Genomic DNA, 56459 nt, shown 5'->3' with positions numbered 1-56459 from the left:
CCGAGGGGATGGAGATGACGACCGCATCGCCCTTGGCGAAGGTGACTCCGCCGATCTCGACGTCCTCGAGCGCCTGCCGCACGACGGCGTCCTGGGAGATCGACCAGTAGCGCATCGATTCCTCGACGTACTGAGGGACCAGCGCGCCCTCGTCCGCGGCCACCCTGGCGCGTAGTTCGTCGTCCCGGAGCAGGCTGAGAATATTGAGTGCGATCTGGTTGGTGGTGGTCTCGTGCCCGGCGACGAGGACCAGCCGGGCGATGCCGACGAGGTCGTCGAGATCGATCTCACCGGTGGCCACGTGGTTGCACGCCAGCCGGCTGATGAGGTCGTCCCCGGGTTCGTCGAGGCGCCGCTTCCCCAGTTGTGCCAGGTAGGCGGACATGTCGAGATAGGCCGCGTACGACAGTGCCGGGTCCTCCTGGGAGATGGTCACCCGGGTCTTCTCGATGAAGAACCCGGAGTCCTCGTCCGGCACTCCGAGCAGCCGGGCGATGACCAGCGTGGGGAGCTTGCGGGAGAACGTGTCGTGCAGGTCGGCCGGCTGCGGGGAAGCGGCCAGGTCGTCCAGCAGCTGGTCGGTGAGCCGTTGGATGTCCCCGCGCAACCGCCGGACCCGGCGCATCGTGAACTCGGTCTGGATCATCCCCCGGAGCCGCCCGTGTTCCGGGTCGTCCATCCGGAGGAAAGAACTCGGGTTGTGGCCCGGCGGCACCTGGATGCGTACCGGAGCGCCCGGGAGGGTCTCGTCGGCGCTCAGCAGCGGGTGGCCGAGCGCCTCGCGGACGTCGGCGTAGCGTGTCACGAGCCAGGCGAGGCGTGCCTCCGCGGTGCCTTCGGGTAGCCGTACCAGGCACGGCGGCTCCTTGCGCAGCCGCGCCAGTGCGGGGGGAAGCTCCCCGTCCTCCGTTCTCGGGAACGGCCAATCCGGAATCAGCTGGTCGGTCTCGGGTGACATGCGGCTCCTCTGCTGGTCCTCGTGTCGCCTGGTGGCGTCGACTGCGACGCGCTGTGCTGGACGATCGGCTGTGCGCGGTCCAGGGGCCGTCGAGGGACGGACCCTAGCGGGGGAGCCCGACGTAGCGGCCCATCGCGGTCGAGCTGTGGGCGAAGAACGCAACCGGGTCCGCCGCGACGCCCGCGATGTGCCCGTACACGTCGAAGGCGAGCATGCCGTGCAGCTGGGTCCACGCGGTCAGCATGCGCGCGATGACGGGTGCGGGCAGTCCGGCGAGAAGGCCCTCCGCCAGCGGCTCCACGTTGCGCTGCATGCCCTCGGAGGGCTCCGGGTCGTCGGCGAAGGTCTCCAGGGCGCCCTGCTGGTGGGCGTCCCGCAGAACGGCCAGCAGGCACAGGACGGTCCTGGCGCCCGCGACCATCGTCTCGGCCGGGGCCTCGTACCCGGGGACGGGGGAGCCCCAGATCAGCGTGTAGCTGTCGGGATCCTCCGCCGCCCACTGCCGTACCGCCAGGCAGATGGCCGTCCACTCCTCCAGCGGCGACGCACCCGCGGCACGGGCCCCCTGCGCGGCTGCCTCGGCCCGGTCCCCCATCGCGTGGTAGGCCTCCAGGACCAGGGAGGTCAGGAGGTCCCAGTCGCCGGGAAAGACCTGCTGGGCGTCGTGGTCCGGCACTCCGGCCGCTGCGGCCAGCGCGGGCGTCCGCAGGTCGGGCTTCCGCCGCTCGGCCAGCCGCCGCCGCGCCTCCTGCTTCACTGCCGTCGTGGTGTCGTCGGACCGGTTCCGGAGTTGCTCGTGTGTCATGCCGGTACCCTCACGCGGCGTGGAGCCGCTGTCGATTACGCGAGAGGTAAGGGGTAATCGGGAGGTAGGAGGCGTACGGATCGTGGTGGGCCGGCCGGGGACACCGGTGCCGGCCGGGTCGCGGGCCGGGGCGTCCCTCCTGTCGGGCGGTGGGTGCCGCACGCGGTGTCCGTGCCGCTCAGCCCAGCGCCGCCGCCTCCCGTTCCAGGTGCCGGGCGAAGTCCGAGGTGACGGCGAGGGCGTGCTGGTCGATGAAGAAGTGGCCGCCGGAGAACTCGCTGTGCCCCAGGTGGCGCGGGCTCAGGTTCTCCCATGAGCTGAAGGCGCCCTCCTTCTCCATCAGGGCGTCCTCACGGCCCCCGTAGGTGACCAGCGGGCAGGGCACCGCGCCGCCGCGGTCCACCCGCCGTGAGCACACGGCCAGGTCGGAGCGGAGTGCCGGGATCACCATGTCGAGGACCTGCGGGTCGTCGTAGATCTCGGAAGGGAAGGAGCCCAGGGCCTTCATCCAGCCGATCAGCTCCTCCTGGGGCATGCCGACGTCCTTCTCGGTGGGGTTGAAGAAGCCTTCCGGAGCCCAGCCCGAGGCGCCCAGCAGCAAGGGCTGCGCCATCCCCTCGGCGGCGAGCCGCAGCGTGAGGTGGTAGGCGAGCTGGGCACCGAGGCAGTGCCCGAAGAACGCGAACGGCCGGTCGTCGAGCTCGTCGCGCACCACGTCGAACAGGGCGTCGAGCAGCGAGTCCCACTCGGTGTAAGGCGTCTCGTCGCGGCGCTCCTGGCGGCCCGGAAGCGTCAGCGCCTGCGCGCCTACGTGACCGGGCAGCAGGTCGGCCCACTCGCGGTAGATGATCGCTCCGCTGCCGGCGTGCGGGAAGAGGAGGAGCCGGATCGCCGCATCCGGGGACACCTCCTCCGGCTGGAACCACTGTCCGGCTGCGGAAATCCTGCTGACCATGGCGTTGCTCACTGTGTGACCTCCGTGTCTCTGGCGAGATGCGTCGTGGGGTGCTGTGCGCCGCGTCCCCGGCCCGGACGCCACCCGGTGGCTCCCGACGGTGCGTGGCGGTACGTGCTTCCGGTCTTCCCGGGGGCGGGGCTCAGCCAAGGGCGCGCAGGGCGGGGATGACGGAAGCGGCGATCTCCTTGAGTTGCGGACGGGGGTCGAGTGACCCGATCCGCAGGACGATGTGCCGTGCGCCCGCGCGGACGTAGTCGGCCAGCCACTCCGCGATGTGTTCGGGCCCGCCCCACGCATAGGCCTGGATGGTCGCCATGGTGTCGAGTGAACGGCCGTAGTAGTGCTCGACGTAGTGCTCCAGTTCACGGCGTGCCGCGACGCGGTCCGCGCCGAGGGTGACGGTGGCGTAGAGGCCGGGAGTGACCGAGCCGGCCTGCCGGCCGGCCTCCGCGGTGAGCCGCTCGATCTCCCGCAGAGCCGTTCCGTACGCGCTCGGTGTCGGCAGGAAGGGCAGCCAGCCGTCGTACTGCCGGGCGACCCTGGCGAGCACCCGAGGCGTGTCGCTGCCGGCCAGCCACAGCGGCGGTCCGCCCGCGCGCCGAGGCGGAGGCAGCCGGTCCAGCCGGTCGGCCTGCCAGTAGCGGCCCTGGAACGCCGTGGGCCGGCCTGCCTCGGTGGACCGCCAGGCGGTGCGCCAGAGCCGCACCGTCTCGTCCAGGCGCCCGGCACGCCCTTGGAACGGCGCACCCACCGAGGCGAACTCCTCCTCGGTCTCCGGTACGGGGAAGCCGGAACCGAGGCCGAGCACCAGACGGGCGCCGCACACCTGGTCGACGCTGGACAGCATGTTCGCGCCGATCAGCGGATGCCGCAGCGCGGGTGTCAGCGCGGCGGTTCCGAGCGTGATCCGGTCGGTGACCGCGCCGGCCGAGGCCAGGACGACCAGGGGGTCGAGCCGGGGGCGAGCGGTGAGCGAGTCACCGGTCCACAGCGAGTCGAAGCCGAGTTCCTCGGACTCACGGGCGAAGTCGAGCAGTGGGTTCGCTGCGAAGTCACCGGTCATGGCCTGCTCCCTCGTCGGCAGCAGAACGCCGATTCCGAGCGTGTCCATCGCGGCCTCCCTTCATGGATGAGGTGGGATCGGTCGAGCGTGGTGCGGTGGGCTGGACGCGCGGCCGGGCCGGGCTCATGGTGCGGCGGTCGGCTCCCGGGTGGCTGCGCGGAGCTGCTCGCGCACCTCGCGGCGCAGGATCTTCCCGGCGGGATTGCGGGCGAGTACCTCCACGGGGTGGAAGCCGACCGGGATCTTGTAGTCCGCGACCCGTTCCCGGAGGTGGAGCAGCAGTTCCCGCGGGGTGGCCCTGGTATCCGGACGGAAGACGACGCAGGCGTGCACGGCCTCGCCCCAGGTCTCGTGCGGCAGGCCGACGACCGCCGAGTCGGCGACGGCGGGGTGCCCGGCGAGGGCCCGCTCCACTTCGGACGGGTAGACGTTCTGGCCGGCCACGATGATGGTGTCGTTGATCCGGTCGCAGAGGTAGAGGTAGCCGTCCTCGTCGAGGTACCCGGCGTCCCCCATCAGCAGCCAGCCGTCCACCAGCGTGCCGGCCGTGGCCTCGGGCAGGTTCCAGTAGCCGAGCATCCTGGCCGGGGTGCGGACGCAGACCTGCCCGGTGCTGCCGGTCGGCACGGGCCGCCCGTCGGCGTCGATGATCTTCACCTCGGCGCCCGGGCAGGCCCGTCCGGCCGACCGGAGCCGAGGGCTGCCGCTGACGTGGGCCTCGGGCGGCAGGCAGACGACGACGGTACCGGTCTCGGTGCTCGCGTAGATCTGGGCGAGCTCGCAGCCGAGCACCTCGATGCAGCGCGCCAGCAGCGGCTCGGAGATGGGAGCGCCGCCGTAGGCGACCTGGCGCAGCGAGGCGAAGGCCTCGGGGGTGGCCGTGCGCTCGGACAGCATCATCTGGAGCTGTGCGGGCGCGGCGTAGGTGGTCGTCACGCCGTGCTGCGCGATCAGGCGTACCGCCTCCTGGGGAATGAAGGCGCGCATCACCACGTTGGTGGCGCCGGCGTTGAAACCGTGCATGAACCAGGCGAAACCGGCGATGCCGAAACCGGGCAGCGAGATGAGGCTGACGTCGTCGGGCAACCAGTCGATCCAGTCCACGCCCGCCTCGGCCGAGGCGGCGGGCAGCACGAAAAAGCTTCGCTGGGCCAGCACCGCGCCCTTGGGCCACCCGGTCGTTCCGCTCGTGTAGATCTGCACCACCGCGTCCTCGGGGCCGGACGCGGGGGGCTCGGGGTCGGTCGCCGGCGCGGTGGACCACCAGCGGCGCAGGCCTGCTCCCGGCTCATCCGGCCCGGGGCCGTCCGGCATGTCCACGAGTACGACCTGCCGCAGGCCGGGAAGTCCCTCCCGCACCCGCTCCACGACCGGTGCGTACTCGCTGTCCACGAAGAGGACCGCGGCGCCCGAGTCCCGCAGGATGTGGTCCACCTCCTCGGAGGTCAGTCGCCAGTTGACGGGCACCAGGACCGCGCCGGACTTGGCGCAACCGAGGGCGATCGTGTAGTAGTCCTCGGATTCGCGGCCCAGGTAGGCCACGCGGGTGCCGGGCTCGGCCCCGGCGGCCCGCAGCGCGTGTGCGGCCCGGTTGGAGTTGCGGTGCAGCTCCGCGTAGCTGGTCTCGCGTCCCTCGCAGAGGATCGCGGTGCGGGTGCCGCGCTCACGTGCGTGTGCGGCCGACGTCCGCGCGAGCGTCCAGTCGCTCGGTCCGGTCATGGTGGTCTCCCGTGGATGTCAGGCGGTTCGGGCGCCGGTGAGCGCGCGGTCGAGCAGCTCGGCCACGTGCTGTGCGGTGGGGTGGTCGAAGGTCAAGGTGGCCGGCAGCGGAATCCGGAACAGCGCCTCCAGGCTGTTCTTGACCTCCAGCGCCATCAGCGAGTCCAGGCCGAGGGCAAGGAACTCCGTGCCGGGATCCACCTGTTCGGGGTCGTCCGCCTGGAGTGCGGCGGCGACGCTGCCGACGACGAGCCGGCGGATCTCGTCCAGGCGTTCCTCGTCCGCCAGCGCCAGCAGCCTGCTGGTGTCGAAGTCGGCGCCGTCGTCCACGTCGCGCCGCAGGACCCGCTCGTAGAGCGCGTTGCCGAGCAGCGCGGGCGCGAGCGCAGCCCAGTCCATCTCGCCCGCCACCCACTGGGTCCCAGGCGGCGGAGCGGACAGGGCGGTCAGCTCGCGGAGCGCTCGACCGGGTGAGAAGTACCGGATGCCGCTGCGCTGGAGCTCGCGGCCGAGTTGGTCGTCCAGCCGCGCGGACATTCCCACCCGGGACCAGGCGCCCCAGCTGACGGCCAGGGCCGGCAGCCCTCGTGCGGTCCGCCAGGCGGCGAGACCTTCGAGGAAGGCGAAGGAGGCGGCGTAGTGCGCCTGCGTCGCTCCGCCGATCACCCCGGAGACCGAGGAGTGGACCAGGAAGAGGTCGAGCTCCGGGAACTCCTCGCTGATCTCGTGCATCGCCCAGCCGCCGTACGCCTGGGCCCGGAGCTGCTGATCGATGGCCTCCCAGCTGAGTCGGTCGACGGGCGAGGTGCCCGCGGCACCCGCCGCGTGGACGATGCCGCCGACCGGCACCGGCCCGGCACGCAGTTCCCGGACGACCCGGGCGATGTCCTCGGCCGTCCCCAGATCGGCCCGCGCCAGTGTGACGTCGGCGCGCCGCGCGAGCGATTCCAGCGACGCGGCCGCCTCCCGCGCCGGTGTGCCGTTCCGGCTCAGCAGGGTCAGGTGCCGGGCACCGAGGTCGACCAGCTTCTCGGCGGTGACCAGGCCGAGCCCGCCGAGCCCCCCGGTGACGAGGTAGGCGCGGTCCGGACGGACTCCGAGGTTCTGCTCGGGCGGCGCTTCCGTCTCCCGGGGTGTCTCGACGACGACGTGCGGGGCGGGCGCCCCCCCGCTGCCCGAGGAGGCGCGGTGCAGGGCTTCGGCCAGTTCGTCGAGGCCGTAGACCTCCTGGCCGGTGCTCCCCGCGGGAGCCGGTGCCGCGGCTGCCGTCCGCGCGGAGGCCTCCGCCACCGTCACGGTCGAGCGCGGGGAGCCGGGCGCCGGAACCTCCACCGCGGTCCCGGGCCGCAGGGCGGCTCCGGTTCCCGCCGCGACGACGGTGCCCGAGGCGATCGCTCCGGGGCGGGGTCCGGCCGCACCGACCGGGGTGCGGCGCAGCCGTACCTGGATCTCGCCCGGGCCCGGCGGGACGTCCGCGGCGGGGGCGGGAGCGGCGGAGTCGGTTCCGGTGGTGAAGCCGCCCGGCCACGCGGGGGTGGTGGAGCCGGCCAGGATGCGGCGGACGTGGCGCCTGCCGGGCCGGTGGGCGATCTGGTACTCGCCGGTGTCCGGGGCGCACCACTCTGCCGCGAGGGCGGCGGCGTCGGTCGCCGAGCCGAGGTCGACGAGGGTGGTCCGGTACTCCGGGTGCTCGTTGAGGAGCACGGAACCGAAGCCCCAGAGGGTTCCGGCGGGCAGGTCCTCCCGTTCGTCGGCCCGGTCCCCGGGGAGCCACTGGGCGCGCTGGGTGACCAGCCACAACCGGGGCGCCCGCCCCGGTTCGCAGCGGCCCAGCGCGGCCACCACGTCGAGCAGCGACCGGTAGTTGCGCTCGCACTCGGCACGAAGGCGCCCGCCGGACATCGCATCGGGCGAGGGCGTCCAGAACCAGCAGACGTCGGTGGCACCGGACTCGGCGAGGGCCGCCGGCAGCCCGTCCGGCCCGGCGAGGGCCGTGGCGTGGACGCCGGGGTGCTCCGCCACCGCGTCGAGGAATCCATCGGGGGGGCCGGTCACGAGGACGCGTCGGCGCGTCTCCGCCTCCGGAGCGGGGGTGAGGCTCTGCCGCAGCCAGCTCAGCCGGTTGACGAAGGACCCGCCCTCGCCGGGCGGGGGAACGGACATCTCCACGCCGGCCAGTTCGACGACCGGTTCGTCACCCTCCAGCAGGGTGAGGTCCGCGTACCGGGTACCGGGCTCGCCGGCGCGCGTGTGAGCCACCATCCGCAGGTGCGGGCTGCGTGGCTTCTTGCCCAGGCGCACCCGTGCGACACCGACCGGGGACAGCGACGGGCCCTCCGGGGAGAGCGCGGCCAGCGTGTGCAGGGCGCTCTCCAGGACTTCGGGGGGCAGCTGCTCCAGTGCCGTGACGGGCCGGCAGTCCAGCTCGGCCGTGACGGTGCCGTCGGTGTGCCGGGAGGCGCGGGTGACGGTGCGGAACGCGGGGCCGTACTCCCGTCCGACCGAGGCGAGATCGGTGCGGACGTCGTCCCCGGGGACCGTCTCCTCGGCGGCGGAGAGGGCGTTGGGGGCCTCTGCGGAGTGGCGGGCGGGGGCGCCGGACAGCTCCGGGGGGACCTCGTCGTCCAGCACGGCGGTCGCGTGCAGCCGTTCGGCGCTGGTGTCGGCCGGATCCTGGCTGGACACGGTCACCTCGGCACGGCCGTCCCGTCCGGGGACCAGCCGGGTGCGGAGCACCGCGCCGGTGTCGGCCGGCACGGGCAGGGGGGCGTGCAGGCGCAGGTCGCGGAGGCTGCCGCGGGTGTGGCCGTACACCGCGTCCCGCAGGCTGAGCAGGAGCTCCACGTAGGCGGCGACCGGCACCGTCGGCGTTCCGTCGGGACCGGGGTGGCCGGCGAGCCACTCGGGTGAGTCGGGGGCGCAGTCGGCGACGAACTCCTTTGTCCCTTCCGGCTGGTGGGCTCCCGGGGCGACGGCGCGGCCCAGCAGCGGATGCCGGCTCGCGGCCCGCCCCTCCACCGCGCCTTTCCGGTTGCTGGGGGTCGGCAGCCAGTGACGTCTGCGCTGGAAGGCGTAGCCGGGCAGCCTCAGCTTCGGCACCTCGCGGCCGGTGTGCACACCCGCCCAGTCCACGGGGGCACGGGCGGTGAAGACCTCGGCGAGGCCGCGCAGGACGCTGCGGGCCCCCGCCCCGCGGTCGCGGCGTCGCAGGCTGGCCACCCAGAGGTGCTTCTCCGCGTCGACGCTCTGCCGCGCGAGCGCGGTGAGCGCGGTGGACGGTCCGATCTCGACGAGGAGGTGGCGGCCGCGACCGGCGATCGCGCGCATGCCGTCCCGGAAGCGGACTGGTTCGTTGATGTGCCGTACCCAGTAGTCCGCGCAGGCCGGTTCGCCCCGGTCCGCGACACGGCCGGTCAGATTGGAGACCAGCGGGATGGTCGCCTCGTGGAAGGTGATACCGGCCAGGGCTTCCCGGAACCGCTCCGATACCTCCGCCATCAGCGTGGAGTGGAACGCATGGGAGACGGAGAGGCGTTCGGTGCGGTACCCCCGCTCGTTCGCCTGCGCGGTGAACTTGTCCAGTTCCTCGACGGCGCCGGAGACCACGCACTGAGCCGGTGCGTTGACTGCGGCGAGACCCAGTGCCGAGCAGCCCTCCAGCAGGGGCGCGATGTCCTCCTCGCCCGCTCCGACGGCCACCATGCCGCCGGGGGCCGTCACCGACTGCATCAGCCGGGCCCGGGCGGCTACCAGGGTGATGGCGTCGGGCAGGCTGAACACGCCTGCCACCGCGGCAGCGGTCACCTCGCCGATGCTGTGCCCGATGAGCACGCCCGGCCGAACACCCCAGGACATCCAGAGTTGGGCGAGGGCGTATTCCAGCGTGAACAGCGCAGGCTGGGTGCACGCGGTCCGGTCGATCGAGTCGGGGTCTGCGGTGTCGCCGGTGAGCAGGTCGCGCACGGAGACGGGCAGGTGGTCCGCGAACAGCCGGTCGCACTCGTCCGTGTACTGCCGGAAGACGGGGAAGCGTGCGTAGAGCTCGGCGCCCATCCCGGCGTACTGCGTGCCCTGACCGCTGAACATGAAGCCCGTCCGGCGCGGCGCGCGGCCGGCCGGTCGGCTTTCAAAACCCCCGGCCTCCAGCATCGTGAGCAGGTCCGAGCGGTTCGAGACCGGCCCGGCGAGCCGGTGGGGGAGGTGCGAGCGGCCGACGTTGCTGGTGTAGCACAGCCGGGTGATGTCGGCGTCCGGGTGCCTGTCGAGGTACTCCCGGTAGCCGGCGATCTGGTCCCGCAGCGCCCCCTCGCTCTTGGCGGAGACGGTGAACAGGGCGGTTCCGGCGTCCTTCTCGGCGGACGGCTGCGGCTGAGGCGGTGAACTCGGCTGCGGTTCGGGCGCCTGCTCCAGAACGACCGCCGAAATCGTGCCGGCGAAACCGAAGCTGTTGACCACCGCGCGCCGGGTCTCCGCCTCCCAGGGCGTCGGCTCGGTCGGCACGCGCACCGGGTAGCGGTCCCAGGGGATGCGGGCGGACGGGGTGGTGAGGTTCAGGTGCGGGTAGACGGTGCCGGACTGCAGCTGCAGGACCGTCTTGATGACACCCACCACGCCGGAGGCGGGCTCCATGTGGCCGAGGTTGGTCTTCACCGAGCCCACGAGCAGCGGCTCGTCCCGGGTGTGCGAGTCGGCGAACGCGTCGTTGATGGCCCCGAGTTCGATCGGGTCCCCGAGCGGTGTCCCGGTGCCGTGCGCCTCGACGTACTGGATGTCGCCCGGCGCGAGGCGTGCTGCGGCGAGCGCGTTGCGGATGGTCAGTTCCTGGGCGGGACCGTTGGGCACGGTCAGCCCGGCGCTGTCGCCGTCCTGGCCGATCGCGGTGCCGCGGACGACCGCCAGGACGTCGTCCCCGTCCCGCTGGGCGTCGGTGAGCCGTTTGAGCACGAGCATGCCGCACCCCTCGGCGCGCACGTAGCCGTCCGCCGACTCGTCGAAGGTCTTGCACAGGCCGTCGGGGGCGAGCATCCGGCCGTGCGAGAACATCACCATGATGCGCGGGTGGTGCAGTGCGTTGACGCCGCCGCTCAGGGCGATGTCGCACTCGCCGTTCCGCAGCCCCTGCACCGCCATGTGCAGTGCGCACAGCGAGGACGAGCAGGCGGTGTCGATGCTGACGCTGGGGCCACGCCAGCCCAGGAAGTAGGAAAGCCGTCCCGACAGCGGGAACAGGGTGATCCCGGAGGCGAGATGTCCGTCCAGGTCCTCGTACGGCAGCGTGTCGAGTTCCAGCGCGTAGTCGATCGAGCTGGCCCCGATGTACACACCGCCGTTGCCGCGCCGCAGCGGCGCGGGATCGATGTTCGCGTGCTCCAGGGCGTGCCAGGCAGTCTCCAGCACCATGCGCTGCTGCGGATCGATGTACTGGGCCTCTTTGGGCGAGATGTTGAAGAACGGCGCGTCGAAGAGGTCGATGTGCTTCAGGAACCCGCCGCCCGCCGTCTGTATACGGCCCCTGTCGTCCGGTCCGCGCCCGGCGAACCGGTCGGCGTCCCAGCGGTCCTCGGGCAGCGGTCCGATGCCCGACCGGCCCTCGCGCAGGAAGGTGTCGAACTCCTCGGGCGTCGAGCAGTCGCCCGGGAAGCGCAGGCCCATGCCGACGATGGCGATCGGTTCGTGCCGGGCCGCGCGTGCGTCCGCGGCGCTCTCCTCGGCGTGGTCGTGCGTGCACACGGCCTCAGCGGGCATTCTGGACCTCCGTGTCCTGGTGGTGGTCGGCAGCCGTACGGCTCCGTGCCGCTGGTCCGGCCGCCCGCCGCCCGGGGCGGCGGGGGACGGTCGGCGTACCGCGGCGCGCAGTCCGTGTCCGGACGGTGTGCTGCGGGGTTCAGACGACGGGCTCTGCCGGCGGGGAGAGCGCGCTGCCGAGGTAGTCGAGGAGCTGCTCGACGGTCGGACGGTTGAAGAGCACCGTGGCGTCGAGGCCGACTCCGAACAGGGCTTCCAGTTCGCTCCGCATCTCGGTCAGGCGCAGCGAGGTGAGTCCCAGGTCGAAGTAGCTGATGTCCAGCTCCAGTTCCTCGTCCTCCTCCATGAGCAGAGCCGCCCTGAAGCGGGACACCACGAGTTCCTCCAGCAGATCGCTCCGCTCGGAGTGCTCCATCGCGCGCAGTTCGGCATGCACAGTTCTGCCCTCCGGTGTCGTGGCCCCGGCGTCACGGGAAGCCCTCGCTGTCGCCTTTGGCATGCAACCAGCGGTGGCTGACGCGGTACTGACCCGCAGCTGATGACCCCGGAGGTCAGCGGGGTGTCAGGCCGGCGTCATCGCCGCCCGTCAGAGTGCGGTGCGGTGCGTTGAGGACGCCCGGGCGGCCGCACTCCGGGCGCGTGAGCGCCACCGGCTCTCCTCCGTGCCCTCCCGAGCACCGCCCGGGCGGCCGCCCAGCGGAGTGCCGACCGCCGACCGGCAGGCTGCCGCCGGATCCGACTGGAGTGGGAGGCCCCATGACCGCACCCCGCGGTGCAGTTGCCCAACGTGCGCTGATCGTCGCCAACCCCGTCGCGGGTACCACCGGTTCCTGCCTCATCGCGGAGGTGGCGGCGATCTGCCGGGAGTACGTGCGCGATGTGCGGCCGTACCTGACCACCGGTCCGGGGGACGCGGCGGAGGCGGTGCGCGGCATCTGCTCCGGGCCGGCCGACGAAGTGCCGGACCTGGTGGTCGCGGTGGGCGGCGACGGTACGGTCCGCGAGGTCATCGAGGGGCTGGTGGCGGCCCGGGCCGGGGCCGTCCCAGCGCTCTTCACCGTCCCGGCGGGCACCGGGAACTCCGGCTACCGCATGCTGTGGGGCGAGTGGGCCTGGCAGGACGCGCTGTCCGCGCTGCTCGGGTCGACCGGGCATCCGGATCGGGGAGACGGGCACTCCGGCGGAGCGGTCCGCCGCCACCTCGACCTGGCCGAGCTGGCGGAGACCGGCGCGAAGGTCTTCCTCGGCGCGTGCTCGGGGGTGATCGCCGAGGCGCTGGTGACGGCCCGCCGGATCCCGCAGTCCGGTCGCGAGCGCTACGTGCGGGCCTTCCAGGAGACCGCCGACACCTACACCCCCTACCCGGGCCGGGTCACCGTGGACGGACGAGTCGTGCACGAGGGCGGAACGGTCCTCGCGAACGTCGGGGGCGGCCGCTACCGCGGTGGCACGTTCCTCGTTCTGCCGCGTTCGGAGCTGGACGACGGCCTGCTCGACGTGTGCGTGATCGGAGCCGAGGTGGCACCCGCCTCCGTACCGGAGCTGACCAGGCACGCCGAGCACCTGGAGCATCCCGGCGTCGTGTACGGCCGGGGCCGCCGAATCGTCGTGGAGCGTCTTGACGGGAGCCCGCTGTGCTTCGAGCACGACGGCGAACTCCAGCCGGCCCGCCACACCAGCATGACGCTTCAGGTGCTTCCCGGGGCGCTGACCGCCTGGGGTGCCGCGTCGACGGTGGGGAGCCGGGCATGACCTCCGTCCGCGCCGCGTCGGACGTACCGGACTCCGGAGCCCCGGGGGTACCGCTGCTTCCCGGGCTGGCGGCGTGGGCCGCGGGCCTGCGCCCCGAGGACGTCCCACGACGGGTGCGGGCGCTCGCGACCAGCCAGGTGCTCTCGCAACTCGCCTCCATCCGGGCCGGCGCCGCGCACCCGCTCGGGCGCCGGCTGACCGGGGCTTTCGGCCCGCCGCTCCAGGACGATCCGCGCACCGGCGCCTGCGTACTGGCCGGCCTCGGCTCCTGGCTGAACCTCGACGACACCGCCTACGCCGGTCACCTGTCGAACTCCACTGTCGCCGTGCCGCTCGCCTTCGCCCTCGCGGGCGAACTGGACGGCGCCGCCCTGCTGACGGCCGTCGTCGCGGCGAACGAGTGCGCCGCCCGGATCACCGCGGCCGCCACGCTCGGCCCCCTGCGCGGGCAGAGCGCCATCCACACGCACCTCGCCGGTGGTGTGGCAGGCCGGCTGCACTGCGAGGGCGCCGATGCCGCGCGCTGGACCGACGCGCTGGGCCTGGCCTTCGCGATGCCGGGCCTGCCGCTGATGCGCGCCTTCCTGTCCAGCGACGGCCGGTTGTTCAACGCGTTCACACCGGTCCGCACGGCGATGGACGCCTGCGACGGCGCGGCCGCCGGGCTCGGGGGCGCCCCCGACATCCTGGAGCATCCGGACGGCTTCCTGGCCCGGTTCGCCTCCGTTCCGCTGCCCGAGGCGCTGCGGGACCGGCTCGGCAGCCGCTGGTACACCGAGACGCTGTCCTTCAAGCTTCGTCCCGGCGGCCCCGGCATCGACGCGGCGGTGGACTGCGCGCTCGAACTGCACGGAGTGCTGGGAGCAGTGGCGAGCGAGGAGGTGGCGGAGGTGGCGGTCGACACGTCGCTCTACACCCTCTACGCCGGACGGCTGGCCGACCGCTACGTGACCGGTCCGGATGCGCCGCTCGGTGCCCTCGTCCTGCACACCCCCTATCCGGTTGCCACCGCCCTGCTCACCGGCAGCCTCACGGAAGCCGACTTCGCCGCACCGAGGATCGACGAGCCCGGGCGTTGGGAGTTGGCCGACCGGGTGCAGTTGCGGCACGACCCCGAGCTCACCCGTGCCCTCTTCGCCTCGGTGGCTCCGTTCGGTGAGGCCGTGCGGCAGGCGGGGGACGCAGCCGACGGCTGGCTCCGCTCCTTCGGCGGTGAGGAGACGGTACGGCTCGCCCGGGAGGCGTCGCCCGGCAGTCCGGCCGTCGGCGCCGGGACCGTCTCCGCGACTGCGAGCTTCGCTGCCGCGACGAAGGCCACCGGCGCCCGGGTCACGGTGCGCCTCCGGGACGGCCGCACGGTGAGCCGGGAGCGCCTCATCCCGCTCGGGGCGGCCGGGCCGCATACCCGGGCCAACCACCAGGAACTCACCCGGGAGAAGTTCCTCTCGCTCGGCGGTCCGGACGACGTGGCGAAGGCGGCGCCGCGGCTGGACCTGATGGGCCGGCACGAGCTGCGCGACTGGGTCACCCGGGCGCTGCACCAGGACCCGCCGGCCCCCTGAGGCGGCGGAGCGGCGGCACTCCCCGGGTTCCCGCCGGACCCGGAGCGGAGAACCGGGCGGACCGGTGCTCCGGCTTCCGGTGCGGTCCGCTGCGCGGAGGCCGCGGGCCGCCGCGATTGGCCGGCATGCTCCGCGCCGCAATCGGATACCGTCACAGGTATGACGACTGCCATCCCAGGAACCGTCACTGCCGCGACCGTGGGGCCGCTGCTGAGGGGCTGGCGCAAACAGCGCCGTATCAGCCAGCTCGAACTCGCGCTGAAGGCCGAGAGCTCGGCTCGGCACATCAGCTTCATCGAGACGGGACGCTCACGGCCGAGCCCGGACATGCTCCTCCGGTTGGCCGAGCACCTGGATGTGCCCGTGCGGGACCGCAACGCGCTCCTGACCGCCGCGGGTTACGCGCCGATCTACCCGGAGACACCGCTGGACGATCCGGCCATGGGGGCGCTGAGTACGGTCCTGGACGTGGTGCTGACCGCCCACGAGCCGAACCCCGCGCTGGTGATGGACGGCATGTACCGCATCGTGGCGGCCAACCGCGGGGTGCACGCCCTGCTGGAGGGGGTGCCGGAGCGTCTGCTGGCGCCGCCGCTGAACGCTTTGCGGCTCACCCTGCACCCGGAGGGCCTCGCGCCACGCATCCGCAATCTCGCGGAGTGGCGCGCGCACTTGCTGGAGCGTCTGGAGCGACAGGTCGTCATGCGCTCCTCGGACGAGTTGCGAGCTCTGCACAGCGAGGTCTCCGCCCTCCCGGCGCCGGCGGGGAGCCGTACGGAGGCTGAACCCGCCGGCATGGAGCAGGCGCATCCCTACGCACTGCCGATGCGCATCGAGGTGCGCGGCGAGGTGCTCTCGTTCATTTCGACGGTCACCACCTTCAACACGCCCATGGACGTGACCGTCTCCGAGTTGGCGATGGAGACGTTCCTGCCCGCCGACCCGGGGACGGCCCGGGCTCTGCAGGCGTTCAGCTGAGATGTCCGCCGGGCTGCGGTCGGCACAGTGGGTGTGCCGACCGCAGCCCGGGGAGTTCTCGCCGATGCGGAGTGCCCGGGCCGTCCGCCGGGCTGCGGGCTGTGCCGTCGGGTACACGGTGGGTAGGCGGTGTCGTGCTCCGCGCGGTGTTGGCCCGCTCTCCTGCTCGTGTCTCCTCTCTGCCCCGGTCCGGACTGCCCGTTCCGGAACCGGCGTGCGCGGGGGTGGGTGGTGCGGTACCGGCCCCGCCGGTACCGTCCGCCCGGCCGGTGTGGGTGGGTCGGGTGGACGGAACCGGCGGGCCCGGCGTCTCAGGCGCCCGGCATCCGGTCCAGGAAGCCGCTGACGGAGCTGATCCGTCCGTCTGCGGCCAGCGTGATCACGTCGAAGCCGGCCGCGGGCGAAGAGCCGTCCGTGGTGGACACGAGGTCCCATGTGAACCGGGCGATGTGGTGGTGGCCGTCCGGTGATCCGGTCGGCTTGAAGGCGAAGCCCGCGAACTGCTCCTGGGCCCCGCTGATGGCCGCGGTGATCCCGTCGTGGCCGGCGACGTCGGCCAGCGGGTCCGTGTAGGTGGCGTCCTCGGTGAAGGCCGCGGCGACGGCCTTCACCAGGTCCTCGGGCGCGGCGTTCCACGCCGCGAAGTAGCGCTGTACGGCGTCCTCGTGTACGGACAAGGGTGGTTCCTCTCATGTGGTGCGCCCCCGCGGCGAGGGCACGGGCAGGCGGTTCAGGACCGGCTGGTCCGGCGCAGGGTGACGAACTGTAGGACGGCGAACCCGCCGACCACCGCGGCTTGGACCGGAATCCACACCAGCCCCACGGTGCTGGGGTCCACGAGCAGGAAGGCCACCGTGACAAGGCTCAGCACGGTCCACAGGCCGTTCACCGCGATGACGGCCTGCACGGCGGGCGCCGCGGGTCGCCGGCGGGAGCCCAGGTAGCCGACCCCGGCGCCGAACACCGTCAGCAGGATGCCGATCGTGAGCAGAAGGCCGGAGCCCACCCCCAGGAGCCGCCCGACTGCTCCGGACGCCACAAGGTAGATCAGGCCGTTCCCGGTCGTGACGAGGGAATCCAGCGCCAGGAAACGCCGGAGCCAGGTGGTCGCTTCCGCCGTGGCCCCGGAAGTCGGGAAGGCGGATCGCGAGGAGTCGGACAGTTCGGTCTTGGCCACAGCATCGACCTCCGCGTAGCTCTGGACGGTGGGCTTCGGATCGCTTCTGACGTCCTCACCATCGCGTCGCCTCCGAGGAGGTGTCGATTACCGCACAGGTAATCATCGGGACGCGGTCCCGTTCGGCCGGCCGACGGCAGCCGGGGCGCGTGCGGGGGGCGTCGGCCGGTCCGCGCCCGCGGTCCGCGCCTCAGCCGTCTCCGGGGCCGCTCACCGGTGCGCGGGCCCGCGCACCGCCTCCCCGCGCTCCTCAGCCGTCTCCGGGCTCGGCAGCCGCCGGTCGAGCGGGCAGCACGGTCTGGCTCTGGACGGTGTGCGCCACCCGCCGCCCGGCGTCGTCGTGGAGCTCCGTCTGAATCACCACGAGCGAACGCCCCGCGTGCAGCGGCCGGGCGGTCGCCCGCACGGTGCCGCTGCGGACGGCCCGGAAGAAGTTCGTCTTCGACTCCACCGTGCCGGTGGTGGCGCCCTCCGGCAGGTGGAGGTACGCGCACACGGCGCCGACGGAATCAGCCAGCGACATCAGCGCACCGCCGTGCAGGATACCGCCGACGGTGCATCGCTCCGGCGACCAGGCCAGCTCGCCGCGGGACTCCTCGGCCGTTGCGAGGGTCAGCACGACGCCGAGGGCTTCGGCGTGGGGCATCGCGGCGAGCAACCGGGAGGGGGACGCGGGTCCGGACGTGTCGGGAATGGGGGCCGCCTTTCCGCCGGGGGCCCGGCAAGGGTCGCGCTCCCGCCACGGCCGGCGGGGCGCTCGGGGCGGGGCACGGGCGCTCGGTCGTCCGCCGACCGTACAACACGTCCGGCAGGGCCCCTCGTGACGTGCATCAGCCGGGTGTCAGTGAGGGGTCAGACGTCTTTGCGAATCTCGGACCCGCTCCCAGCAGACTTCCCACGGAGCCGGCGGTCACCCGGCGAGCGGCCACCCGCACATCGGCGCGCGACCGCAGCTCCGTGCCTGAGCCCCCGACGCCGGACGGCTGCGGGACTGACTCGGAAAGGCCACACACATGCTTCGCGACCCCGCGCCGTCCCCGCGCAGCTACGACCTCTACATCGCAGGCAAGGACGTCCCAGGTGAAGGCTGGGTCTACACGGTCACCGGCCGGTCCCTCCTGGAGGATGTCTTCACCAGCGTCCGCCTCAAGCGGTCGCTGGAGCAGTCCTCCGACGAGCCGATGACTCCGCATCCGTACCTGGTGGGCAGGTGCGCGGTGGCCGACGACGACGCGATCGACCTCGCGACCGAGGCGGCGGCGGCCGCGGCACGGGAATGGGCGGCCGTCCCGCTCGATCGCCGCATGCGGCTGGGTACCCGTTTCCGCGAGGAACTGGTGCGTCGCAAGGACGAGTTCATCTCGATGCTCACCGACGAGGCACACCCGGTGAAGCTCGCCCGCTGGGAGTTCAGCTGCCTCATGCAGATCTACAGCGAGGAGAGCCTCGGCTGGTACCGGCAGCAGATGCACACGGAGGTGCGGCACGGCGGGCGGCGGCTGATCGTCCGCCGCCGGCCCGACGGGGTCGTCGCCTTCAACCCGCCGCAGAACGCGCCGCTGCCCAGTGCGGCACTGGCGGTCCTCTGCCTGATGGCCGGGAACTCGGTGGTGATGCGTGCGCCCCGCAGCATCGCGCTGAGCACGATGTGGCTGATGCGGGACGTGGTGGCCCCGCTCCTCGACGAGATGGGCGCTCCCGCCGGAACCCTCAACGCGGTGTGCAGCAACCCGAAGCAGACCCTCGACCGGTGGTTGGAGAGCCCGCTCGTCGACGACATCTTCTACATCGGCGGCAGCCGTGAGGGGCTCCGCTTCGAGCAGCAGTGCGTCGCCCATGGGAAGAAACCCATCCTCGAACTCGCCGGCAACGACGGCATGGTGGTGTGGTCCGACGCGGACGTGCCCCGCGCGGCCGAGGCGATCACCGAGGCGTTCTACGGCTCGGGGCAGATCTGCATGGTGCCCAACTACGTGCTGGTCCACCCCGCCGTCGCCGACGAGCTCGCCGAAGAGCTGAGGAGGAAGGCACCCGCCGTCCGCCCGGGGTATCCCGAGGAGGAGGACGTGCTGCTCTCCCCCGTGCGCCGCAGCGAGCGCTTCTTCCGGCTGCTCGACCAGGCCCTGGAGAACGGCGGCGAGATCGTCACGGGTGGCCGGCGCACCGAGGTGGACGGCGAACCTTCCGAGACCGGGGTCTTCCTCCAGCCCACCGTGGTCAGGGTGCCCGGCCTCACTGACGCCCGGGAGTTCGACCTGGTGCGTGAGGAGACCTTCTTCCCCTTGATTCCGATGATCGTGCCCGAACCGGCCCCCGACGACGATCTGCTCGGCCGCTTCATCGACTTCGTCGAGAGCAACGAGTACGGCTTGCGCAACTCCCTGTGGGCCGCCTCCGAGGAGGTGATCGAGCTGTTCCTCCAACGCGTCTCGAACGGTGGTCTGCTCAAGGTCAACGACTCGCACATCGGCTTCCTGCCCTACCTGCCGAGCCACGGGGGCACCGGGCTGACCGGCGGGGTCTTCGGCGAGGCCAACTACCCGATCCTCAAAACCTCCCACCTTCAGGGCGTCAGCATCGCGCACGACGTCAGCCCGCACCGTGCCGTGTTCGGTGACTGATCCGCCACCGAGTCACCGCGTCGGCTGAAACCGTTTCCCGCCCCCGCTCCCGACACTTCTCTGGAGGTCCTCGTGCGCTCCCTCGACCAGGCTCGTGCGGTCTGCGAGCAATACCACCCGGGGCTGCTCAAGGCGCTGTCCGACCTGCCCCTCGCCGAGAGGGAACGTCCCGGCAGCCCTGTCGTTGCGCTCTTCCGCACACACGGTGGCGTCGGCCTGCTGGTCCCGGACGGCTACGGCGGTCCGGGCGCCGGTCCGCTGGACGCCGTCCGGGCCCAAACGGCGGTGGGCTCGGTGTCGCCCTCGCTCGCTGCGGCCGCTGCCATGCACCACTTCACCGCGGCGATGCTCTTCTCGCTGGCGGGTGAGCGGGGTGGGCTGGCGCCGGAGCAGGAGAAGCTGCTGCACCGCATCGTGCCCGAGCAGAAGCTGATGGCGTCCGGCTGGGCGGAGGGCCGGACGCAGCAGAACGTCCTCGTGCCGGCGGTGACGGCGCGCCCTGTCGAGGGCGGCTTCCTGCTGTCCGGGTCCAAGAAGCCGTGCAGTCTGGCGGCCTCCATGGACCTGCTCACGGCGAGCATCGCCGTCCCCGGCCCGAGCGGCGAACCCGAACTCGCGCTGGCCCTGGTCCCCTCCGACGCCCCCGGGATGAGCGTCCACCCCTTCTGGGGGAACGACCTGCTGGCCGCGGCCGAGAGCGACGAAGTGCGGCTGACCGACGTCTTCGTGCCCACCGGCATGGTGGTGCGCACCTCCTCGGACGACCCGCACCGGCTGGACGACCTCCAGACGGCCGGTTTCATTTGGTTCGAGCTGCTCATCAGCGCCGGATACGTCGGCGCCGCCGCCGCCCTGGTGGCGACGGTCGTGGAGCGGGAGCGCGGCTCGGACACCGAACGTGCGGCCCTGGCAGTGCAGTGTGAGGCCGCACTCGCCCATCTCACCGGCGCTGCACGGGCGGTGACGGGCGGGATGCGCGGCGAGGAGGCCGTCGCGGCCGTCCTCGTCGCCCGCTACACCGTGCAGGACGCCCTCCCCGCGATCACGGCCCGCGCACTGGAGCTCCTGGGCGGGTTGGATTTCATCCGCTCCTCCGAGCACTCGCTGCTCGCGGCGGCGGCGCGTCCTCTGGCCTTCCATCCGCCGGCCCGTCCGGCGGCAGCCGAGCCGCTGTTGCGCTACTTCGCCGGCGGGCCCCTCGAACTGGCGTGACCCGGACCGGACTCCGCCCGCCCCCTCCTCGAACCGCTGACCGCTTCGGAACCGCAGACCGCCTTGGAGTGGATGAACCGTGACCGTGCTGCAGGAATCCCGGGCCGTTGCCCGAGCCGACACCAAGGAGGAGATCCTCGGCCTCTACCGCGCGCATCTCAGCAAGGGCCGGGCAACCCTGGCCGAGCTCTTCGGCAGCCACATGGAGGTGGAGTCCTCCGGTGCCTGGCTGCGGACCAGCGACGGGGAGCGCTTCCTCAACGCCGGCGGGTACGGCGTGTTCATCATGGGCGCGCGGCATCCGATCGTCATGGAGGAGGTGGAGCGGCAGCTCCACAGCCACCCCACCGCGACACGCATCCTGCTGGAGCCCGCCGTGGCCCGGGCAGCCGAGGCGCTGGTCTCCGTCATGCCGCCCACATTGGACCGCGTGCACTTCGCCCTGTCCGGCGCGGAGGCGGTGGAGACCGGGCTGAAGCTCGCCCGCGCCGGGGGCTGCACCCGTACGGTCTCCATGCACGGCGGTTACCACGGCAAAACCCTGGGAGCGCTGTCGGCCACCGCCAAGGAGGTGTACCAGCGCCCCTTCCGGCCGCTACTGCCCGATTTCACCCACCTGCCCTTCGGGGACGCGGATGCCCTGGAAGCGGAACTGACCGCCCACCCGGGCCGGGTCTGCGTCATCCTCGAACCGGTCCAGGGCGAGGGAGGGGTCGTCATCCCGCCCGCGGGCTACCTGCGGCGGGTCGAGGAACTGGTGCGCGCACACGACGGGTTCCTCATCCTCGACGAGATCCAGTCCGGGTTCGGCCGCCTCGGTGAGTGGTGGGGCGCCGACACCGAGGGCATCGTGCCGGACGTGCTCCTCGCCGGGAAGGCGCTCGGGGGCGGAGTGCTCCCGGTGTCCGCGGCGGTGGCCACCCGCGAGGCCTTCCGGCCCTTCGACAAGGACCCGTACGTCCACACCGCCACGTTCTCGGGCCAGCCCCTGCTGATGGCCGCCGTGCGCGGCGCGGTGCGCGCCGTCAAGGAGGAGCGGCTGGTCTCCCGTGCGATGGACCTCGGTGCGGTCCTGCTGCCCCGCATCCGGGAGATCGCCCGACGCAACATCCCCGAGCTGCTGGTGGAGGTCCGCGGGCGCGGACTGCTGATCGGAGTGGAGCTGGTCGAGGCCGGGCTCGCGGGGGAGCTGCTCATCGAGCTGTTCAACCACGGCGTCGCAGCGAACCACTCCATGAACGGGAGTTCCGTGGTGCGCTTCACCCCGCCCGCGACGCTGACCGGGAGCGAAGCGGACCACCTCTGCGACGCCTTCGACAAAGCCACCCGCGACCTCGTCCGAGGCGCGGTCCGGATGCCTGAAGGGAGCAACTGACGTGCGACACGTCGAACTGCGCGTACGCGTGCCCTCCACCGCTGCCGAGACCGTCTACGACCAGGTGATGCGCTGGGAGAAGTACCCGGAGCTGGCACCCCACGTGAACTCCACCGAGGTGCACGCGGCCTGGCCGGAGCCCGAGTGCTCGTCCAGCTGGGAGCTGCACTTCCGCAGCGGGCTGCTGCGCTGGAGCGAGAGGGACGATTTTCGCCGGGACGCGCTCGAGATCGGCTTCGAGCAGGCCGAGGGGGATTTCGACAGCTTCAGCGGTACGTGGTCGCTGCAACAGGACGGCGAGGACACCCTCGTGTCCTTCGTCGCCGACTTCGACTTCGGCATCCCCAGCCTTGAGGGCATTCTCGACCCGATCGCGGAGCGGGTCATCAGGGAGACCGTGGCCTGGGCCGTCACCGGCCTCTTCCCCGACTCCGTCCTGCCCGGCGGCACGGCGCCCACCGTCCCTCACCCCAGCGGCGCAGCCGCCTGACCACCACCTCCCGGAGCTGAGTCACATGGACCAGGTCAATCCGTACGAGACGCCCAGAACCTTCTTCTGGCACCGCGCCGAATACCTCGTCGGCTTCGTCGCGGCCACCGGCTTCCTCATCGCCAACTTCGGTGAGATCCGCTGGTGGCTGGCGATCGTGCTGTTCCTCTACATCGACGTCATCGGCTACCTCCCCGGTGCGATCGCGTTCCGCCGCAGCGGGGGCAAACCGATCCACAAGGCGTACTACGTGCTCTACAACGTCATGCACAGCCTCATCACGCAGGGGGCCGTCGCCGCCGCGTGGTGCGTGTTCGTCGAGCCGGAGTGGGCGCTGATGGTGCTCGCCTTCCACCTCTTCGGTGACCGCGGGTTGTTCGGCAACTTCCTCAAGCCCTTCGCCCTGCCCTTCGAGCCCGTGCAGCAGCCGGGCTACCTGCGGCTGCTCGACGACCTGGGCGTCGCGCACCCCAAGCCGCCGGCCCACGCCCCGGACCCGCGACCGGTCGGCCACCTGCCTGCGGAGCGCCGGCCGGCTGCGGCCGCCGCTCCGGTGCAGCAGGAAACCGGCACACCCGAGCCGTCGGGTACGGCACGGTGAAGTCGGCCGGCCCGTCCCCGCGCGGACAGACCGCTGTCGCCCCGCCGCCTCCCGGCGGCCCCAGGGAACGTCGCCGAGCCCTGCGGCACCTGGCCTCCCCGGTCTCGGTGCTGACCGTCCTCGACCGCGGGCGGCCGCACGGAACGACGGTCAGTACCGTCACCACCGTGTCGCACGAGCCGCTGCTGTTGGGCGCCTGCCTCCGGGCGGAGTCGTCCTTCGCCGGCATGGCGGTGGCCGCGGGACGTTTCGTCGTGAACGTGCTGGACGCCTCACAGGCAGAGGTGGCCCGGCATTTCGCGGACGGAGCACGGCCGTCGGGCGAGGCGCAGTTCGCCCACCTGCCCCGCGCCACCTGTCCGTACACCCGTGCGCCGCTTCTGGACGGAGCTCTCGCCGTCTACACCTGCCGGGTGTTCGGCCGGACCCCGGTGGGCGATCACCAAGTGCTTCTCGGGCACGTCACCCATGCCTCGGTGGCCGGCGGCGAACCGCTGCTCGCTTACGCCGGCGGGCTCTTCGGGGGCGTCCTGCGCCCTGCCACCGGCCCGGACGGCATCCGGCCCTGACTACGAAGGAGAGACCACACATGACCACTCACGCCGTGGCCCCCGAGGCCGATTGGGACAAGGCCCCCGGCCTGCTCGACGGGGCGAAGGACCTCACGCTCACGCCCGAGGAGTGCGACCTCGCGTACTGGATCACCTCCGTGGCACAGGGGACCCTGCGGGACCGCGGGGTGACCGGCCACCACGAGAACGCCGGTGTCCCGGCGTTCCTCAAGGAGCCCGGTCCGCTGCGGGAAGCCCTGACGCTGGAGTTCGGTTTCCGCAGCCTGGCCGAGGAGGTCGCTACCCGGCTGCTGGGCCACTACGTGGCGGCGGCCCCGGGCATCCCGGAGATGGAGTTCTACGCCACCCAGCTCCTGGACGAGGCCCGGCACGCCCGAGTGTTCCGCAACCACCTGGTGGAACTGGGCCATCCTGCCGGCACACTGCTGAGCGACATCGACACGATGGCCGTCGACTACCGCAGGCGGGTGCTCGACCCGGTGGTGGACTTCACGCTCGACATCGTGCGGGACCAGGGCGACTTCCCCGGCGGGGTAGCGGTCTTCGCCATCGTCATCGAGGGGGTGCTCGCCCCGGCCGCGGAGCTGAGCGAGCGCAAGTGGACTCCGCTCTCGGAGGCCACCGGCGAGATCTCCCGCGGTACGGCGATCGACGAGATCCGGCACCTGACCGTGGCCAGCACCATCCTGCGCGACCACGTGGCCGCCCACCCGGAGTACCGGCCCCGGCTGCTGGAGATACTCCGGGCCGGTGTGCGCCTCTGGGACGAGATCCCCGACCGGGAGTTCGTTATACACCGGGAGGAACTGTTCCAGCAGGGCATGCGGGAGCACGCCGACGTGATCGGCGACTACGAGGTGTGGCCGGGGGCGCGCCTGCTCGACACCACGCCGGAGCAGCGCTACGACATGGCCGAGCGGTGGACCGACGAGATGGCGGAGGCGCGCATGGCCTACATGGGCCTGCCCGTGAGCGTCCTCTCCTCCGCAGGGACGGATACGTGAGGCTCGGCACGGGAGGCGCCCTGTCGGGGGGCGCCTCCTCCGGCCGGGCGGCGGTGCTGGCGGGCCTCGGCTCGTACGTGCCGCCGCACCGGGTGACCAACGAGGACCTCACCAGGCGCCTCGACACCACCGACGACTGGATCCGCTCCCGTACCGGCATCGCGTCCCGGCATGTCGTCGCGCCGGGCACGGCCACGTCCGACCTGGCCGTCGAGGCGGGACAGCGGGCTCTCAAGGCGTCCGGCGGCGAGCCACCGGACGCCGTGGTGCTGGCCACGACCACGCCCGACCGGCCGTGTCCGGCGACGGCACCCGAGGTTGCGGACCGGCTGGGGCTGGGCGGCGCGCCCGCCTTCGACATCGCCGCGGTCTGCTCCGGCTTTCTCTACGGCCTGGCCTCGGCTTCCGGCCTGATCGCCGCCGGGATCGCCGACCGGGTGCTCCTCGTGGCGGCGGACGCTTTCACGACCATCGTCGATCCGGCAGACCGGGCCACGGCCGTCATCTTCGCCGACGGCGCGGGCGCCGCCGTGCTGCGCCCGGGGGAGCACGGGGAACCGGGCGCCCTCGGGCCGCAGGTGCTGGGGAGCGACGGTGAGCGGAGCGGGCTGATCGAGGTACCCGCCGGCGGGTCCCGGCAGCGGTCCTCCGGGATGCCCGCGCCACCCGAGGACCACTACTTCCGGATGCGCGGCCGGGACACGTTCCGGCACGCGGTCGGTCACATGACGCAGGCTTCGGCCAGGGCTGCCGAACTGGCCGGCTGGAAGCTGTCGGACATCGACCGGTTCGCCGCCCACCAGGCGAACGCCCGCATCCTCGCCACCGTCGGCGAGCGGATGGGCTTCTCCGAGGAGCAGTGCCTCACGAACATCGAGCACGTCGGCAACACCGGAGCGGCCTCTGTCCCGCTGCTCCTCGCGCAGTCGGTCGAGGAGGGCCGCCTGGTGGCCGGCCACCGCCTCCTGATGACTGCTTTCGGCGGCGGCCTGGCCTGGGGCGCCACCACGCTGGTCTGGCCGGAGATCGCCACCGCCTGACCGCCCCCGATGCTGTCCGCCGGCATTCGCCCGGCGGGGACCCCGGAAAGGAAACACCGTGTTCGAAGAACTCAAAGCCATCCTGTCGGCCAAGCTCAAGGTGGCGCCCGAGGCGATCGTCCCCGAGGCCAGCCACGAGGAGATCGAACTCGACTCGCTGGCCGTGGTCGAGCTGTCCCTGCTGCTGGAGACGGAGGTCGGTGTCCGGATCAGTGACGACGAACTGCTGGAAGCGGGAAGCGTCGGAGGCATCGTGCTCCTCATGGAGGAGCGGAGCGCGAAGATCTGATGGCGGGCCCCGAAACCGTCGTCACCGGTGTCGGGCTGGTGACGCCCGGTGGTGTCGGCACCCGGGCGAGCTGGGCGGCGGTCTGCGGTGGACACGCGGCCGCCGCGCTGGACCCGGAGCTGGAGGGCGGACTGGTCCGGCTCTCGTGCAGGGTTCCCGGCTTCGACGCGGACGCCCTGCTCGGCGCGCGCCGAGCGCTGCGTCTGGATCCGTTCGTCCGGTTCGCCCTGGTGGCCGCGCGGGAGGCCCTTGCCGACGCCGGACTCGATCCGGCCTCCTGGGACGGTGCCCGGGTCGGGGTGGTGCTCGGTTGTGCGGACGGCGGCCCCGGAACAGTCGAGCAGCAGTTCGAGACCCTGCTGTCCCGCGGCCCGCAACGTGTCTCTCCGCTGCTTCTCCCCATGCAGCTGCCGAACATGCTCGCCGGGCAGACGGCCATCGAGTTCGGAGCCACCGGCCCGAACCTCGTCGTGGCCACGGCCTGTGCCTCCGGCGCCACGGCGATCGGAACCGCACGCGACCTGCTGGCCCTCGATCGCTGCGACGTGGTGCTGGCAGGCGGCAGCGAGGCCATGATCACACCGCTGGTGATGGCGGGCTTCGCCCGGATGGGAGCCCTCTCGCAGCGGGAGGACGACCCCGGCACGGCCTCGCGTCCCTTCGACGCGGACCGGGACGGGTTCGTCGCGGGGGAGGGTGCGGGCGTGCTGGTCCTGGAACGGCCGGCGGACGCGTCCGCTCGGGGCGCGCGGGTCCGCGGCCGCGTAGTGGGGTACGGGGCCTCGGCGGACGCCCACCACATGACCTCGCCGCACCCCGAGGGCAGGGGCGTCGAGGCCGCGGTCCGCGCTGCCCTCAGGGACGCGGGCGCTGCTCCCGGCGACGTGGACCACGTGAACGCCCACGGCACCAGTACGCCCCTGAACGACCTCGCTGAGGCGACGATGCTGGCGCGGACGTTCCCGGAGGGCCCGGTGGTCACGTCGACGAAAGGGGTGACCGGCCATCTGCTGGGGGCTGCCGGAGCGGTCGAGGCGGCACTGACCGTTCTGGCCCTGGAGGAGGGCACGCTGCCGCCCACTGCCGGGTTGCAGAAGCTCGACCCGCGCATCTCGCTGGAGGTCCCCACGCGTCCTGTCCACCGGTCCACCGGCCTCGCGCTGAGCAACTCCTGCGGTTTCGGTGGCCAGAACGCGGTGCTGGCGATCGCCTCGCCCTGAGCGGGCGCAGCCCGGACTGGCACGGTGCGGTGGAACCGCGAACGGTCGCCGTCAGGTGCGCCGGGTGGCCGGTCGAGGAGGAAGGGCCCCTCCGCAACCGGCCGCCCGGGGCGTCGTCCGGTGCCCCGGGCGCTCCCGGCCGCCGCGCCTTCCGCGAGTCCCCCGACGGGGGCGCCGTCCTGATCCCCCGGAGGACGCCGGAACCTCAGGCGGAGTCGAGGAGGGAGAGCGTGCGGTCGACGGCCGTCAGCCCCGTGTCGTGCGAGAGGATCGCGCGTTCGACGCGACGAAGGGCCGGCGAGGGCTGGACGCCCAGTTCCTCGGACAGCCGGTGCCACATGCGCCGATAGGTGTCCAGTGCCTCCGCCTGTCGTCCGGAGCGGTAGAGCGCCACCATCAGTTGCTGGCAGAACCGTTCGCGGAGCGGGTTGCTGGAGTGCGCCTCGTTCAACTCGGCCAGCACCGAGCCGTGCCGGTCGGTGCTGAGCTGCGCGTCGAAGAGCAGTTCCATGGCGCGCAGCCGGTACTCCTCGTACCGGGCGGCGGCGGTCCGGCAGATGGGACCTCCGGTGAGGTTGCCGAGTGCGTCACCGCGCCAGAGGAGCAGCCCCTCGCGCAGCCTGTGGCCCGCAGCCATCGGGTCCTCCCAGATCAGCGTCTCCGCTTCCCGTACATAACGGACGAACCTCGTCGCGTCCAGTTCCTCCGGGCCGACAACCAGCCGGTAACCCGAGGGCGACAGGACGAGGCGCGTCTCCGGGCACTCGGGCTCCAGGCTCTGCAACCGCCTGCGCAGCCGGCTGATATGGGCTTGCAGGGCGTTCATCTGCCGAGCCGGGCCGCATTCGCCCCACATCTCGTCGGCCAGTACTCCGCCGGACACGGTATTTCCCTCGCTCACGAGAAGTGTCTGCACCAATACGCGTTGCAGATCACCTGGAATCTCGACCTCGCCCTCGCCGGTGCACATGCGCAGCGCGCCGAGTATAGAGAATTTCAACACACGTTTCTCCCCCGTTGTTCACGGCCTGAACCATAAGTGAACTTGCATGGTGGAACAATGTGGTTGTACGGGCGAACGCGGCTGTACCGGGCAGTAGCAGATCGTTCGTCGATGACGGTGTAGCGTCTTTCGCGAACAGGCCCGCCGCGTGGCCGCAGTCGAGGGTCCTGCCGCCCACTTCGGCAGGATCGTCGCACTGCACTTGCAGTGATCGATCGTGCCATAAAGAGATCGGTCTGCGGTAGGACCTGAGCAATTGAGGCGCGTGTTCCGGCCATGTTCCCGAGCGAACTGTTCCGGACGGCGGCATCCCGTGTGCCTGGAATCCGAGGTGCTGGGCGATGTTCGGCACATGGCCCTGTAGAGGTCTCGGCGCTTTCGCGGCATAGACGGCGGCGCCGGCGACGTCGCCGTGGCGCGCGTGCGACGGCGGATCTTCCTGTGACCGAAAACGGTCGCTTCCCGAGCCATGAGGACGTTCGGACGTTCCCGCCGACGCCCCCCCCGGAGAGGAACGAGCCGGTTCGACGCCGACCGCGCTAAGGGGGGCCTTCCTTGGCGGGCAGGAGCCGAGGGCCGACACGAGGCCGCTCCTGCGGTGTGGGCGTCCCTGGGCGCGTGGGAGGACCGGTAGTGGACCAGGTGCCGGTGCCTCAAAAGGGCCGGAGCCGGCAGCTTCCGGGCGGCGCGGGGCGCGGGTCCGCGGAGCGGCCGATGGCGGCTTCGGAGCACTGCGGGGCTCGTGGCGCGGTGGCGCCCTCGGGTCTCATCGGGCTCCGGAAAGCGGAAAAGGGTCTTTCACTTGCGTTTTCCGTGGACCAATCGTTTACCCGGGCGTCCGGCGGGAACTACTGATCGGGTGCCATGTGTCGGAGATCGGCCAGCACGTGGTTCGCTCGCGCGGCCCGAACACTGCGGTGGTGCGCAACGCGTCCGGCAGTGACGTATCGACAAGCCGGCACTGCCGCCGCCTCTCCGGTGCGCGTGGCGAGTGCAACGCGGCGGAGGCGGTACTTCCCATCGGGCGGAGAGGGCAGGATTCGAACCTGCGTGGGCTTCGAAAAGCCCGACCCGGGTATGCACTCAGGTCCCCGATAAGCCGCTCCGGGCACCTCTCCCTGTGTGCGGATCCGCTGTGCGTCTCCGCTCATGAGTAGGACTCTGACAGGTCCTTCTGACACTGTGCTGACGCGCCTCTGACGTCCATTCGGCGGCTCCTTTCCCTCTTCCGTCCTCCGGTATTCGGGTGCTCTAATTCCCGAAAATCCAGTTTCCTTGCAGGGAGGCGACCATGCCCGTCGCACTGTCCGACGTCCCGGTTCTCCGGGCCGTCATGACGCATACGCACACCGAGAACCCGAGCGCGTTCCTGGCACTCAACAGCGGCAACGAGACCTTCACCGCCCCCGGGCTCGACGGCGCGATCATCTACCGGAGGACCGGAAGGTTCGCGGTCCAGTTCGGGGGCCCCTTCGCGGAGCGGGGCGACTACGAGGCGCTGCTGGAGCGCTTCGTCGCCTTCGTCCGGGAGCAGGGGTTGAGCCTGGTCAGTGTGCAGGTGCAGCGCGCCGACGCGGAGATCTACGCCCGCCACGGCTTCACGGTGAACCAGATCGGCGCCTCCTGGGCGGTCCGGCTGCCGGAGTTCTCGCTCCGCGGTACCCGCTTCATGCAGCTCCGGAACAAGATCTCCCGCGCCCACCGGAACGGACTGGTGGTCAGGGAGGCGACGGCGGACGAATGCGAGGAGGCCCTGACCGTCATCGACTCCGCCTGGCTGGGCTCCAAGGCCGGAGCCCACCAGCTGGAGTTCCTGGTGGGGCAGATCGGGGGTGCCGCGCAGCCGCTCAGGAGGTTGTTCGTGGGCAGCATCGAAGGGGCGCCGGTCGGCTACATCTCCTACTCGCCGGTCTACGGAAGCCGCGCCGGCTGGATGCACGACCTGAGCCGGCGGACACCCGGCGGGACACCGGGGCTGATGGAGGCGATCAACGCACACGCCATCGGGAGGTTCCGCGACGAGGAGACGGAGTGGCTGCACTTCGGCTTCACGCCGTTCACCGGACTCGACCCGGACCATGAGCTGCCCGGTCACAGCTCGGCGCTGCGGTGGCTCATGCACTTCCTCTGGGAGCACGGAGCCGACCTCTACCCCGCCCAGTCCCAGCTTGCCTACAAGCACAAGTGGGCTCCGGACGTGGTGATACCCGAGTACGTGGCGTTCGACGGCGAGGCCTCCCTGCCGGGCTTCGCCCACATCTTCCGTGCCTGCGGCGCCTTCTGACGCCTCACAGGCACCCGCATCCGACGCATGACCCCGCGCGGACGACGCGCGGGTCCGCCCGAGAGCAGAACGGGAGACCTGCCCCATGAGCGAGAAGCCGACCAGCACCGACGACCTGCAGCAAGCAATGGTGGCGTCGCTGATGAGCGTGATCGTCGCTCCGGACGACCCGGTGGTCGCACGCGACGCGGACGCCGTGACCCGGGAGGTGGAGCAGCGCATGCGCGAGGAGTCCCGTCCTGCCTGACACCGCTCGCGGACACCCGTGGAGGGCGCGCACGAAGACACGCCGGGAACGGCCTTCCCGGCGGGGACGGGTCGGGGCCCGTGTGTCGCCGCGGGCACGTCCTGCCGCAGGGCGGACCAGCCCCGCGCGGTCGTCAGGCAGGCATCAGTGGCGCATCAGCGGCGCCCAGCAGACTGGGCCCACCTCCGGCCCGCCCGCATCGGGCGTCGCACCGCGGACGTCACGCACCGGGCGGAACGACGCCGGTCGCCGCGCGGTGGAGCCGGCCCCCGGGTGCCGGAGCCCCCGTCCTCGTCAGCGTTCACCGTCCGACGACCTGGCGGCTGCGATGCCGCAGGCCGGCGGACGCACACCGCCAAGGAGAGCGTCACATGTCATCTCCGAATGTTCCGCCGGGCCCTCCCGGCGCCGTGCCGTCGCCGGGAGGGAGCAGGGCCTCCGGGCATCAGGGTGCCGGAGCCTCCGCGACCTTCTCCGAGCTCCACAAGCGCGTCAAGGCCGAGGGTCTGCTGGACCTCGTGCCGGGCTACTACATCGGCCGCCTCACACTGAATGCGAGCTTCCTCGTGGCCGGCCTGGTCGCCTTCTTCCTCGTCGGGGACAGCTGGTGGCAGCTTCTGGTGGCGCTCTGGATGGGCCTGTGCGGCGGGCAGAGCGCCTTCATGTGGCACGACGCCGGGCACAAGGCCATGTTCCGGAGCAAGCGTGCCGCCTCGGCCATGGGCTACCTGCACGCCAACTTCATCAACGGGGTGAGCTACGGCTGGTGGGTCAACCACCACAACCGGCATCACAGCAATCCCAACCACCTGGACATGGACCCGGACATCGGCCGGCGCACCGCGATCTTCGATCTGAAGCAGTACGCCAGCCGTACCGGGATCAAGCGATTCATCGTCCGCTACCAGAGCGTGCTGTTCTTCGTGCTGCTCGTTCTGGAGTCCCTGAAGATGCACAAGACCGCCGTGAAGTCGATCGCCGCAGGCCAGACCAAGCGGCCGGTCCTGGAGTCCGCCCTGCTTCTCCTCCGTGTGGTGCTCTACCTCACGGCTGTCTTCACCGTCCTGTCGCCCGGCCTCGCCATCGCCTTCGTACTGGTCCAGCAGGCCTCGCTGGGGGTCTACTTCGGGATGATCTTCGCCCCCAACCACAAGGGGATGTCCGTACGCGACGGTGAGGAGGAGAATCTCGACTGGCTCGAGCGCCAGGTGCTCACCTCACGGAACATCCGCCCCTCGCTCGTCATCGACTTCGTCTACGGCGGTCTGAACTACCAGGTGGAGCACCACCTCTTCCCGGCGATGCCGCAGAAGAACCTGCCCCGTGCCCGGGAGCTGACCCGGGCATACTGCGCCGAACGCGGTGTGCCGTACCACGAGGTGGGCTTCTGGGCCTCCTACCGTGAGGTGGCCACCTACCTGCACCGGGTCAGCGCGCCGGTACGGCGGGGAGCGAGGAAGCGCGGAGCTCCGAGCGCGGTGTGAGAGAGCAGGGCCTCTCCCCGGGAAGCACGGAGGCAGGTGCCCCACCGCGCGGTGGGGCACCTGCCTCCGTGAGCGGCCCGGCGCCGGTGACGACCTCCGCATCCGGTACCCCGCGGCGTCGCGCTGCCCGACCCGGTCGCGACCGGGGCCGATGCCCGCGCCGACTCCGGGCTCAGCAGCCGCCGGCGGGAGCCTGCGCGGCGGACGGGCTGTCGGTGGTGTCGGCCGACGGGGTGCCGCAGCAGCCCCCGCCGTCCTCGGGGGCCACGGCGTCCGGCTCGTCGAACAGGCCCGCCCCTCCACACACTCCGGTCTCCGGGAGCGTCAACTCCACGCTTTCGGCGGCCTCGTGGTCGCCGGCGAGGGCGGCGGCGACGGAGCGGACCTGCTCGTAGCCGGTCATGGCGAGGAAGGTCGGCGCGCGTCCGTAGCTCTTCATCCCGACCAGGTGCACGTCCTGTTCCGGGTGCGACAACTCGCGGACCCCGTGCGGGTAGACGGTGCCGCAGGAGTGGACGTGGGGGTCGATGAGCGGAGCCAGCGCGACGGGTGCCTGGAGCCGCTCGTCGAGGGCGAGGCGCAGCTCGTCCAGGAAGGTGAGGTCGGGGCGGAACCCGGTCAGGACGACGACCTCGTCGACCGGGTCCAGCCGTCGCCCGTCCTCGGCGACCAGCACCAGCCGGTCGCCGGACCGTTCCACCGCCGTGGTGCGGAACCCGGTGACGGCCTCGGCGTGCCCGGCCTCCACCGCGGCCCTGGCGGCCTGCCCCAGCGCGCCGCGTGCGGGGAGCTGGTCGTCCTCGCCGCCGCCGAAGGTGGAGTCGCCGATTCCGCGCCGGAGCACCCAGGTGGCACGGGTGCCGGGGGCGTCGTCGGCGAGGCGTGCCAGGGCGGCCAGCGCCGTGAAGGCGGACGCGCCGGAGCCGACCACGGCGGTACGGCGTCCCTCGTGACGGGCCCGGACGGCCGGGTTGCCGAGGTCGGGCACCCGGTAGGAGACGCGGTCGGCCGCGGCGCGTTCGCCGAGGGCCGGCAAGCCGTCGCCGCCGAGAGGCGCCGGGGCGGACCAGGTGCCGGAGGCGTCGATCAGGGCGCGGGCGAGCAGCCGCTCCTCGGTGCCGTCGGGGTGCAGCACGTGGACGGTGAGGGGCTGCCGCTCCCGGTCGGCGTCCACGACGCGGTCCCGGTCGAGCCGGGAGACGCCGGTGACGCGGGCGCCGTAGCGGACCCGTTCACCGAGGGCGTCGGCCAGCGGCTGGAGGTAGTGGGTGGCCCACGCGGCGCCGGTCGGGTACGCCGTGCCCTCGGGGGCCGTCCAGCCGCTGGGGGCCAGCAGCTTCTCGGCCGCCGGGTCGACGACCTCCGCCCACGGGGAGAACAGCCGGACGTGCCCCCATTCGCGGACGGTGCTGCCGGCCTGTTCACCGGCTTCCAGGACGAGCGGTTCGATGCCGCGTCCCAAGAGGTGGGCGGCGGCGGCCAGCCCCACGGGACCGGCTCCGATCACCGCGACGGGCAGTTCGGCAGCGGACATGACGGCCTCCTGCTTCGATGGGTGTCAATGTGCGGGCACGGGTCAGCATGGCACCGGCATTGACGGGCGTCAACATAGACAGATGTCGAATCTGTGGGTTCACGGAAGGGGTGGAAATGTGGAGAGGGGTGGGGGCTGGTCGAAGAGATCGACACATGTCAAAATAGAGACATGACACGTGCCGAGGCGCTGCCCACGACGGTCGGTGAGCCGGTGGCCGCGTGCTGCCCGCCACTGACGGAGCGCGCGCTGTCCCCGGCGGAGGCCGAGCGGACGGCGGCGATGTTCAAGGCGCTGGGTGACCCGGTGCGGTTGCGGCTGTTCTCGCTGGTGGCCTCGCACGAGGGCGGTGAGGCCTGTGTCTGCGACATCTCGGACGTCGGCGTCTCCCAGCCGACCGTCTCCCACCATCTCAAGAAGCTCCGGGAGGCCGGCCTGCTCGCCTCCGAGCGGCGCGGGACCTGGGTCTACTACCGGGTGGAACCGTCCGTACTCGCCGCCATGGGGCGACTGCTCACCGTCTGAGCCGCGGGGCTGTGGAGGCCGGCTCGTCCGGCGTCCGACGGGTGCGGAGGGTGCGGCGACGGTTGCCGGGGCGTGATTCAGGCGGCCAGTACGGGCGGAGTCCGGTCGCCCTTCAGCAGCAACTCGAACCAGACCGTCTTGCCGCCCGGCCCCCACGGCCCGTCGTCGAGTGCGCAGCTTCCCCAGTGGTCCGCGAGGACGTTCAGCAGCAGGAGCCCTCTGCCGCCGATCGCGTCGTGCGGGGGTGCGGGGTCCGTGAGGACGAAGGCGTCGGGCCCGCTGCGGGCGGGAAGCGCCGGTTCGGTGTCCCACACGCTCACGTGCAGGGCCGGCTGTGTCCAGCCGAGGCGTACGGACCCCGGTCCGGCCGTGTGCCGGACGGTGTTGGTCGTCAGCTCGGAGGCCGGCAGCTCCGCGCGCTCGACGAGTTCGCCGAGTCCGTGCGAGGCCAGGACGGCGCGAAGGGCGACGCGGGCCAGTCGGGGGCCGCGAGGGTCGCGGGGGAAGTGGACCTCGTAGTGCCAGGGCCCGGCGAACGGCAGGGCGGCCAACGGGGGCCGACCGTGCGGTTGCTCCGCGGGCGGGGCGAGGGGGAGGAAGGCTCCTGGGCCATACGGCACCTCCGGTGCGGCGTGTTCGACGAACGGGACGTGTGCCAACGGTTGTTGCCGGGCGGTGTCATTACCGCTCCGGGCTGCGTCATCGGCAGCGGTTCCGGAGCGGCGCGCTTCCTCCCGGAGCGCAGCAAGCGGCACGAGAAGCAAGCTAGGGCATTCTGGCTCACATGTGAGTACTGAAACACGAACGAGTGAGTTATCGCTCGACTCGCTCGACCAGTCGGTCAGGCCGCTGCCAGACTGGTTCTTTACGGGAGAGGTTCAATGGTTCAACGGAGCGCCCCCACTGGCCGTCAGCGTCGGCTGGCCACTGAGATGCGCCGTATGCGCGAGCAGGCCGACGTGTCCATTCAGGAGGCGGCGGACATGTTGGGCTCGGATCGCACGATGATCTCCAACGTCGAGGCCGGCCGGACGGGAGTCAGCGCCGCCCGTGTGCGCAAGTTGGCCTGCCTGTACCGCTGCCCCGACACGTCACTCGTCGAAGCCCTCGCCGTCATGGCGAGCGGTCGGAAGACGCAGTACTGGTGGGACGACTTCAGGGGGAAGTTGCCCGACGGGTTCGTGGACATCTCGGAGTTGGAGCACTTCGCCACGCGAATCCGCACGGCGCAGACCGTCCATCTGCCGGGCCTGTTCCAGACGGAGGAGCACGCACGCGCTCTGTTCGATCTGGTCGTGCCGCCTCTTCCGCGGTTGGAGGTGGAACTCCGGGTGGCGCACCGTCTCGGTCGCCAGCGGGTGATCGAGGGAGAGAGCCCGGTCCCTTACGTCGGCATCATTCACGAGGCCGCGCTGCGGATGCAGTTCGGAGGCCGGGACGTTGCCCGTCGGCAGCTTCGCCACCTGGCGGCCTCTGCCGACCGGGAGAACGTCACGTTGTTCGTGATCCCGTTCAGTGCGGGTAGTTTCCCCGGGGCCGGGCAGTCGATCCTGTATGCGGAGGGGCCGGTGCCCCGGCTCGACACCGTCCAGTTGGACACGGCCTATTCCGCGGAGTTCGCGGAAGCGCCCACGCCGTTGACCAACTACCGCTCTCTGCTGGCCATCATGGAGCGAGCGGCACTGCCGGCGGCCGAGTCGCAGGAACTCATCCACACGATCGCACGTGACCTGTGAGGGAACATGAATACTTCGGCAACGCGGTGGACACGCTCCAGCTTCTGCGGCGGAGGCGGCAACAACTGCTTGGAGGTCGCGGGGACTTCCGAGGGGGTGGCGGTGCGGGAGAGCGAGAGGCCTGCCGAGCTGCTGGCGACCGCTCCCGCGGTGTTCGGCGCGCTGCTGGCCGGAGTCAGGTCCGGCCGTCTGGAGCGCCTGAACCGCTGACCCGGGACCGGGGCGCGCAGCGACTGCCCGGCTGTCAGAGGCGCTTGGGCTCGGCGCCCGGGGACACGTCGGCGGGGTTGTCCTCGGAGACGTACTCCTCGTCCTCGGTGAGTCCGGCCAGGAACTCTTCGCGGATCTCCCCGGAGGACATCGCCAGGAGTTCCGGCAGTTCGCTGTTCCAGTTCTGCGCGGCCTCGTCCAGGGACGAGCGGAAGCCCGGTTCCAGCCGTGAGCCCGCGAACATCGCCGCCACGGCCGCCAGGGGACGCGCCCAGCCTCGGCCGCGTGCGCTGACGGCGACGGACACCCGCCAGCGGCCGTCCTCGGCCGGACGGACACCCACCCGCAGATCACCCTTCGCCAGCGGGTGGCGCAGGCTCGCGGTCAGGGGGGCGCGGCCCTTCGGGTCGAGCGTCCACCAGCGGTCCAGGTCGAGGCTGCCGCTCGCCTTCCCCCGCCGGTAGCGCTCCCAGGAGCCCGTCCCCCGGAAGGTGCCCGAGGCCTTCAGCGTGCGCGGCCGGTCCGGGCCGGTGAACCGCACGTCCCCGGAAATGTCCGCTCCGGGGTCGGAGCCGGAGCAGCGCAGCCGGACGGTGTCGCCGCGGTTCCACTCCAGCACCTCCACCTCCACCTCCCCCTCGCCGGGCCCTGGGTGCGGTGGCTCGCCGGGGGCGGCCGGGTGCTGGGGCGCCTCCGGGGGGACGAGCAGGTAGCGGGCGCCGGGCGCCAGGTGCGGCCCGGCGAGGTGCTCCACGTCGTGCACGGGCTCGCCCTCGGCGTACAGCAGTCCTTCCTGCGGGACGAGGTCCTCCAGGGCGTCGAAGACCGTCCGGACGGCCGACTCGAACCAGTCGCGGGGGACGGGTTCGAGGGTGATCTCGTGTCGCAGCTTCAGCATGGTCGTCGACTCTGCCAGCACGCCCGCTCCGGGGGTAGGGGCTGCGTCACTCCGCCTGCCGGGCACCGGACATCAGCCGTCCGGACACCGGCCGTCCGGACGGCGATCGACCGCGGGGTCAGACCCCGTCCTCTCCGCTGTCCGGCAGGGCGGCGCCCTTGCGGGCCGGGCATCCGGGGGCGGGGTCGGTGAGTTGCAGGGTGACGGCGAGGCCGGTCTCGAAGGGTGCCTTGCGACCCGCCTCGGGGCTCTGGAAGCAGACCAGCCAGTCCCCGGCCTCCTCCGGCACCTCGACGTCGCGGTACGCCGCCTCGACGGAGACCCGGTCGAAGCCCAGCTCGGAGAGTTCGGCCTCGGCCTTCGTGAAGGTCGTCGAAGTGACGTCCGGGAAGGTCGGCCACTCCAGGTGCGGCGCGGGCTCGGCCGGGCAACTGGACGCGGACGGGACGACGCCGAGCTGCATGCTCGGGGTGTCCGAGCCGACGGCCGGGGGCTTCTCGTCCTGGAAGCACACCATCCAGTCGCTCATCAGCCAGGAGTCCGCCTCGTCGCTGCCCGAGATGTTGAACTGGGTGGGCGCGTAGCCGTCCTCCTCCGCCGCGCCGCGGGCGGAGTCGAGGGTCTGGTCGAGGTAGTCCGGGGCCGCTCCCGGAGGCGGTTCGACCGCCGCCGACGTCGCGGGGGTCTGGCCGGTGCTGGTGTCCGTGCCGCAGGAGACAAGGAGCGGACCGAGCGCGGTCATCCATATCGCGCAGAAGGCGCCGGTGAGGACAGGGTGTCGCCGCTCGCGTCTGGTGGGCGGCAGACCGTGCGTCAGGTGCATGTGGTACTCCCGGCTGCGTGGACGTACCGGGCGGCAGCGGGGACTGCCACCCGGTGGGAGAGCTGGTGCATGGCCATCCGGGGCGCCGCGTCGGCGCCTTGCGGTCCGGGTCCGCCGGTGGGCGAATCCCGGGAGCGGGCGTCGGCTTCCGGCCGCCCCGAGGCGGCCTGAACCGGAAGCTGCGGCACCGGTCCGGTGGCGCAGGGCACACACACTGCCGCAGTCTGCTCTGCTACTGGCAAGTTATGACGGGCTGTGTTCTTCCTGTGACCATAGTGGCCTCAAGAGTGGGTGCGCGAGGGAGCGGAACGCCTTCGCCTGCCGGGTTGTTCGACATTCCGGCGCCCGAAAGATCGTGATCACCCGCCTCTGTGTGGCTTTGCGCAGCGGGAGGCGCGAAACAGGAGCGGGACGCCCGATGCGGCTCGCGGGCCCGGGTCAGAGGACGTGGGCCTCCAGCGCGTCCAGTTGCTGCCGCCACCGGCGGACCCGTGCCGTCCGGTCCGGGCCGGGTGGGAGGCGCCGCAGTTCGGCCCGCACGTCCCGGCGCCGCAGCAGGGCGAGCCCGGCGTCGCTCTCGCCCGGGTGGGTCTCCTCGCGCGGCAGCCGCGCGACGCCGCGCATCCGGGAGCGCACCCGGCCGCGCAGCGCCAGCCAGAGGGCGCCCGCGAGGGAGAAGTTCGCCAGTGCCTTCGTCGTCGGCCCCCACGGGCCGGGGAGCAGCGGCGAGTCGAAGAGGGCGTGCATGGCCACGGCGAGCAGCGGCAGTCCGACCGCCGCGGGCAGCCGCAGCCGCGAGCCCGGCCGGGTGATCCAGTACGCCGCACCGGCCCCGGCCACGGCGGTCATCGCCCAGTGGGTGCCGATGCCGGTGACCACCACCCGGCTCACGGTCGACTGCACGACGGCGCCGGGACCGTCCGTGGCGGCGCTTCCGACCACGGTGTTCATCGCGTAGATCCAGTTCTCGGTGACCTGGAAGCCCAGGCCGCACAGGGCGCCGAGCACGAAGCCGTCCACCGGCCCGCGGAAGAGGCCCGGTACCGCCAGTGACAGCAGGACGAGGCCGCACAGCTTGAGCAGTTCCTCGTTCACCGGCGCGGTCAGCATGGGGCCCCAGCGGTTGGTGAACTCGATCCCGGCGGCCCCGGCCCACAGCGCCGACAGCCCGCCGTTAGCCATGATCGCGCAGCCGGTCGCGGCCGTCGAGCCCCACGCCAGGCAGACCAGGCTGCGACCCCGAAGCGGCGGCCGCACGGGGCGCAGTCGACGGAGCGCCCACCAGCCGAACCCGCCACAGAGCCCGGCGATCACCGCGGCCAGTACCGCCTCTGCGGTGAACACCAGGACTGCGGCACGGAAGTTGTCCACGAGGACGGCCGCGCCGAACAGGACGCAGAGGGTCACCGCGCACCACACCGGGGAGCGCGGCGCTCCCGCCTTCGGCGCGGGCGCCGCCCCCTCCGCGGGCCCGGCGCTCGCTGCGGGCCCGGCAGCCCCCGCAGGCCCGGTGGCGTTCTCCGCAGGCCGGACGATGCTCTCCGCGGGGCCGGGGCCGGGGCCGGGGCTGTCGGCTCGGCGCCGGGCCGCCGCCCGCACCCGCCGCCTCACGCGTCCCCGGCCCCCGGGCCGGTCACCGGCCCGAGGACCGGGACTTTGTCCGGGGCGGTGGCGGTACCGCCACCGGGAAACCGCACGGAGCGGACGGTGCGGTGCGCTGCGGCCCGGTCCGCCGGGTCCGCGGCGGGCACGCCCAGCAGGGTGAAGGCGAGGGCGAAGGTGCGGTCCGGGTGGGCGAAGGCCGTCATCGAACCCGTCCGCTCGTCCTGGCTGAGCGGGCCGGTACGGCCCTCGGCGCCGCTCCGGGCGCTGATCGGGCGCGGCTCGCCGAGTTCCCCGTCGGAGAGCCGGGCGACCCGGACGAGGCCCGGCCACAGGTCCTCGGCGGTGTGCTCGCCGTAGGCCTCCCCGGCGAAGGGGACGTAGCTGACGCGCAGTTCCACGCCGGGCCGGCTGAGCAGGTAGCCGCGTACCGGGTCGGCGGCAGTACGGGTGAGCTGCCAACCCGGTCCGCTGGGGGTGAAGGTCGCTCCGGGGTCGCCGTGCGCGGCCCCGGAGCCGAGGCCGATCGGGTGATCCGGCCGGACGCCGACCCGGTCCGGAAACGGGGTGGCCGCCAGCGACCAGCCGCCGGTCAGCAGCACGATCACGGCGAGGGCCGCCAGCAGGGGCCGCCAGGAGGCCGCGGGCGCGAGCGGCCCCGGGCGGGTGTTCGCACCGGTCATCCCCCGACTCTGCCGCACGGCGACGGGGCACGCCACCGCCGGGCACCGCGCCGTGAGGCGGCCTCCCGCGCGGCCGTCGGCCGATGCCGCGGCCTCCGGACCGTGAGCTGTGCCCGACCGGTACGCGGCCGGGCACGGCTCACGGCCGGGACAGGGCGTGGTCCGCCCGGCCGGACGCCCGCCGGTCAGCGCTCGGTGAGCAGACCGGCCCGCAATGCGTCCAGCGTGCGGCTGAGCAGCCGGGAGATGTGCATCTGCGACAGCCCCAGCTCGGCGCCGATCTGGGACTGCGTCATCTCCGCCCCGAAGCGCATCTCCAGGATCTGCTGCTCGCGCTCGTCGAGCCGGGCGATCAGCGGCTGGAGTGCGTGCAGGTTCTCCACACACTCCAGGGCCGGGTCCATCTCGCCCAGCCGGTCGGCGACCGTCGGACCGGCACCGGTGTCGCCGCCCTCCTCGGGGGAGGCGTCCAGCGAACCCGCGGTGTAGCCGTTGCTGGCCACGAGACCCTCGATGATCTCGTCCTGATCGAGATCGAGCCGCTCGGCCAGCTCGGCGGTGGTCGGCGAGCGACCGAGGCGCTGCGACATGTCGTCCTGCGCCTTGGCGAGGTCGATGCGCAGCTCCTGGAGCCGGCGGGGCACGCGCACCGACCAGCTCGTGTCGCGGAAGAACCGCTTGATCTCCCCCAGGATGTACGGAACGGCGAAGGTGGTGAACTCCACCTCGCGCTCCGGGTCGAACCGGTCGATCGCCTTGATCAGGCCGATCGTGCCGACCTGGACCACGTCCTCCATGTCGCCGGCGCGGTTGCGGAACTTGCGCGCCGCGTAGCGCACCAGCGTGAGGTTGATCTCGATCAGCGTGTTGCGGGCGTAGGCGTACTCGGCGGTGCCCTCCTCCAGGGTCTGGAGTCTGCGCAGGAATATGCGGGACATCTCCCGGGCGTCCTGCGGCGCCACGCTCTGCGTCTCTTCGACCACCGGCAGGCCTGCGACGTGGGTTTCCGCCGACTCCACTTCCGCGTGCGTTGAGCGCAGGCTGCTGGATTCGGTGATGTTCACGAAGCCCTCCCTGGACCGTTGTCGGACGGCAACCGCATACCCGCGATTGATGTGACTAACCCGATGCTCCTCCCCCGTCGGGTCGGCCGTTCCTCCGGGGGGTCGTTCGCACTCGCGCAACCGCCCACTCGAACAGTCGTCCCATCTGCGGAAGAACCCTTCGGCGCTGTGCCGGAACGCGGAGAACGGGGGCGTCGGACCGGGATCGGGACGGTGCGACCGGGAAGCAGGGGAGGCGATGCCGAACAGGAGGTGCGTACCGTGCGATACCGGCCATCCGGTACTAGGGTCGGTCCGAAACGGGCCCGTCGTCCGCGAGGACCGGGCGACGGCCGAGCGACGGCGCGCGGGTGGCGGGAGAAGGGTGGTGACGGCGGCCGGAATCGGACGGTTCGGGTCCCGGCAGGGTCGAAAGGATGTTTCACAACACCTTTCCCGGGGGCATGGAAATGTCTTGTGTGCCCCGAGGGGTGTCGAGTGTCGCGGTCCGTAGACCAGGAGGATTGGGCATGGAAACGGTACTTACCGGCGCGGCGCCGTCCGGCGACGTGCTGTCGGAGGCGGACGCCGAGCGCCACGTCGGCGGCGTCTGCTTCAAGACCGGCCCGCCGACCAGGGTCGGTGTGGAGCTGGAATGGCTGGTGCACGACCGCAGCGACCCACTGCGGTGCGTGCCCCTGAACCGGCTCGACGCCTCGCTCGCCGTCTACCGCGCCGGGGACGACCTGCTCCCCGGTGGCAGCAGACTCACCCGGGAGCCCGGCGGCCAGCTCGAACTCAGTTCGCCACCGGGCGACTCGCTCCACGACTGCCTGACCACGACCGCCACCGACCTCGCCGCTCTGCGCGGCACACTCGACGCCACGGGGGTCGTCCTCCGGGGACACGGGCTCGACCCGTACCGCACCCCGCCGCGGGTGCTCGACGATCCCCGCTACCGCGCCATGGAGGCGCACTTCGACCGCTTCGGCCCCTGGGGCCGGACGATGATGCGGGCCACCGCCGCTGTGCAGGTCAGCCTGGACGCCGGGGACGACTCCGAAGGGCCCACGGGCTACCGGCAGCGCTGGCGACTCGCCCACCGGCTCGGCCCGGTCCTCGTCGCCGCCTTCGCCAACTCGCCCCTGCGGAGGGGCAGGCCCACCGGCTGGGCTTCCACCCGGCAGCGCGTCTGGGCCGGGACGGACCCCGGCCGCACCCGGCCGCCCGCCCTGGACGGTGCGCCCCGCGCCGCTTGGGCCCGGTACGCGCTGGACGCCCCGCTGCTCTGCCTGCGCCGACGCCCCGACGGCCCCGGGCGGCCCGACTGGACGGCGCCCACCGGCCTCTCCTTCCGCGCCTGGCTGCGGGGCGGCCACTCCGAACGGCCGCCCACACTGGCCGACCTGGAGTACCACCTCAGCACCCTGTTCCCCCCGGTGAGGCCGCGCGGCTGGCTGGAGTTGCGCATGATCGACGCGCAACCGGGCGACGGCTGGATCGCGGCCACCGCGATCACCGCGACCTTGCTCGACGATCCGGCCGCCGCCGAGGCGGTCCGGGTGGCGACCATCCCGCTCGACGGGCCCGGCAGCTGGCTGCGCGCCGCGCGGAACGGTCCCGCCGACCCGCTGCTCGGCCCCGCGGTCCGCGACTGCGTCGCCGCCGCGGAAGCGGCACTCGCCCGCAGCGCACCGGGAAGCGTGGCGCACCGCGCCGTCGTCGCCTTTGCCGAGCGCTACTCGGAGCGGGGCCGGTGCCCCGCGGACGACCAACTAGGAGCACCGTGATGCCCGTGCGGCGAACGTCCGGATTCGACCGAGCCGGTGGGCCCGTCGGGCCCACCGGGAACGACACCCCACCCGGCTCCGGGCTCGTGGAGCGGCCCGGACCGGGAGCGGCGCGTGGTGCGCGCAGCCACGAGGAGCGGTCCCGGGAGGTGCTGGAGCGTGCCCGGGAGCGCACCCTGGAACTCACCGACTGCCTGCCCGACGCGGAACTGACGGCACAGCACTCGCCGTTGATGTCGCCCCTGGTCTGGGACCTGGCGCACGTCGGCAACCAGGAGGAGATCTGGCTGGTGCGCGAGGCCGGCGACGGCCCCGCGATCCGTCCCGACCTCGACGCCGTCTACGACGCGTTCCGCACAGCCCGAGCCGACCGCCCCGGACTGCCGATGCTGGCCCCGGACCAGGCACGCCGGTACATCGCCGAGGTCCGCACCCGGTCGCTGGACGTACTGGCGACGGCGCCGCCCGCCGACGCGCCGCTGCTCCGGGACGGCTTCGTCTTCGGCATGGTGGCGCAGCACGAGCAGCAGCACGCCGAGACGATGCTCGCCACCCACCAACTGCGGCGCGGCGAGCCGGTGCTGCCCGATCCGGAGCCGCCGTCCGCGACCGGACCACCACTGCCGCCCGAAGTCCTCGTACCGGGCGGGCCGTTCACGATGGGCACGGACGAGGAGACCTGGGCACTGGACAACGAGCGTCCCGCCCACCGGGTGGAGGTGCCCGCCTTCCACCTGGACAGCGCCCCGGTGAGCTGCGGCGCGTACCAGGAGTTCATGGTCGACGGCGGATACCGCGACCCCCGCTGGTGGCACCCGGCGGGGTGGGCGCACGTCCGGCGTACGGGCATCACCGCGCCGCTGTTCTGGCGGCCCGACGGCAGCGGCGGCTGGTCGAGGCGGCGCTTCGGGCGTCAGGAGCCGGTGCCGCCGGACCAGCCGGTCATGCACGTCTCCTGGTACGAGGCGGACGCCTACGCACGCTGGGCGGGACGGCGGCTGCCCACGGAAGCGGAATGGGAGAAGGCCGCCCGCCACGACCCGGCGACCGGCACCGGCCACCGCTTCCCGTGGGGCGACGCGGAACCGCGGTCCGAGCACGCCAACCTGGGACAGCGGCACCTGCGGCCCGACCCGATCGGCGGCCGTCCGGCAGGCCGCGCGCCGTGCGGCGCGGGCCAGCTCCTCGGCGACGTGTGGGAGTGGACGGCCTCGGACTTCACCCCCTACCCGGGTTTCCGCGCCTTCCCGTACGCCGAGTACTCCGAGGTCTTCTTCGGCACCGAGGCCGACGACGGGGCCTCCGCCCACAAGGTGCTGCGCGGCGGCTCCTTCGGCACGGACGCGGTGGCCTGCCGGTCGACCTTCCGCAACTGGGACTTCCCCGTGCGCCGGCAGATCTTCGCCGGTTTCCGCACCTGCCGGACCGCGGAGGACGGCTGATGTGCCGGCACCTGGCCTACCTCGGCCCACCGGTCCGCCTCGCGGACGTCGTCACACGCCCGCCCGGCGGCCTGCTGGAGCAGTCCTGGGCCCCGCGCCGCCAGCGGTACGGCACCGTCAACGCGGACGGTTTCGGGATCGGCTGGTACCCCGCACCGGCACCCGCGCCCCCGCCCGGCGGAGGCGCGGACGAGGGGGCGGACGCCGGGCCCCCGGGCGGGTGCGCCGGGTCTCCGGGGGGCGGGAGCGCGGTAGGCGGGAGTGCGGACGGCGACGGGCGCCCGGCCCGGTACCGCCGTGCCGTCCCGATCTGGGCGGACGCCAATCTCCCCGACCTCGCCCGGACGATTCGCAGCGGTGCCGTGCTGGCCGCCGTCCGGGACGCCACCCCGGGCACCAGCCAGGACGAGGGAGCGGCAGCCCCCTTCGCCGCGGACGACTGGCTGTTCAGCCACAACGGCGCCGTGCCGGACTGGACCCGGCTCCCGGACGAGCTGGAACCGACGCTGACGACGGGGGAGGCGCTCGCCCTCGACGCGCGCTGCGACTCCGCCCTGCTCTGGGCGGTGGTGCTGCGGCGGCTGCGTGCGGGGGAGCCCGCCGAGGACGTACTCGCGGACGTCACCCGCACGGTGGCGGCCGTCCGCCCGGGCGCCCGGCTCAACCTGCTGCTGACCGACGGCCGGTGCATCGTCGCCACGCGCAGCGGCGACACTCTGTGGTACCGCCGGACGGCGGGTGACGCCGTGCTCGTCGCCTCCGAACCGGACACCTCCGGCTCGGAGGCGGCGGATGCCGAAATGCCTGACCCCGGCTCCTCCGTCCCGGGCCACCACCCCGCCCCGGGCCACCACCCCGCCCCAAAACCCGCCGACCCGGCGGAATCCGCCGCACCCGCGGAGTCGGGAGGTTGGCAGGAGGTCCCCGAGGGGTCGCTGCTGCTGGCGACCCGCACCGCCGTCCGCATCACCGCACTGGCCCCCGTTCGCCACGCCGAGAGGACCAGCACCCATGACCAGCCGCTTCACCCTCGCCCACCGCTTGCCGCCAGGACACTTCGCTGACGCGCTGCGCACGGACGCCCTCAAGGGACTCACCTCGGCGCCCAAGACGCTGCCGCCGAAGTGGTTCTACGACGCCCGCGGCAGCGCCCTGTTCGAGCGGATCACCGAGCTGCCCGAGTACTACCCCACCCGTGCCGAGCACCGGATTCTCCGGCGGCGGGCGGACGCGGTGGCCGCGGCGGCCGGACCGGTACGGACCCTGGTCGAACTGGGGTCCGGCTCCTCCCGCAAGACCCGGCTGCTGCTCGACGCCCTCACCCGGGAGGGGCAGCTCACCCGGTACGCGCCCCTCGACGTCAGTGAAGACGCCCTCGCGGAGGCAGGCGAGGCGCTCTGCCGCGACTACCCCGCGCTCGACGTCACCGCCGTCGTCACCGACTACGAGAGCGACCTCACGCTGCCCCGGACCGGGCCCGCGCTGGTGGCGTTCCTGGGCGGCACGCTCGGCAACCTCGACGGGGACGCCCGGCGCGCCTTCTACGGGGCGCTGCGGCCGCAACTGGGTTCCGGTGACTCCCTGCTGATGGGGGTGGATCTCGTCAAACCGGCCTCGGTGCTCGTCCCGGCCTACGACGACGGGGCCGGGGTCACCGCGGAGTTCAACAGGAACGTGCTGCGGGTGCTCAACCGCGAACTCGCGGCCGGATTCCGTCCGGAGGGATTCGACCACGTGGCGCTCTGGAACGCCGCCGCCTCCCGGGTCGAGATGCGGCTCCGCTCGCGCCGGGCGCAGTCCGTCCCACTGGCCGCACTCGACCTGAGCGTGGACTTCGAGGAGGGCGAGGAACTGCGCACCGAGATTTCGGTGAAGTTCCGCCGGGACCCCTTGGCGGCGGAGCTGTCCTCGGCGGGGTTCCGGGTCCGTCACTGGTGGACGGATGAGGCGGACGCGTTCGCCCTGCTGCTCGCCGTGCCCGACTGAGCCCGCGCGGGTGGCCGCTTCGGGTCGGTGGCACCGGGGCCCTCGCGGCCGGACGAGGGAGCGGCCGCCCGGCCCCTGGTGAGTGGGAGGCCGGGGCCGGGCGGTGAAGGGAAGGGGGCCGGCCGGGTCCTGGTGCCGGGCGGGACGACCACCAGGACCCGGGTCGACCCGCCCCGCAGTGTTCCCACGCCGAGCAGCCCGGTAGTCCGTACCACGCAAGGCCGGGGCGACCGGTTCACCGCTCCCCGAACCGGGCCGCCCGCTTCCCGGCCGGCCCTGCTGTCCGCGGCCTGCTGCCCGTTCCTGCCGCCTGCGCGAAGCTCCCGTTCTGCCGGGAGGCCGCCGACCCGTCATTCGACGCTCCGGCACCCGCGCCCCGGCGCCCGTCCGTTCTCCCGACGGGACGCCGGTACGGCCCCGTACGGGCCGCCCCCTCCTCGCTCTCTCCCCGCGCCGCGTCGCTCGAATGGCGCAACTGGAAAGGACATGGCGGACATGAGTACCCAGGCTGGAGTGACGAGGTACACCCGGGTCGGGGAGCGGGTGCCCGGCCGGCGAGCGCGGGTGCTCCGTAGGTAGGAGGTGCCGCATGCCGAAGGTGCAGGTGTACGTGTCCGTGCCGCTGCCCGTCGACGAGGTGTTCTGGTTCCTCGCCGACGGCGCGAACCTCGCGCGATGGCACTCCGGCGTGATGGCGATCCGGCCGGACGAGCCGGGCGGTCCGATCTGGGGCGAGGGCTGCACCTTTCAGTACCGCTTCCCCGGCCGTCGCCGGGACTGCCGCCTCGCCTGCTGCGCCTACGAGTCGGGGACCCGGGTCGGATTCCTCGGTCAGCGGATGTGGACCCCGCTGGGCACCCAGTCCCCCCGCTACGACTTCCGGGTCTGGCCGCAGGGCTCCGGCTGCCGGGTCGGTGTGCAGGTGACCTGCCGGCTGACCGGCGGGCTGCTGGCGCTCTGGCCCGTGGTGGCGATGGGCTGGCGGCGCGACCTGCCCGAGGACGTGCAGCGGATGCACGAGGTGCTGACCGGCACCGAGGAACCGGCGGAGATCGCCTTCGCCCCCGGTCTCGACAGCCCGGGAGGGGTTGCCACGCGGCCGCGCCGCCTGCCGCGGCGGTTGCGCCAGTCCGTCCTGAACGGCTGACCGCCGGCGCCTCCCGCGGGCTGCCCTGCACGCCCTGCCCCCGGCCCCGCGCCCCGGCCCGGGGCGCGGGGCCGGGGCGCGGGGCCGGGGCGCGGGGCCGGGGCGCGGGGCCGGGGCCGAACGGCCCTCTCGGCCGGCGCCGTTCGGGCCGGACGGGAGCCGGTCGGCCACTGCCGGGCCAGGGACGGCCGCAGGAGAGTGGCGGTGAAGGAAGTTCAGTCGGTGCGACCCGCCGGGGTTGCCGAGGGAAGGAACCTCTGATGCTGCTTCACCGGAAGAACACCGAGCACCGCCGTCCGGCCGCCCCCGCCACCGTGCCCTCGCCAGCGGCCGGCTCCGACCGGGCCACCGCCTCCGCTTCTTCCCCGGCGCCCGCCCGCACCCGTGCGGCGGACGAAGGCGTCGGTCGCGGGCACGTAGGGCGGCTGCTCGCGGTGCTGCGGATCGCGATGGGCGTCACCTTCCTGTGGGCCTTCGGGGACAAGGCGTTCGGCTGGGGCTACGCCACCCCCTCGGAGGGTTCCTGGAGCAACGGGGGGTCGCCCACCGAGGGCTATCTGAGCGGGGTCGCCGCCGGGCCGCTGGAGTCGGTCTTCCACGACCTCGCCGGGGTCGGCTGGGTGAACTGGCTCTTCATGCTCGGACTGCTCGGTGTCGGGGCCGCGCTGCTCGCCGGCATCGCTCTGCGTCTCGCGGCCGCCGGGGGCTCGCTGATGATGGCGCTGATGTGGGCCGCGGAGTGGCCGCTCGCCAGGACTCTCTCCGACGGGTCGCCGAGCATGTCGACCAACCCGCTGGTCGAGTACCACGTGATCTACGCCCTGGTGCTGGTGCTGCTCGCCGCCGCCGCCGGGACCACCTGGGGACTCGGCCGTCGCTGGGCCGCCCTGCCCCTGGTCCGCGACCACCGGTGGCTCCGGTAGTGCCCCCGGCCTCCCGGCCCCGGACGCCGAACGCCCGACCCCGGACCCCAGGCCCCGGCGCCCGCGCCCCCGCCCGGGGTGCGGGCGTCAGGCGTCGGGCAGCGGCACCCGCCACCGCAGGCGGGTTCCGCTGCCCGACGACGGGTCGGCGGGGGACAGGGTCAGCGAGCCGCCGTGCTCCTCGGCCCGCGCCCGCATGTTGGCCAGTCCCCCGCAGTGCGCCGTCCGGCCGGCCGGGTCGTGGTCCCCGGACCCGACGCCCACCCCGTCGTCGGTGACGGTCAGGGTGAGGTCCTCGGCCACCGTGAGTGCCACCTCGACCTGGTGGGCCGCCGCGTGCCGGGTGGCGTTGCTGAGCGCCTCGGCGAGTACCGCCAGCACCTGGCCGGCGAGCTCGCCGGGGACGTCGGTGTCCACCCGGCCCTCCATGGTGAGTGCCGGGGCGAACCCGAGGGTGCGGGCCGCGCCCTCCACCGTCCGGGTCATCCGGTGCCGCAGGCCCTCCTCACAGGCGTTCTCCGTGCCGGTGGAGCGGAGCGCGAAGATCGTGGAACGGATGATCTTGATGGTCTCGTCCAGGTCGTCGACCGCCCGGCCCACACGTTCGGCGGCCTCCGGCCGCTCGATGAGCCGTTCGGCGCTCTGCAGCGTCATCCCGGTCGCGAACAGCCGCTGGATAGCGAGGTCGTGCAGGTCGCGGGCGATCCGGTCGCGGTCCTGGAGCAGCGCGATCTGCTCCGACTCGGCCCGGTGCCGGGCCAGTTCCAGGGCCAGCGCGGCCTGGCCGGCGAACACCGACAGCAGCTCCACCTCGGACTCGTCGAACGGGGGACGGCCGGCCAACCGGGCCAGCCGCAACGCGCCCGGAGCCTGCTCCAGCGGGGAGAGCAGCGCCACCGCCACGGTCGGCCCGTGCGGCTCGGACAGCCCCGGGAACGCGTATCCCGTCTCGTCCGAACCGATGTCCGGGGTGGCGGTCGCCCGCCCCGTGCGGGCGGCGACACCGGCCAGGGTGTCGTCCACCGGGACGGACCGCCCGGTGAGGCGGTCGGCCTCCAGACCCTCGGCCACCGAGACCCGCAGCTCGCCCGGCTCGTCCGGCAGCAGCACGCAGGCCGAGTCGGCCTGCGCGACCTGGAGCGCGTGCTGCGCGATGAGGCTGAGCACCTGCTCGGCCGTCGCTCCGGACAGCAGCGTGCGCGTGATCTCCCCGCTGGCCTCCAGCCACTGCTCGCGCCGCCTGCTCTCGTGGTACAGCCGGGCATTGTCGATTGCCACCCCGGCGGCGACCGAGAGTGTGGCGAGGACGGCTTCGTCGTCCGAGTCGAAATCGGCACCGCCGTGTTTCTCGGTGAGGTACAGGTTGCCGAACACCTCGTCGCGCACCCGGATCGGGACGCCCAGGAAGGTGCGCATCGGCGGGTGGTTCGCGGGGAAGCCGTGGCTGGCCGGGTGCTCCCGGAGATCGGACAGCCGCAGCGGCTGCGGGTTCCGGATCAGCTCGCCGAGGATCCCGTGGCCGGAGGGGAGCGGTCCGATCCGCTCCGCCGACTCCTCCGCTATCCCGACGGTGAGAAACTGCGACAGCCGCTGCCGCTCGCCGATGACGCCGAGCGCGCCGTACTCCGCGTCGGTGAGGGCGACGGCGGCCTCCACGATCCTGCGCAGCACCTGGGCGAGGTCCAGCTCCCGGCCGACGCTCAGCACCGCCTCCAGCAGGCTGTACATCCGGTCCTGGGTGACACGGGCCGCGTCCAACCGGGTCTGGAGCTCCTCCAGCAGTTGGTCGAGGCGGAGTTGGGGCACGGCGAGGGGCCCCAGGGGCCCGGACCGGTCGACAGAATCCGTCATATGACCTCCAGGGTAGCCCCCGCGGTCAGCAGACTAGAGGAACCACCGCCACCGGGCAGTGTGATCGGTGCAGGAGGATGTGGTGCAGCGGGGCGAGGCGCCCACCCGCCCGCGCACCTGCGCGCTTCTCCCGTTGTGCCAGGCCCACGACCAGCAGGTCAGCACCGTGAGAAGCCTCCAGCAGCGCGCTTCGCGGCGCCCGTTCGGGTGCCCGTCGGGTCACCGGCACCCGGGGGTGCCCCGACGCCCCGTCGGCCAGCGCGCGCTCCAGCGGACTCTGCTCCCCGCGCGGATGCCGGGAGCAGGTAGGAGCGCTGCACACCGAGCCGGACCGTCCCGGACCCACGGCCCGCACCGCCACGAGTTCGGCGCCCCGCCGTGCGGCCTCGGTGAAGGCGAACTCTGTCACCTCCCCGCAGGGTTCGTCGGCCGGGACGCCGAGCACGACGCGCGGGTCGCGGCTGTACGGCGCACTCACCCGTCGCCGCATCACCACGACCGGGCACCGTGCACGGGCCGCCACCCCCGAGCCGACCGAGCCGAGGAGCAAAGAGGCAGGCACTCCGCGTCCCCGCGAGCCGACGACCAGCAGCGAGGCGTTCCGGGATGCGTGCAGCAGACCGCTCACGGGCGGGTCCGCCAGGAGACCGGTCGCCACCCGCACCGCGGGGGCCCGCTCCCGAGCCCGCTCGGCGGCCGTCGACAGCATGCCGGCTTTGCGCCGCGTCTCCTGCGGCGATTCGTACCCGCTGCGCCGTTCCCACAGGAAGGCGTGCGTGATGAGCAGCGGCAGACCCCGGTTCGCCGCCCAGGCGGCGGCCCAGTCCACCGCGTCGAGTGCCGATAACGTTCCGTCGACCCCCACGACGACGGGGCCGGGACCGGGTTGTCCGCCGCCCGTCCGCGGCAGGTGCGTCGAACCCTCCGGTCCACTGCTGTCCACCGGCTCGGCGGTGCTCACAGTCATACCCCCTCACGCGGCGCGGGGACCTCCCGCGCCGTCCGCAGCCTGTCGCGTGCGGCCCCGCCCGGACAGAGGCGGACCGGTACCCCACAGGGGCCGTTCGGCCCCATGCGGAGACTCGGTCGATGTCGCAGTGTGGAGCGAGGAGGGCACGGACGGTGGCACTCGTGGGGAGTGGTCGGGTCCGTGCTGGTGGCACATGTCGGGGGCCGCCCGGGTGCCGACAGCCCCGGGAGCGGACGCCCGGTGTGTGCCTCCGCTTCCCCGCGGGTCCGGTCCGCGGGGAAGCCACCTCCGGGTCCGCCGCCGATGTCTTGGCCCGGGCCCCTTCCTCCTTCCCCGTCGGGCCCGCCCTCCGCGGTCCCCGCCCGTGCACCCCCGGACCGCCTCCCCCGATGCCGCGGCCGCATCGCCCCTGCCGGCAGCGTCCGGCAGGGTCCCTCAGGGGATCGGACCGGGGGCCGTACGGCCCCCAGGACCGGGGCCGTTGCGCCGGTGAACGGGACCGAACGGCCCCTGCCGGGCCCCGCCGGTCCGCGCGATCCTCGACGTGTCAGGAGCGACCGGTCCGACCGGGCGGCGTGCGGGTACCCGACCGCCCTTCGCGCCGCGCCGACCCCCCCCACCGAGGAGGCCCCGATGACCGCAGCGGACGACCACGCCGCATCGCCGCCCCGAGTCGTCGTCGGGTACGACAACTCCGAGCCGTCCGAGCGCGCGCTGGACCGGGCGGCCGACGAGGCCGCACTGCGCGGCGCCGCGCTGGAGATCCTCTGCGGCTGGCCCTGGGAGCTGCTCCCGCCGGCTTCGGAGACCGACCGCAGCACGCTCTTCCAGCGGTCCAGGCGCTTGGTCGACCGCGCCGCCGACCGGGCCGGGGAGCGGCACCCCGGGCTCTCGGTGATCCCCTCGATGACCTCGGAGGCCGCCGCCGACGCGCTGGTCAGGTGTGGCAGGTCCGCCGCACTGACCGTGGTCGGCACCCGCGGGCACGGCGGCTTCGCCGGGCTGCTGCTCGGCTCCGTCAGCCTCCGGGTCGCCGCCCTCACCCGCAGCCCGCTGCTGGTGGTGCGCGGCCCGGTCGGCCACGTCCGGGGACAGGTGCTGCTCGGGGTGGAGTCCGACGCGGACACCGAGGCCGTGAGCTTCGCCTTCGAGGAGGCACAGCGGCGCGGCGCGGAACTGCGGGTGCTGCACGCCTGGGAGTTCTCGCCGGACCCGGACGACGTACAGCGGACCGCGGCGGCCGAGTCGCTGTCCCGGTTCGCGGTGTCCGCGCTCCGGGAGAAGTACCCCGAGGTGGCGGTGCGTACCGACTCCGAGCAGGGCCCGGCCGGCCGGGTGCTGGTACGGGCGTCCGCCGAGGCGGACCTCGTGGTACTCGCGGTGCACCGGCGCAAGCACCGGATCGGCATGCAGTTGGGGCCGGTCACTCACACCGTGCTGCACCACGCCGACTGCCCGGTCGTCCTGGTGCCGGGCGACCACTGACGGCCCGGCCCCGACCCGCGGCTCCGCACCGGGCCGCGGACCCCACCGCCCCGCACTTCCGGGAGGAACGATGAAGCACCGACTGCTGAACAGCGTCATGACCCGTGAGGTCGTCACGGTCCGCCCGGAGGTACCGGTCAAGGAGGCGGCCGCGCTGCTGGCGCGGCACCGGATCAGCGGTCTCGTGGTGGTGGACGGCGAGGAACGGGTGCAGGGCGTGCTGTCGCTGACCGACCTGACCCTGCGGCAGGCCGCGGCCGGCGGCGAACCGCCGCCCTGGTACCGCAGGATCGCCCCGGGCTCCCGGCGTGAACGCACCGCCCGGCGCAAGGCCGCGGCCCGCACGGCGGGCGAGCTGATGTCCGCCCCCGCGGTCACCGCCACCGCCCGGCAGAACGTGGTGGACGCCGCCCGGTCCATGGCGGCGCACCGGGTCGAGCGGCTGCCGGTGATCGACGAGGAGGACCGGCTGGCCGGCATCGTCACTCGCAGTGACCTGCTCGGGGTGTTCCTCCGCCCGGACCACGAGATCCGCGAGGAGATCATCCATGAGGTGCTGGTGCATGCTCTGTGGCTACCGCCGCAGTATCTGCGGGTGCAGGTCCGGGAGGGCGCCGTCACCCTGCGCGGTCGCCTCCCACGCCGGAGCGAGATCCCGATCGCCGTACGGCTTACCGCCCGGGTGGACGGTGTCGCGTCCGTGGCGGAGGACCTCGGCTACGAGGAGGACGACTCCCACCTCCAGCCTTCCGACCGGGCGCTGCACGGCATTACCGAGGAATGGATCAGGAAGCTGTGAGCCCGCGGGACGGGCGGAGCGAGGAGGGACGGGTCATGCGCACCATGCACGGTTTCCACGGGGTGCTCCCGAAGAAGTACCGTGAACAACTCCGCGCGCTGGGCCGCGACGTCGCCTTCCCGGTCGGCACCAGGATCTTCGGGGAAGGGGCGCGGGCGGACCGGTTCTGGATTCTGCACACCGGCTCGGTGTCGCTGGACATGCACGTACCGGGCCGCCGGAGGGTCGTTGTCGAGACGCTCGGGCACGGCGAACTGCTCGGCTGGTCCTGGATGTTCCCGCCGTACGCCTGGCACCTGGGGGCCGAGGCGGTGAGCCCGGTGCGGGCCCGGGAGTACGACGCGAAGGCCATCCGGGAGCTGTGCGAGCGGGAGCCGGAGCTGGGCCGGGCGGTGACGCTCGCCGTCGCCGAAGTGGTCGCCCACCGGCTCCAGCAGTCCCGTACCCGGCTGCTCGACACCTACGGCCCCTTCGCACCCGCCAGGGGCGTGCAGTGAGCGCCGCTCCGGAGGGCGCCGGCCCGCGCACCGTCGCGGACGTGATGACCCGCGCGGTCGTCGGCATCGGCGCGGAGGCGGCCTTCAAGGAGATCGTCCGCACCCTGAGGGAGCGTCGGATCAGCGCTCTGCCGGTGCTGTCCGCCGAGGGCCGGGTGGTCGGTGTGGTGTCCGAGAGGGACCTGCTCGCCAAGGAGGAGTTCCACGACCGCGTCCCGCCCTCCCGCGTCGACTGGCTGCGGGAGCCGTCGGACGCGCTCAAGGCCGCGGGAGTCACCGCCGGTGAGCTGATGACGGCACCCGCGGTCACCGTCCGTGCCGGCGCCCCGATCCCGCTCGCGGCCCGCAGCATGGCCGTCCACGGCGTCAAGCGGCTGCCGGTGACGGACGAGGAGGGCCTGCTGGTGGGAGTGGTGAGCCGCTCCGACCTGCTGAAGGTGTTCCTGCGGCCGGACGTGGAGCTGGCACGGGAGGTGCGGGAGGAGGTCGTGGCACACCTCTTCCCCGGTCCCGGTGTCACCGTCGACGTGCGGCAGGGTGTGGTCGTCCTGGCCGGCGAGGTCCCGGACACCTCGCTGATCCCGGCCGCGGTGCGGTTGGCCCGTGCCGTCGAGGGTGTGGTGGACGTCGACCCGCGCCTCCACGGCCCGAGCCGCCGCCCCTCCGCCGACTGAGCACCCCGGCGGCGCGCGGCCCGCCCCCGCGGGACGCCCGTGGGGCCGCGGGGCGTGGAGGGGGCGGCAGGGCCGTTCGGCCCCTGGCATCTGTCCGGAGGCGGAGCGATCATGGAACCATGAACGCTTCCGTTCCGGCCGCGCCCATCAAGGTCTTCCTGCTCGACGACCACGAGGTCGTGCGCCGGGGACTCTCCGACCTGCTGGAGAGCGAACCGGACCTCACGGTGGTCGGCGAGGCGGGCAGCGCGCGCGAGGCGCTCGTGAGGGCGCCCGCGCTCCGTCCGGATGTCGCGGTCCTCGACGTGCGCCTGGGCGCGTCCGGGGACGGCGGCGACCAGGAGGGGATCGAGGTCTGCCGGGAGCTGCGGGCCCGGATGCCCGAGCTCGCCTGCCTGATGCTCACCTCGTTCGACGACGACGAAGCCCTCTTCGACGCCATCATGGCCGGTGCCGCCGGATACGTGCTGAAACAGATCAAGGGGTCCGACCTGGTCTCCGCGATCCGGACGGTGGCGGCGGGACAGTCGATGCTGGACCCCGGCGCCACGTCCCGGGTGATGGCCCGGCTGCGCGGTCCGGCCGTGTCCCGCACCCCGCCGGAGCTGGCCGGACTCTCGCCCCGGGAGCGCGAGATCCTGGAACTGATCGGTGGGGGGCTCACCAACCGGCAGATCGCCGAGCGGCTGTTCCTCGCGGAGAAGACGGTGAAGAACCGCATCTCCTCGCTGCTGGGCAAGCTCGGGGTCGGCCGCCGGGTGCAGGCCGCGGTGATCGCCGAGCGCCTCCGCGAGCGCAGCCCGGAGGCCTGACCGGGGCCCGACCGGACGGGCACGGACGCGTGAGGGCCGTACGCGTTCGGACCGCCCGCACGCACGCGTGGGCCCGGGGCCGCAGGCCCCGGCCCACGGCAGGCGCGGGTGTGCTCAGCTTCCGACCGCGGCGGCGCTGTCGCCGGTGGTGACGCGGACGTAGTCCACGACGAGTTCGGCGGGGAACTCGGTCGCGGCGTCCGGGTCGCCGGGCCAGTCGCCGCCGACCGCGAGGTTCAGGATGAGGAAGAAGTCGTGGTTGAACGCCCAGGCGCCGCCGACGTCGGCGGGGGTGAGGGTGTGGTGTTCCTGGCCGTCGACGGACCAGGTGATGCGGTCGGGCGCCCAGTCGACGGCGAAGGTGTGGAAGCCGTCCGCGAAGGCCTCGCCGTTCGGCAGGGTGAAGCTTTCGCCGACGCCGCCGGCACCGGAGTAGCCGGGGCCGTGGACCGTGCCGTGCACGGTGCCGGGCTCGTGGCCGACGTTCTCCATGATGTCGATCTCACCGCTGTTCGGCCAGCCCACGTCGCCGAAGTTGTTGCCGAGCATCCAGAAGGCGGGCCACAGGCCCCGGCCCTGGGTCGTCTTCATCCGGGTCTCGACGTGGCCGTACTGGGCGGCGAACTTGCCCGAAGTGTTCAGCCGGGCCGAGGTGTAGTCGCAGGTGCCGTACCAGCACTGGTAGTTGGCCGGGTTCTCCTGGCGGGCGGTGATGACGAGGTTGCCGTTGCCGTCGAGGGCGGCGTTGTCGTTGCCGGAGGTGTAGTACTGGCGTTCGTGGTTGTGGACGTTGTCGCCGGTCTCCAGGTTCCACTTGCCGCCGTCCACGGCGGCGCCGGCGGGACCGTCGAAGTCGTCCTCGAAGACGAC

The 56459-nt window shown here is 72.9% G+C and carries 51 protein-coding genes and 1 tRNA gene (1 of these 52 running past the window's edge); 30 read left to right on the top strand and 22 right to left on the bottom strand.

All coding sequences use genetic code 11. The features are described 5' to 3' along the window. The 7 genes from H300_RS0111385 to H300_RS26335 form a co-directional block, all read right to left on the bottom strand. Positions 1-958: the 5' portion of a cytochrome P450 gene (locus H300_RS0111385; protein WP_028427530.1), read on the bottom strand. The gene continues 251 nt to the left of window position 1, outside the view; 958 of the gene's 1209 nt are visible here — the first part of the coding sequence; the start codon lies at positions 956-958; its stop codon lies off the left edge, out of view. A 103-nt stretch (positions 959-1061) separates the two neighbouring features. Continuing rightward, positions 1062-1763, bottom strand: a complete 702-nt coding sequence (locus tag H300_RS0111380; RefSeq protein ID WP_028427529.1) for a TetR-like C-terminal domain-containing protein — start codon at positions 1761-1763, stop codon at positions 1062-1064. Positions 1764-1941: 178 nt separating this feature from the next. Further along, positions 1942-2718, bottom strand: coding sequence for an alpha/beta fold hydrolase (locus tag H300_RS0111375; RefSeq protein WP_037980067.1), 777 nt, complete (start codon positions 2716-2718; stop codon positions 1942-1944). Positions 2719-2860: 142 nt separating this feature from the next. Beyond that, on the bottom strand, positions 2861-3832 hold the full coding sequence (locus tag H300_RS0111370; protein WP_028427527.1) for an LLM class flavin-dependent oxidoreductase: 972 nt from the start codon (positions 3830-3832) through the stop codon (positions 2861-2863). A gap of 75 nt (positions 3833-3907) precedes the next feature. Then, positions 3908-5503, bottom strand: coding sequence for a long-chain-fatty-acid--CoA ligase (locus H300_RS0111365; protein WP_028427526.1), 1596 nt, complete (start codon positions 5501-5503; stop codon positions 3908-3910). Positions 5504-5521: 18 nt separating this feature from the next. Then, a complete protein-coding gene (locus H300_RS26340) occupies positions 5522-11248 on the bottom strand; it encodes a type I polyketide synthase (RefSeq protein ID WP_078515911.1) in 5727 nt (1908 codons plus the stop codon). A gap of 139 nt (positions 11249-11387) precedes the next feature. Continuing rightward, complete coding sequence (locus tag H300_RS26335; protein WP_037980010.1) at positions 11388-11684, bottom strand: phosphopantetheine-binding protein; 297 nt, start codon at positions 11682-11684, stop codon at positions 11388-11390. 320 nt (positions 11685-12004) lie between these two features. Here H300_RS26335 and H300_RS26330 point away from each other — a divergent pair, with 320 nt between their 5' ends. The 3 genes from H300_RS26330 (at position 12005) to H300_RS0111340 (ending at position 15540) form a co-directional block, all read left to right on the top strand. Next, positions 12005-13000, top strand: coding sequence for a diacylglycerol kinase family protein (locus H300_RS26330; protein WP_037980006.1), 996 nt, complete (start codon positions 12005-12007; stop codon positions 12998-13000). Next, positions 12997-14562, top strand: coding sequence for an MmgE/PrpD family protein (locus H300_RS0111345; protein ID WP_051269951.1), 1566 nt, complete (start codon positions 12997-12999; stop codon positions 14560-14562). Before H300_RS26330 ends, H300_RS0111345 begins: the two co-directional genes overlap by 4 nt. Before the next feature lie 159 nt (positions 14563-14721). Further along, positions 14722-15540: a helix-turn-helix transcriptional regulator gene (locus H300_RS0111340; RefSeq protein WP_028427524.1), complete on the top strand. Its 819-nt coding sequence runs from the start codon at positions 14722-14724 to the stop codon at positions 15538-15540. A gap of 311 nt (positions 15541-15851) precedes the next feature. Here H300_RS0111340 and H300_RS0111335 read toward each other — a convergent pair whose 3' ends face one another. The 3 genes from H300_RS0111335 to H300_RS0111325 form a co-directional block, all read right to left on the bottom strand. Beyond that, positions 15852-16217 (bottom strand): nuclear transport factor 2 family protein, encoded by a 366-nt coding sequence (locus tag H300_RS0111335; protein ID WP_028427523.1) that lies wholly within the window; start codon positions 16215-16217, stop codon positions 15852-15854. A 53-nt stretch (positions 16218-16270) separates the two neighbouring features. After that, the gene (locus tag H300_RS0111330) at positions 16271-16717 is read right to left on the bottom strand and encodes a hypothetical protein (RefSeq protein WP_486583701.1); all 447 of its coding nucleotides are present in this window, start codon (positions 16715-16717) and stop codon (positions 16271-16273) included. A gap of 250 nt (positions 16718-16967) precedes the next feature. After that, positions 16968-17363, bottom strand: a complete 396-nt coding sequence (locus H300_RS0111325) for a PaaI family thioesterase (RefSeq protein ID WP_051269950.1) — start codon at positions 17361-17363, stop codon at positions 16968-16970. Positions 17364-17730: 367 nt separating this feature from the next. On the opposite strand from H300_RS0111325, the gene H300_RS0111320 reads away from it, so the two are divergent. The 10 genes from H300_RS0111320 to H300_RS0111275 all read left to right on the top strand — a co-directional run bounded on the left by H300_RS0111320 (position 17731) and on the right by H300_RS0111275 (position 27141). Continuing rightward, positions 17731-19338 carry an aldehyde dehydrogenase family protein gene (locus tag H300_RS0111320; protein WP_028427520.1) on the top strand — a complete coding sequence of 536 codons (1608 nt, stop codon included), beginning with the start codon at positions 17731-17733 and terminating at the stop codon, positions 19336-19338. Between the two features lie 72 nt (positions 19339-19410). After that, complete coding sequence (locus tag H300_RS0111315; RefSeq protein WP_028427519.1) at positions 19411-20550, top strand: acyl-CoA dehydrogenase family protein; 1140 nt, start codon at positions 19411-19413, stop codon at positions 20548-20550. A 79-nt stretch (positions 20551-20629) separates the two neighbouring features. Beyond that, entirely contained in the window at positions 20630-21925 is a 1296-nt protein-coding gene (locus H300_RS0111310; protein WP_028427518.1) for an aminotransferase class III-fold pyridoxal phosphate-dependent enzyme, read from the top strand. A 1-nt stretch (position 21926) separates the two neighbouring features. Continuing rightward, the gene (locus H300_RS26325) at positions 21927-22415 is read left to right on the top strand and encodes an SRPBCC family protein (RefSeq protein WP_051269949.1); all 489 of its coding nucleotides are present in this window, start codon (positions 21927-21929) and stop codon (positions 22413-22415) included. A gap of 25 nt (positions 22416-22440) precedes the next feature. Then, positions 22441-23016 carry a membrane protein gene (locus H300_RS0111300; RefSeq protein ID WP_028427517.1) on the top strand — a complete coding sequence of 192 codons (576 nt, stop codon included), beginning with the start codon at positions 22441-22443 and terminating at the stop codon, positions 23014-23016. Continuing rightward, positions 23013-23585, top strand: coding sequence for a flavin reductase family protein (locus tag H300_RS26320; protein WP_078515910.1), 573 nt, complete (start codon positions 23013-23015; stop codon positions 23583-23585). The genes H300_RS0111300 and H300_RS26320 overlap by 4 nt, the downstream gene beginning before the upstream one ends. A gap of 20 nt (positions 23586-23605) precedes the next feature. Beyond that, positions 23606-24592, top strand: a complete 987-nt coding sequence (locus tag H300_RS0111290; RefSeq protein ID WP_028427516.1) for a VlmB-like protein — start codon at positions 23606-23608, stop codon at positions 24590-24592. Then, on the top strand, positions 24589-25632 hold the full coding sequence (locus H300_RS0111285; protein WP_486583700.1) for a beta-ketoacyl-ACP synthase III: 1044 nt from the start codon (positions 24589-24591) through the stop codon (positions 25630-25632). Before H300_RS0111290 ends, H300_RS0111285 begins: the two co-directional genes overlap by 4 nt. A gap of 58 nt (positions 25633-25690) precedes the next feature. Then, positions 25691-25921: a phosphopantetheine-binding protein gene (locus tag H300_RS0111280; RefSeq protein WP_028427514.1), complete on the top strand. Its 231-nt coding sequence runs from the start codon at positions 25691-25693 to the stop codon at positions 25919-25921. Then, on the top strand, positions 25921-27141 hold the full coding sequence (locus tag H300_RS0111275; RefSeq protein WP_028427513.1) for a beta-ketoacyl-[acyl-carrier-protein] synthase family protein: 1221 nt from the start codon (positions 25921-25923) through the stop codon (positions 27139-27141). Before H300_RS0111280 ends, H300_RS0111275 begins: the two co-directional genes overlap by 1 nt. A gap of 205 nt (positions 27142-27346) precedes the next feature. On the opposite strand, the gene H300_RS0111270 is transcribed toward H300_RS0111275, so the two are convergent. Together H300_RS0111270 and H300_RS31475 are read right to left on the bottom strand one after the other, a co-directional pair. Continuing rightward, complete coding sequence (locus H300_RS0111270) at positions 27347-28144, bottom strand: AfsR/SARP family transcriptional regulator (RefSeq protein ID WP_028427512.1); 798 nt, start codon at positions 28142-28144, stop codon at positions 27347-27349. 1025 nt (positions 28145-29169) lie between these two features. Beyond that, a tRNA-OTHER gene (locus H300_RS31475) sits at positions 29170-29262 on the bottom strand. A 173-nt stretch (positions 29263-29435) separates the two neighbouring features. Between H300_RS31475 and H300_RS0111265 the strand changes: the two genes are divergently transcribed. The 3 genes from H300_RS0111265 to H300_RS26315 all read left to right on the top strand — a co-directional run bounded on the left by H300_RS0111265 (position 29436) and on the right by H300_RS26315 (position 32159). Continuing rightward, positions 29436-30428, top strand: a complete 993-nt coding sequence (locus H300_RS0111265) for a DUF2156 domain-containing protein (RefSeq protein ID WP_028427511.1) — start codon at positions 29436-29438, stop codon at positions 30426-30428. Between the two features lie 85 nt (positions 30429-30513). Then, positions 30514-30675 carry a hypothetical protein gene (locus H300_RS31835; RefSeq protein WP_199779173.1) on the top strand — a complete coding sequence of 54 codons (162 nt, stop codon included), beginning with the start codon at positions 30514-30516 and terminating at the stop codon, positions 30673-30675. Between the two features lie 371 nt (positions 30676-31046). Beyond that, positions 31047-32159 (top strand): acyl-CoA desaturase, encoded by a 1113-nt coding sequence (locus tag H300_RS26315; protein WP_051269948.1) that lies wholly within the window; start codon positions 31047-31049, stop codon positions 32157-32159. Between the two features lie 172 nt (positions 32160-32331). On the opposite strand, the gene H300_RS0111250 is transcribed toward H300_RS26315, so the two are convergent. Further along, entirely contained in the window at positions 32332-33693 is a 1362-nt protein-coding gene (locus H300_RS0111250; RefSeq protein WP_028427510.1) for an FAD-dependent oxidoreductase, read from the bottom strand. 171 nt (positions 33694-33864) lie between these two features. Here H300_RS0111250 and H300_RS0111245 point away from each other — a divergent pair, with 171 nt between their 5' ends. Continuing rightward, the gene (locus H300_RS0111245) at positions 33865-34218 is read left to right on the top strand and encodes a metalloregulator ArsR/SmtB family transcription factor (protein WP_028427509.1); all 354 of its coding nucleotides are present in this window, start codon (positions 33865-33867) and stop codon (positions 34216-34218) included. Positions 34219-34295: 77 nt separating this feature from the next. Here H300_RS0111245 and H300_RS0111240 read toward each other — a convergent pair whose 3' ends face one another. After that, positions 34296-34769 (bottom strand): ATP-binding protein, encoded by a 474-nt coding sequence (locus H300_RS0111240; RefSeq protein ID WP_028427508.1) that lies wholly within the window; start codon positions 34767-34769, stop codon positions 34296-34298. A 330-nt stretch (positions 34770-35099) separates the two neighbouring features. Here H300_RS0111240 and H300_RS0111235 point away from each other — a divergent pair, with 330 nt between their 5' ends. After that, on the top strand, positions 35100-35954 hold the full coding sequence (locus H300_RS0111235) for a Scr1 family TA system antitoxin-like transcriptional regulator (protein ID WP_037980001.1): 855 nt from the start codon (positions 35100-35102) through the stop codon (positions 35952-35954). Between the two features lie 6 nt (positions 35955-35960). Next, positions 35961-36164 carry a DUF397 domain-containing protein gene (locus H300_RS0111230; RefSeq protein WP_028427506.1) on the top strand — a complete coding sequence of 68 codons (204 nt, stop codon included), beginning with the start codon at positions 35961-35963 and terminating at the stop codon, positions 36162-36164. A 34-nt stretch (positions 36165-36198) separates the two neighbouring features. Here the strand turns inward: H300_RS0111230 and H300_RS29245 are convergent, their stop codons facing one another. From H300_RS29245 to H300_RS0111200, 5 genes are all read right to left on the bottom strand, one after another. Next, on the bottom strand, positions 36199-37062 hold the full coding sequence (locus tag H300_RS29245; RefSeq protein WP_158678352.1) for a hypothetical protein: 864 nt from the start codon (positions 37060-37062) through the stop codon (positions 36199-36201). 118 nt (positions 37063-37180) lie between these two features. Continuing rightward, on the bottom strand, positions 37181-37885 hold the full coding sequence (locus tag H300_RS0111220; RefSeq protein WP_028427504.1) for a PASTA domain-containing protein: 705 nt from the start codon (positions 37883-37885) through the stop codon (positions 37181-37183). Between the two features lie 438 nt (positions 37886-38323). Continuing rightward, entirely contained in the window at positions 38324-39292 is a 969-nt protein-coding gene (locus H300_RS31470; protein ID WP_158678351.1) for a PrsW family intramembrane metalloprotease, read from the bottom strand. Positions 39293-39492: 200 nt separating this feature from the next. Beyond that, positions 39493-40170: a hypothetical protein gene (locus H300_RS31465; protein ID WP_051269946.1), complete on the bottom strand. Its 678-nt coding sequence runs from the start codon at positions 40168-40170 to the stop codon at positions 39493-39495. 185 nt (positions 40171-40355) lie between these two features. Further along, positions 40356-41234 carry an RNA polymerase sigma factor SigF gene (locus H300_RS0111200; protein WP_037979998.1) on the bottom strand — a complete coding sequence of 293 codons (879 nt, stop codon included), beginning with the start codon at positions 41232-41234 and terminating at the stop codon, positions 40356-40358. Between the two features lie 509 nt (positions 41235-41743). Between H300_RS0111200 and egtA the strand changes: the two genes are divergently transcribed. The 6 genes from egtA (at position 41744) to H300_RS0111170 (ending at position 48501) form a co-directional block, all read left to right on the top strand. After that, on the top strand, positions 41744-43003 hold the full coding sequence (gene egtA, locus H300_RS0111195) for an ergothioneine biosynthesis glutamate--cysteine ligase EgtA (RefSeq protein ID WP_028427502.1): 1260 nt from the start codon (positions 41744-41746) through the stop codon (positions 43001-43003). Next, on the top strand, positions 43003-44445 hold the full coding sequence (egtB, locus tag H300_RS26290; RefSeq protein ID WP_078515908.1) for an ergothioneine biosynthesis protein EgtB: 1443 nt from the start codon (positions 43003-43005) through the stop codon (positions 44443-44445). The genes egtA and egtB overlap by 1 nt, the downstream gene beginning before the upstream one ends. Beyond that, entirely contained in the window at positions 44445-45509 is a 1065-nt protein-coding gene (locus tag H300_RS26285; RefSeq protein ID WP_051269945.1) for a class II glutamine amidotransferase, read from the top strand. Before egtB ends, H300_RS26285 begins: the two co-directional genes overlap by 1 nt. Beyond that, positions 45457-46431: an L-histidine N(alpha)-methyltransferase gene (gene egtD, locus H300_RS0111180; RefSeq protein WP_051269944.1), complete on the top strand. Its 975-nt coding sequence runs from the start codon at positions 45457-45459 to the stop codon at positions 46429-46431. The genes H300_RS26285 and egtD overlap by 53 nt, the downstream gene beginning before the upstream one ends. 589 nt (positions 46432-47020) lie before the next feature. Further along, entirely contained in the window at positions 47021-47578 is a 558-nt protein-coding gene (locus H300_RS0111175) for an SRPBCC family protein (RefSeq protein ID WP_028427500.1), read from the top strand. Between the two features lie 260 nt (positions 47579-47838). Then, positions 47839-48501, top strand: coding sequence for a DoxX family membrane protein (locus H300_RS0111170; protein ID WP_028427499.1), 663 nt, complete (start codon positions 47839-47841; stop codon positions 48499-48501). A gap of 87 nt (positions 48502-48588) precedes the next feature. On the opposite strand, the gene H300_RS0111165 is transcribed toward H300_RS0111170, so the two are convergent. Continuing rightward, positions 48589-50352, bottom strand: coding sequence for a GAF domain-containing protein (locus tag H300_RS0111165; protein WP_028427498.1), 1764 nt, complete (start codon positions 50350-50352; stop codon positions 48589-48591). A gap of 25 nt (positions 50353-50377) precedes the next feature. After that, positions 50378-51319: a universal stress protein gene (locus H300_RS0111160; RefSeq protein WP_051269943.1), complete on the bottom strand. Its 942-nt coding sequence runs from the start codon at positions 51317-51319 to the stop codon at positions 50378-50380. Positions 51320-51955: 636 nt separating this feature from the next. On the opposite strand from H300_RS0111160, the gene H300_RS0111155 reads away from it, so the two are divergent. The 5 genes from H300_RS0111155 (at position 51956) to H300_RS0111135 (ending at position 55589) form a co-directional block, all read left to right on the top strand. Further along, entirely contained in the window at positions 51956-52807 is an 852-nt protein-coding gene (locus H300_RS0111155; protein WP_028427496.1) for a universal stress protein, read from the top strand. Between the two features lie 70 nt (positions 52808-52877). Beyond that, positions 52878-53606 carry a CBS domain-containing protein gene (locus H300_RS0111150; protein WP_028427495.1) on the top strand — a complete coding sequence of 243 codons (729 nt, stop codon included), beginning with the start codon at positions 52878-52880 and terminating at the stop codon, positions 53604-53606. Positions 53607-53641: 35 nt separating this feature from the next. Next, positions 53642-54103: a cyclic nucleotide-binding domain-containing protein gene (locus tag H300_RS0111145; RefSeq protein ID WP_051269973.1), complete on the top strand. Its 462-nt coding sequence runs from the start codon at positions 53642-53644 to the stop codon at positions 54101-54103. Positions 54104-54147: 44 nt separating this feature from the next. After that, entirely contained in the window at positions 54148-54777 is a 630-nt protein-coding gene (locus H300_RS26280) for a CBS domain-containing protein (protein WP_037980041.1), read from the top strand. Positions 54778-54896: 119 nt separating this feature from the next. Beyond that, entirely contained in the window at positions 54897-55589 is a 693-nt protein-coding gene (locus tag H300_RS0111135; protein ID WP_028427493.1) for a response regulator transcription factor, read from the top strand. Between the two features lie 114 nt (positions 55590-55703). On the opposite strand, the gene H300_RS0111130 is transcribed toward H300_RS0111135, so the two are convergent. After that, the coding region (locus tag H300_RS0111130; RefSeq protein ID WP_028427492.1) for a glycoside hydrolase family 16 protein at positions 55704-56459 on the bottom strand (756 nt) is incomplete at its 5' end.

This window comes from Streptomyces sp. TAA040 (assembly GCF_000424845.1).
The sequence above is the reverse complement of the archived record's forward strand: the minus strand, read 5'-3'. Positions and strand labels throughout refer to the sequence as shown.

Excerpts from the sequence above, each read along its gene's own strand:
- H300_RS0111380 (WP_028427529.1), bottom strand. The coding sequence starts at position 1,763 with ATGACACACGAGCAACTCCGGAACCGGTCCGACGACACCACGACGGCA.
- H300_RS0111375 (WP_037980067.1), bottom strand. The coding sequence starts at position 2,718 with ATGGTCAGCAGGATTTCCGCAGCCGGACAGTGGTTCCAGCCGGAGGAG.
- H300_RS0111370 (WP_028427527.1), bottom strand. The coding sequence starts at position 3,832 with ATGGACACGCTCGGAATCGGCGTTCTGCTGCCGACGAGGGAGCAGGCC.
- H300_RS0111365 (WP_028427526.1), bottom strand. The coding sequence starts at position 5,503 with ATGACCGGACCGAGCGACTGGACGCTCGCGCGGACGTCGGCCGCACAC.
- H300_RS26340 (WP_078515911.1), bottom strand. The coding sequence starts at position 11,248 with ATGCCCGCTGAGGCCGTGTGCACGCACGACCACGCCGAGGAGAGCGCC.
- H300_RS26330 (WP_037980006.1), top strand. The coding sequence starts at position 12,005 with ATGACCGCACCCCGCGGTGCAGTTGCCCAACGTGCGCTGATCGTCGCC.
- H300_RS0111345 (WP_051269951.1), top strand. The coding sequence starts at position 12,997 with ATGACCTCCGTCCGCGCCGCGTCGGACGTACCGGACTCCGGAGCCCCG.
- H300_RS0111340 (WP_028427524.1), top strand. The coding sequence starts at position 14,722 with ATGACGACTGCCATCCCAGGAACCGTCACTGCCGCGACCGTGGGGCCG.
- H300_RS0111325 (WP_051269950.1), bottom strand. The coding sequence starts at position 17,363 with ATGCCCCACGCCGAAGCCCTCGGCGTCGTGCTGACCCTCGCAACGGCC.
- H300_RS0111320 (WP_028427520.1), top strand. The coding sequence starts at position 17,731 with ATGCTTCGCGACCCCGCGCCGTCCCCGCGCAGCTACGACCTCTACATC.
- H300_RS0111300 (WP_028427517.1), top strand. The coding sequence starts at position 22,441 with ATGGACCAGGTCAATCCGTACGAGACGCCCAGAACCTTCTTCTGGCAC.
- H300_RS0111290 (WP_028427516.1), top strand. The coding sequence starts at position 23,606 with ATGACCACTCACGCCGTGGCCCCCGAGGCCGATTGGGACAAGGCCCCC.
- H300_RS0111275 (WP_028427513.1), top strand. The coding sequence starts at position 25,921 with ATGGCGGGCCCCGAAACCGTCGTCACCGGTGTCGGGCTGGTGACGCCC.
- H300_RS0111265 (WP_028427511.1), top strand. The coding sequence starts at position 29,436 with ATGCCCGTCGCACTGTCCGACGTCCCGGTTCTCCGGGCCGTCATGACG.
- H300_RS31835 (WP_199779173.1), top strand. The coding sequence starts at position 30,514 with ATGAGCGAGAAGCCGACCAGCACCGACGACCTGCAGCAAGCAATGGTG.
- H300_RS26315 (WP_051269948.1), top strand. The coding sequence starts at position 31,047 with ATGTCATCTCCGAATGTTCCGCCGGGCCCTCCCGGCGCCGTGCCGTCG.
- H300_RS0111250 (WP_028427510.1), bottom strand. The coding sequence starts at position 33,693 with ATGTCCGCTGCCGAACTGCCCGTCGCGGTGATCGGAGCCGGTCCCGTG.
- H300_RS0111245 (WP_028427509.1), top strand. The coding sequence starts at position 33,865 with ATGACACGTGCCGAGGCGCTGCCCACGACGGTCGGTGAGCCGGTGGCC.
- H300_RS0111235 (WP_037980001.1), top strand. The coding sequence starts at position 35,100 with ATGGTTCAACGGAGCGCCCCCACTGGCCGTCAGCGTCGGCTGGCCACT.
- H300_RS0111230 (WP_028427506.1), top strand. The coding sequence starts at position 35,961 with ATGAATACTTCGGCAACGCGGTGGACACGCTCCAGCTTCTGCGGCGGA.
- H300_RS29245 (WP_158678352.1), bottom strand. The coding sequence starts at position 37,062 with ATGCTGAAGCTGCGACACGAGATCACCCTCGAACCCGTCCCCCGCGAC.
- H300_RS0111220 (WP_028427504.1), bottom strand. The coding sequence starts at position 37,885 with ATGCACCTGACGCACGGTCTGCCGCCCACCAGACGCGAGCGGCGACAC.
- H300_RS31465 (WP_051269946.1), bottom strand. The coding sequence starts at position 40,170 with ATGACCGGTGCGAACACCCGCCCGGGGCCGCTCGCGCCCGCGGCCTCC.
- egtA (WP_028427502.1), top strand. The coding sequence starts at position 41,744 with ATGGAAACGGTACTTACCGGCGCGGCGCCGTCCGGCGACGTGCTGTCG.
- egtB (WP_078515908.1), top strand. The coding sequence starts at position 43,003 with ATGCCCGTGCGGCGAACGTCCGGATTCGACCGAGCCGGTGGGCCCGTC.
- H300_RS26285 (WP_051269945.1), top strand. The coding sequence starts at position 44,445 with ATGTGCCGGCACCTGGCCTACCTCGGCCCACCGGTCCGCCTCGCGGAC.
- egtD (WP_051269944.1), top strand. The coding sequence starts at position 45,457 with ATGACCAGCCGCTTCACCCTCGCCCACCGCTTGCCGCCAGGACACTTC.
- H300_RS0111175 (WP_028427500.1), top strand. The coding sequence starts at position 47,021 with ATGCCGAAGGTGCAGGTGTACGTGTCCGTGCCGCTGCCCGTCGACGAG.
- H300_RS0111170 (WP_028427499.1), top strand. The coding sequence starts at position 47,839 with ATGCTGCTTCACCGGAAGAACACCGAGCACCGCCGTCCGGCCGCCCCC.
- H300_RS0111165 (WP_028427498.1), bottom strand. The coding sequence starts at position 50,352 with ATGACGGATTCTGTCGACCGGTCCGGGCCCCTGGGGCCCCTCGCCGTG.
- H300_RS0111160 (WP_051269943.1), bottom strand. The coding sequence starts at position 51,319 with ATGACTGTGAGCACCGCCGAGCCGGTGGACAGCAGTGGACCGGAGGGT.
- H300_RS0111155 (WP_028427496.1), top strand. The coding sequence starts at position 51,956 with ATGACCGCAGCGGACGACCACGCCGCATCGCCGCCCCGAGTCGTCGTC.
- H300_RS0111150 (WP_028427495.1), top strand. The coding sequence starts at position 52,878 with ATGAAGCACCGACTGCTGAACAGCGTCATGACCCGTGAGGTCGTCACG.
- H300_RS0111145 (WP_051269973.1), top strand. The coding sequence starts at position 53,642 with ATGCGCACCATGCACGGTTTCCACGGGGTGCTCCCGAAGAAGTACCGT.
- H300_RS26280 (WP_037980041.1), top strand. The coding sequence starts at position 54,148 with ATGACCCGCGCGGTCGTCGGCATCGGCGCGGAGGCGGCCTTCAAGGAG.
- H300_RS0111135 (WP_028427493.1), top strand. The coding sequence starts at position 54,897 with ATGAACGCTTCCGTTCCGGCCGCGCCCATCAAGGTCTTCCTGCTCGAC.